The sequence below is a fragment of the Amycolatopsis stemonae genome, from assembly GCF_054781455.1.
The window spans coordinates 229231-286595 of record NZ_BAAGUJ010000003.1 but is presented as its reverse complement, the minus strand read 5'-3'; the positions used below and the strand labels follow the sequence as shown (position 1 = coordinate 286595).

Sequence of the window (57365 nt, the reverse complement as noted above, 5' to 3'; positions counted from 1 at the left end):
AGCGGCGTCCACTACGGCGACCTGCACCGCGTGCTGGTGTCCCTCGCGCCGGTGCACGGGCGGGCGCACCACATCGAGCTGTGGGCGCCGGACCTCGCCGGGGCCGAGCGGAGCTGGGGCTGGCTGCTCGGCGAGCTCGGCTGGACGGAGTTCCAGCGCTGGTCCGCGGGCGTCAGCTGGCGGCTCGGCGGGACGTACCTCGTGGTGGAAGCCTCGCCCGCGCTGAGCGCGCCGGACCACGAGCGCACGCGCCCGGGACTGAACCACCTGGCGCTGCACGTGAAAACCCGCGCCGAGGTCGACGACTTGGCGACGCGGTCGGCCGACCACGGCTGGCGCCCGCTGTTCGCCGACCGCTACCCGCACGCGGGCGGCGAGGCGCACTACGCGGCTTACCTGGAGAACGACGCCGGTTTCGAGGTCGAACTGGTCGCCCTGGAAGGCCCGCCGCCCGCGCCCTGACGGCGGCCGCGCTGACGGCGGCCGCGCTGACGGCGGCCGCGCTTTGACGGCGGCTCAGCTTTGGCGGCGGCGAGGTGCCTGCCCGCAGCCAGGCGAAGGGCCGCCGTAGCAGGCTCGGGTGGGGGACCGTCGACCAGGCGTGGCATCACCCGGACAGGTTAGGTCTCGCTACACTCCGGTGTCGTGCACCCGTTTCGTCGTGGGGGTCGGCGACCCGCTCGTGCCTTGCTCGCCAGTGTCCTGGCGGGGCTCCTGGTCGCGGGGTGCACCGAGGGTTACGCCCAGCCTCAGGCCGCGGGGGACAAGCCGGCGATCGCGGGCGGGCAGAGCGCCGCGCCACCACGGCCGAACAACGTCAAGCTCGCTTCGGGTGACCCCCGGCAGAGTGGCGGCGTGATCGCCGCCGGCGGGGCGGACGCCGTCTACAACTACGGCCCCACGGTGATGCTCGACCGCGGGCAGACCCGGATGTGGTGGTGCAGCCAGTACGGCGGCGCCGGCCCGGCGGGCGACGACATCCTGTACGCGCAGGCCCAGTCGATCGACGGCCCGTTCACCGGACCGGGTGGCGGGATTCCGGCGGCGGTGTTCTCCGGCGCGCCCGGGCAGTTCGACGGCATGCACACCTGCGACCCGTCGGTGCTGCGCGTCGGCACCACCTACTACCTCTACTACACCGGCGCGGCGGGCGACCACGCGCTCGGCAACGCCGTCGGGCTCGCGACCAGCACCGACGGCGTGCACTGGACCCGCGCGGCGGGCGGCAAGCCGATCCTCGGGCCGTCGCACGACGTGCACCGCGACAACGTCTACGGCGCCGGCCAGCCCTCGGCCGTGTACCTCGACGGCTGGTTCTACCTGATGTTCACCGACACCACCGGGCGCGCCGCGGCCTGGAACGGTGCCGGGCAGTTCGTGCTGCGGTCGCACGACCCGAGCTTCGCGACCGGCGTGCAGGCCCTGGACGTCGGCGGGTTCGTGCCGGTGGCGTCGACCGCGACGCCGCGCAGCCGGTCGGTGGTCGAGGGGTTCAGCGCGGACCTGATGTGGGTGGGCGCGCTCGACGCGTTCGTCATCGCGCACGAGACCGACACCGGGACCACGCTGACGTTCTGGACCGCGGACTTCACCGAGAACCCGTACCAGCCGGTCGTCATCCCGGGCCCGTGGAAGGAAGGGCCGGGGCTGGTGCGCCGCGCGGACGGGCACGCGCCGCTGTCGTCGGCCGCGCCGTGCGACCGGGTGCCGGTCGACGTCGTGCGCGCCACCACGATCGGCGGCGCCGGCGCGCCGACGGGCCTGCGCCAGTTCGGGCTGGACCTGCTGGGCAGCCAGGCGTGCGCCAACCCGGACCGGCTGGCGAAGACGTTCGACGGCGTGACGATGCCGTCGCCGGAGCGCACGATGGACCTGGTCCGCGCGGGCCAGCGCATCCGGGTCGACCGGCGCGCGGTGGCGACGACCCTGGCCGGCGAGCTGCTGGAGAAGGCCCCACCGGAGGTGGCGAAGCTGCCACTGACGGCGCACCTGCCCTCGGCGGCCGAGGCGGTCCAGGCCCCGGGCCGCGGACTGGCCCTGGTGCTGGACGACCGCCGCCTGTGGGCGGTCCCGGACCCGGTGGTCCTGGCGGCCAACGCCTCGACGGCCCGCCCGGTACCGCTCGCCCAGTGGGACGCGTATGGGCGAGGTTCTTCACTGGTGGGCTGAGGGCGGGTCGGGGCGCGCGCGAACGGGGCGCAGTGGCCGCGCGGGTCCTCGCCGGTCGGCTGAGCCTGGCGGCGCAGGGACCCGGTCGCGATCGAGGCGCGAGTTTTGCTGAGCCTGGCGGCGCAGGGACCCGCTCGCGATCGAGGCGCGAGTTTTGCTGAGCCTGGCGGCGCAGGGACCCGCTCGCGATCGAGGCGCGAGTTTCGCTGAGCCTGGCGGCGCAGCAACCCGCTCGCGATCTAGGCGCGAGTTTCCTTGCTCCGCTGCCGAAGCCCGCGACGCGGCCGAGGCGAAGGCTCCTCGGCGGCCGGCGCAACCCGGCGTGGCCGCGGCGAAGGAGTAGTCCGTGGCCGGGGCGAAGGCGGCGCCTCCGGCGACTCCTCATCCTCCGGCTCGGAAGACCGCCCGATCCGGCCGCCGACGAACAACCCGAGCCCTGCCGGGATCAGCACCAGCAGCGCCGAGAACGCCGCCCCGCCCGTCAAGGCGCCGCCCAGTTCCGACACGCCCGTCTGGTCGACGAACGCCGCCCGGCCGATCACGTACAGGATTCCGGACACCACGCCCGTCACCAGGGCCGCGATGAACCACGCGCGGCCGCGGTCCGGGAGACCCCGCCAGCCGTCCAGGGCGCTCCACAGCGCCGCCGCGCCCACCAGGACCGCCAGGGCCAGCGACGTCACCAGCGTCTGGTCCGTGGGGTGGTACACCGCGTACTTGGCCAGCAGCGTCAGCGCCACGCCGTGCAGCACCGCCATGGCCAGTCCGCGGATCACCCAAGCGCTCATCCTGCGGAGTGTAGGCCAGGTTACTGACGAGTTGCTTGACCAGCGCCCACTAGGCTGTGCCGGTGCCTGAAACCCATGGACGACGCCGGGCGGCGCTGCGCGGGCTGCTGACCGAAGCCGGTGTCGACGCGCTGCTGGTCACCGATCTGCTGAACATCCGCTACCTGACCGGGTTCACCGGCTCGAACGCCGCCGTGCTGCTGCACGTCGAAGGCGACGGGAAGACGCTCTTCTGCACCGACGGCCGCTACACCACGCAGTCCGCCGCCGAGGTGCCCGACCTCGACAAGGTCGTCGACCGGGCCAGCGCTGCCGCCCTCGTCGCCAAGGCCGCGAAGGACGCCAAGACCTACGGCCGCGTCGGTTTCGAGAGCCAGCACGTCAGCGTCGAGGAGTACGAAGCCCTCAAAAAGGAAGTCGCCCTCGAACGCACGCCCGGCCTGATCGAGCGGCTGCGCGAGGTCAAGGACGAGGCGGAGATCGACGCGCTGCGCCAGGCGTGCGCGGCCGCCGACCGGGCGCTCGACGACCTGCTCGCCGCCGGCGGGCTGCGGCCCGGGCGGACCGAGCTGGAAATCGCCCGTGACCTGGAGAACCGGATGCTGGAGCACGGCTCGCAGGAGCCCAGCTTCGCCTCCATCATCGCCGCCGGCGCGCACTCGGCGATCCCGCACCACCAGCCCACGCACGCCGAGCTGAAGCGCGGCGACTTCGTCAAGCTGGACTTCGGCGCGACCGTCGACGGCTACCACTCCGACATGACCCGCACCTTCGTCCTCGGCGAGCCCGCGGACTGGCAGCGGGAGGTGTACGACCTCGTGCACGCCGCCCAGGCGGCCGGGGTCGACGCCGTCGTCCCGGGCGCCGAGGTGTCCGATGTGGACGCCGCGGCGCGGAAGGTGATCGCGGACGCGGGCCACGGCGAGCACTTCGCCCACGGCCTCGGGCACGGCGTCGGCCTGCAGATTCACGAGGCACCCAGCTTCGCCGCGACGGGCGTCGGTACACTGGCCGCCGGTATGGCGGTCACCGTCGAGCCCGGCGTCTACCTCGCGGGGCGCGGTGGCGTGCGCATCGAGGACACGCTCGTCGTGCGGGCTGGGGAGCCCGAACTCCTCACCCTGAGCACCAAGAACCTCGTGGTCGTCTGACAGCGGCCGCGAACCGTAGATCGACACAGGAGACTGCAAGCTCGTGGCCACCACCAACGACCTGAAGAACGGGCTCGTCCTCAACCTCGAGGGCCAGCTGTGGACCGTCACCGCGTTCCAGCACGTCAAGCCCGGCAAGGGCGGTGCCTTCGTGCGCACGACGCTCAAGCACGTGCTCACCGGCAAGGTGGTCGACAAGACGTTCAACGCGGGCACGAAGGTCGAGACGGCCACGGTCGACCGCCGGAACATGACCTACCTGTACAAGGACGGCGCCGACTTCGTCTTCATGGACGGTGACACCTACGACCAGATCACGGTCCCGGCCGAGGTCGTCGGCGACAACGCCAACTACATGCTCGAGAACACCGAGGTCCAGGTCGCGGTGCACGAGAACGAGCCCCTGTACGTCGAGCTCCCGACCTCGGTCGAGATCGTCATCCAGCACACCGACCCGGGCCTGCAGGGCGACCGCTCGACCGGGGGCACCAAGCCGGCGACGCTGGAGACGGGCGCGGAGATCCAGGTCCCGCTGTTCCTGTCCACCGGCGAGAAGATCAAGGTCGACACCCGCGACGGCCGTTACCTGGGCCGCGTCTCCAGCTGATGCCGACTTCCAAACCCCACCCGAACCGCGGCGGCGCGATCAGCCGCAGGCAGGCGCGCCGCCGGGCGGTGGAAATGCTGTACGAGGCCGCGCAGCGCGACACCGACGCGGTGACGCTGCTGGCCGACCGCGTGGGCGCGACGGACGTCGACCCCATCGCGGACTACACGATCAGCCTGGTCGAGGGCGTGACCGGGCGGAAGACGCAGATCGACGAGCTGCTGGCCGAGCACGCGCAGGGCTGGACCCTGGAGCGGATGCCGAAGGTCGACCTCGCGGTGCTGCGGGTCGGGGTCTACGAGCTGCTCTGGGCCGAGGACGTGCCGGACCCGGTCGCGATCGACGAGGCCGTCGGCCTGGCGAAGGAACTGTCCACGGACGACTCGCCGCGGTTCGTCAACGGCGTGCTCGGCCGGATCGGCACGATCGCCGACCGCCTGCGCGCGGTGCTCTGAAAATCGTCTGCTGCGAGCCCCCCGACGAACTCAGTGAGCGTCTCCGGTGCCCCACCGGGAACGCTCACTTCGTCGGCGCAGCACACACGCGGATCAGTCTTCCTTGGACGGCCGTGCCTCCGGCGGGAGCACACCCCAGTCGATGAGCTGCTCGGTGAGCTCGCCCGGGGTCATGTCGTAGATGATCGCCAGGGACCGCAGGTCCTCGGTGCGGATCGAGAGCACCTTGCCGTTGTAGTCGCCGCGCTGGCTCTGGATCGTCGCCGCGTAGCGGGCCAGCGGGCCCACCTTTTCGGCCGGCAGCTGCTGCAGGCGCTCGAGGTTGATCACGATCTTGGTGGCGGGCTCCGCACCGGAGGGGACCCGGCCCTCGGGCAGCAGCTCGACCACCGGCACGCCGTAGAAGTCGGCCAGCTCGGCCAGCTTCTGCACGGTGACGGCACGGTCGCCACGCTCGTAAGAGCCGACGACGACGGCCTTCCAGCGCCCACCGGACTTCTGCTCGACCCCGTGCAGGGACAGGCCCTGCTGCTGGCGGATCCCGCGGAGCTTGGCCCCGAGCGCCTTGGCGTAATCGCCCATCTGGTCGTTCTCCGTTCTCCACCCCCTTCCCGGTCGGGGTGACCGGTCCAGGGGACTCTTCGAGTCGAATACTCAGAGTAATGGTTACGCATTGTTGTCACCAGGTCAAGCAGAAGCTTGCCGCGAATCACGCCACACCACCCGTAAGACTGAGCAAAGTGCCTGCTACTGTCGGTGCGAAAGCCCCGACCAGCAGGGGAACAGACGTCCTTTAAGGACCCGTCCGGCGAGGCGGGGAAGGAGTCCGGTTTGTCGTCACGTCCGCGTGGCGCGGCTGGTTCGGCCGGGGAGCGCGAGCTCCTGACGGCCGGCGATGTCGCGCGCACGATCGCCCGAATGGCCCATCAGGTCATCGAAAAGACCGCGAACGGTGCGGAGAGCACTACCCCGCCCGTGTTGCTCGGGATCCCCAGCCGCGGCACGCCGCTGGCCGCCCGGCTGGCCGACAAGATCGGCGAGTTCTCCGGGGTCCGGCCGCCGACCGGCGCCCTCGACGTCACCCTGTACCGGGACGACCTCCGCCGCCGCCCGCCGCGCGCGCTCGAACAGACGCAGCTGCCCGCCGACGGCATCGACGACCGGGTGGTGATCCTGGTCGACGACGTGCTCTTCTCCGGCCGCACGATCCGGGCCGCGCTCGATGCCCTCCGTGATCACGGCCGCCCGCGCGCCGTGCAGCTGGCGGTCCTGGTCGACCGGGGTCACCGTGAGCTGCCGATCCGCGCCGACTACGTGGGCAAGAACGTCCCGACCGCCCGCTCGGAGGGCGTGTCCGTCCTGCTTGCCGAGATCGACGGCCGCGACGCGGTCCTGCTGCGCCCCTCGGAAAACGGCACGGCCGAAGCCCCTGGAGAAGACTCGTGAAGCACCTGCTCGCCACCGACGGGCTCGACCCGGCGCTGGCCACCGCCGTGCTCGACACCGCCGACGAGCTCAAGCACACGCTGCTCGGCCGCGAGGTCAAGAAGCTGCCGACGCTGCGCGGCCGCACGGTGATCACCCTGTTCTACGAGAACTCGACGCGCACGCGGGTGTCGTTCGAGATCGCCGGGAAGTGGATGAGCGCGGACGTGATCAACGTCTCGGCGTCCAGCTCCTCGGTCAACAAGGGCGAATCCCTGCGGGACACCGCCTTGACGCTGGCCGCCGCGGGCGCCGACTGCGTGATCGTCCGGCACCCCGCCAGCGGCGCCGCCCAGCGGCTCTCGGAGTGGCTGGCCGAGCCCGGCACCTCGGTGGTCAACGCCGGCGACGGCACCCACGAGCACCCGACGCAGGCGCTGCTCGACGCGGCCACGCTGCGGGAACGCCTGGGCTCGCTCAAGGACCGCCGGATCGCGATCGTCGGGGACGTCCTGCACAGCCGGGTGGCCCGCTCGAACATCCACCTGCTCGCCGCCCTCGGCGCCGAAGTGGTCCTGGTCGCGCCGCCGACGCTGCTGCCCTATGGCGTCGAGAGCCTGCCGGTCACCGTCTCGCACGACCTCGACGCCGAACTGCCCGCGGTCGACGCGGTGATGATGCTGCGTGTGCAGGCCGAGCGGATGCACGGAGGTTTCTTCCCTTCCGCGCGGGAGTACTCGATCGCCTACGGACTCTCGGAAAAGCGGCAGAAGCTGCTGCCGGAGCACGCGGTCGTCCTGCACCCCGGCCCGATGCTGCGCGGGATGGAGATCGCGAGCGCGGTCGCCGACTCCCCGGCCTCGGCCATCACCGAACAGGTCCGCAACGGCGTCCACGTGCGCATGGCGGTCCTCTACCACCTCCTGGCCAGTGAAGGAGCCGCCGCGTGAGCGAGCTTGCGAGCGAACCATTCAACACAGCGCTTTGTGCTCAGCAGGCGCCGAGCGTCAGCGAGGTGCGCGCTTGAGCACCGTGATCAAGGGGGCACGCCCGTACGGCGAGGGCGACCCGGTCGACGTCCTGATCGAGGACGGCGTGATCACCGCGATCGGCGCCGTCCAGGTCCCCGAAGATGCCGAAGTCCTCGAAGCGAACGGCCAGGTCCTGCTGCCCGGCTTCGTCGACCTGCACACCCACCTGCGCGAACCGGGCCGCGAAGACACCGAGACGATCGACACCGGCTCGGCCGCGGCGGCGCTCGGCGGCTACACCGCCGTGTTCGCCATGGCCAACACCGACCCGGTCGCCGACAACGCCGTGGTCGTCGACCACGTGTGGCGGCGCGGGCAGGAGGCCGGCCTGGTCGACGTCCACCCGGTCGGCGCGGTCACCGTCGGGCTCAAGGGCGAAAAGCTCGCCGAACTGGGCACGATGGCCAAGGCGCAGGCCCGGGTCACGGTCTTCTCCGACGACGGCCTCTGCGTCGCCGACCCGCTGCTGATGCGCCGCGCGCTGGAGTACTCGACCGCGCTGGACGTCGTCATCGCGCAGCACGCCGAGGAGCCGCGGCTGACCGTCGGCGCCCAGGCCCACGAGGGCGAGCGCGCGGCTCGCCTCGGCTACACCGGCTGGCCCGCGGCCGCGGAAGAGTCGATCGTGGCGCGCGACTGCCTGCTGGCGCTGCACGCGAACGCGCGGCTGCACGTCTGCCACGTCTCGACCTCGGGCACGGCCGATGTGCTCGCCTGGGCGAAGGACCGCGGCACGAAGGTGTCGGCCGAGGTCACCCCGCACCACTTGCTGCTCACCGACGAGCGCCTCGCCACCTACGACCCGGTCAACAAGGTGAACCCGCCCCTGCGCACCGAGTCCGACGCCGAGAAGCTGCGGAGCGCGCTCGCCGAGGGTGTCATCGACTGCGTCGCCACGGACCACGCGCCGCACGCGGTGCAGGACAAGGACACCGAGTGGAGCGCGGCCCGGCCGGGCATGCTCGGGCTCCAGACGGCGCTGTCCATCGTCACCGAGACCATGGTCCGCACCGGCCTGCTCGACTGGCGCGGCGTCGCCCGCGTCATGAGCGAGCGCCCGGCGGAGATCGGCAACCTCACGAGCCACGGCCGGCCGATCGCGGTCGGCGAGCCGGCGAACCTCACGCTCGTCGACCCGGACGCCGAATGGACCGTCCGGGGCGCCGAACTGGCCAGCATCGCGGCCAACACCCCGTACGAGGGAATGCGGCTCCCCGGTGTGGTGACCGCGACCCTGCTGCGCGGGCGGGTCACCGCCCGGGACGGGAAGGTCGGCTGATGGAACGCCTCTGGCTGGTGCTGGCGATCGCCGCCTTCTTCCTGCTCTGCCTGTGGGGCATGTACGTGGGCTGGCGGCGCAAGGCGCGCTCGCAGAGCGTGCAGGTCCCGCCGTTCCCCGGGATCCCCGCGGAACCGGGTGCCGTCCTCCTGGAGTCCACCGGCGTGTACGTCGCCACGACGTTCGCGGGGGAGTGGCAGAACCGGGTCGTCACCCGCGGCGCGGGGCTGCGCACCGGCGCGGTTTGGCGCCTGCACGGCGCGGGTATCGCCGTCGAACGCGGGGGAGCGCCCGACTTCTGGATCCCCCGCGAAGCGATCACCGGCGTCCGCCGCGACTCGAAGATCGCCGGGAAGGTGATGGGCACCGACGCCCTGCTCGTCGTCACCTGGCGGGCCGGCGAAACCGAGGTCGACACCGGCTTCCGCGGCGACGACCTCGATGACTATCCACAGTGGATCGAACAGCTCAAGATCAAGGGAGGTGCCCAGTGAACGCGCGCGCTCAGGCCGCACTGGTGCTCGAAGACGGCCGGGTGTTCCGCGGCGCTGCCTACGGCGCGCAGGGGCGAACCCTCGGCGAGGCGGTGTTCTGCACCGGCATGACCGGCTACCAGGAGACGCTGACCGACCCGTCCTACCACGGCCAGATCGTGGTGCAGACCGCGCCGCAGATCGGCAACACCGGCTGGAACGACGAAGACGACGAGTCCTCGAAGATCTGGGTCAACGGCTACGTGGTGCGCGACCCCGCGCGCACGCCGTCCAACTGGCGCTCGAAGCGCACGCTGGACGAGGAGCTGGTGAACCAGGGCGTCGTCGGCATCGCCGAGGTCGACACCCGGTCGCTGACCCGCCACCTGCGCGAGCTCGGCGCCATGCGCGCCGGGGTCTTCTCCGGCGACGCGCTGGGCACGGTCGACGAGATGGTCGCCGACGTCCTGGCGAGCCCGAAGATGGAGGGCGCCGACCTGGCCGGCCAGGTCAGCACGCCCCAGCCGTACGTCGTCCCGGCCGAAGGCGAGACGCGCTTCCGGGTCGTCGCGCTGGACCTGGGCATCAAGTCCAACACCCCGCGCCAGATGGTCAAGCGCGGCATCGAGGTGCACGTGCTGCCCTCGACCTCGACGCTGGACGACCTCCTGGCCGTCGAGCCGCACGGCGTGTTCCTCTCCAACGGCCCGGGCGACCCGGCCACCACGACGCACGCCACCGAGCTGACCAAGCAGGTCCTGGGCCGCGAGATCCCGCTGTTCGGCATCTGCTTCGGCAACCAGGTCCTCGGCCGCGCGCTCGGCCTCGGGACGTACAAGATGCGCTACGGCCACCGCGGCATCAACATCCCGGTGATCGACGTCGCCACGAAGTCGGTGGCGATCACCGCGCAGAACCACGGCTTCGCCCTCGAAGGCGAGCCCGGGCAGCGCTTCGAGTCGCCGTTCGGCGCGGCTCAGGTCAGCCACTACTGCGCCAACGACGGCGCGGTCGAGGGCCTGCGGGCGTTCGACGTCCCGGCGTTCTCGGTCCAGTACCACCCCGAAGCCGCGGCCGGCCCGCACGACGCGGCCCCCCTGTTCGACGATTTCGTTTCGCTCATGGAGAAGAAGGCCTGATGCCGAAGAGGACGGACATCCAGCACGTGCTGGTGATCGGCTCCGGGCCGATCGTGATCGGGCAGGCCGCGGAGTTCGACTACTCCGGTACCCAGGCCTGCCGGGTGCTGCGCAGCGAAGGCCTGCGCGTCTCCCTGGTGAACTCCAACCCGGCCACCATCATGACCGACCCCGAGTTCGCCGACGCCACCTACATCGAGCCGGTGACGCCGGACTTCGTCGAGAAGGTCATCGCCGAAGAGCGCCCGGACGCGATCCTGGCGACCCTCGGCGGGCAGACCGCGCTCAACTGCGCCGTCGCGCTGCACGAGCGTGGCGTGCTCGACAAGTACGGCGTCGAGCTGATCGGCGCCGACATCGACGCCATCCAGCGCGGTGAGGACCGGCAGAAGTTCAAGGACATCGTGCGCACCATCGGCGCCGAGGTCCCGCGCTCGCGCGTCTGCCACGACATGGCGGAGGTCCGCGACACCGTCAAGGAACTGGGGCTGCCGGTCGTCATCCGGCCGTCGTTCACCATGGGCGGGCTCGGCTCCGGCATGGCGCACACGCCGGAGGACCTCGAGCGGCTCGCGTCCACCGGGCTCACCGAGTCCCCGGTCACCGAGGTGCTCATCGAGGAGAGCGTGCTCGGCTGGAAGGAGTACGAGCTCGAGCTGATGCGCGACAAGCACGACAACGTCGTGGTCGTCTGCTCGATCGAGAACGTCGACGCGATGGGCGTGCACACCGGCGACTCCGTCACCGTCGCGCCGACGATGACCCTCACCGACCGCGAGTACCAGGTGATGCGCGACGTCGGCATCGCCGTGCTGCGCGAGGTCGGCGTCGACACCGGCGGCTGCAACATCCAGTTCGCGATCAACCCGGCCGACGGCCGGATGGTCGTCATCGAGATGAACCCGCGGGTGTCGCGGTCTTCCGCGCTCGCTTCCAAGGCGACCGGCTTCCCGATCGCCAAGATCGCCGCGAAGCTCGCGATCGGCTACACCCTCGACGAGATCCGGAACGACATCACCGGCGAGACGCCGGCGTCGTTCGAGCCCGCGCTGGACTACGTCGTCGTGAAGATGCCGCGGTTCGCCTTCGAGAAGTTCCCGGGGGCGGACCCGACGCTCACCACGACGATGAAGAGCGTCGGCGAGGCGATGTCGTTCGGCCGCAGCTTCCCCGAGGCGCTCGGCAAGGTGATGCGGTCGATCGAGACCAAGGCGACCGGGTTCTGGACGCTGCCCGACCCCGAGGGCGCGACCGTCGAGTCCACTTTGGACTCGCTGCGCACGCCGCACGAGGGCCGGCTGTACGAAGTGGAGCGTGCCCTGCGGCTCGGCGCCACCGTCGAGCAGGTCCACGAGGCGAGCGGCATCGACCCGTGGTTCATCGACCAGATCGCCCTCATCGGCGAGGTCGGTGCCGAAGTCCGCGACGCGCCGGTGCTGAACGAAGACCTCCTGCGCCGCGCCAAGCGCACCGGCCTCTCGGACCGCCAGATCGCCGCGCTGCGGCCGGAACTGGCGGGCGAGGACGGCGTCCGCGCGCTGCGCCACCGCCTCGGCGTGCGGCCGGTGTTCAAGACCGTCGACACCTGCGCGGCCGAGTTCGCGGCCAAGACGCCGTACCACTACTCGGCCTACGAGTCCGACCCCGACGCGCAGTCCGAAGTGGCCGTCCAGTCGGACAAGCCGAAGGTGCTCATCCTCGGCTCCGGCCCGAACCGGATCGGCCAGGGCATCGAGTTCGACTACTCCTGCGTGCACGCGGCGATCGCGTTGCGGGAGGCCGGGTTCGAGGCCGTCATGGTCAACTGCAACCCGGAAACCGTGTCCACCGACTACGACACGTCCGACCGGCTGTACTTCGAGCCGCTGTCCTTCGAGGACGTCCTCGAGGTCGTCCACGCCGAGCAGGCGTCCGGCACGGTCGCCGGCGTGATCGTCCAGCTCGGCGGCCAGACCCCGCTGGGCCTGGCCAAGCGGCTGGCCGACGCCGGGGTCCCGGTCGTCGGCACGCCGCCGGAGGCCATCCACCTGGCCGAGGACCGCGGCGCGTTCGGCGAGGTCCTCACCGAAGCCGGGCTGCCCGCGCCGCGCTACGGCACGGCGACGTCGTTCGAGGGCGCCAAGCGGATCGCCGACGAGATCGGCTACCCGGTGCTCGTCCGGCCGTCCTACGTCCTCGGCGGGCGCGGCATGGAGATCGTCTACGACGAGGAGACCCTGGCCGGCTACATCCGCCGCGCGACCGAGGTCACGCCGGAGCACCCGGTGCTGGTGGACCGCTTCCTCGACGACGCCATCGAGATCGACGTCGACGCGCTGTTCGACGGCGAGGAGCTCTACCTCGGCGGTGTCATGGAACACATCGAAGAGGCCGGGATCCACTCCGGCGACTCGTCGTGCGCGCTGCCGCCGATCACGCTCGGGCACACCGACCTCGACGCGGTCCGCCGCTCCACCGAGGCGATCGCCCGCGGCGTGGGCGTGCGCGGGCTCCTGAACGTCCAGTACGCGCTCAAGGACGACGTCCTGTACGTCCTGGAGGCCAACCCGCGCGCGTCGCGCACGGTGCCGTTCGTGTCCAAGGCCACGGCGGTGCCGCTGGCCAAGGCCGCCGCGCTGATCATGACCGGCTCGACGATCAAGGACCTGCGCACCTCCGGGGTGCTCCCCGCGGAGGGCGACGGCGGCAAGATGCCGGCCGACTCGCCGGTCGCGGTCAAGGAAGCCGTGCTGCCCTTCCACCGCTTCCGCACCCCGGAAGGCCACGGCGTGGATTCGCTGCTGGGCCCGGAGATGAAGTCCACCGGCGAGGTGATGGGCGTCGACGTCTCCTTCGGCAAGGCGTTCGCGAAGTCCCAGAGCGGCGCGTACGGCTCGCTGCCGACGTCCGGGCGCGTGTTCGTCTCGGTGGCCAACCGCGACAAGCGCTCGCTGGTGTTCCCGGTGAAGCGGCTGGCGGACCTCGGGTTCGAGATCCTCGCCACGTCCGGCACCGCGGAAGTGCTGCGGCGCAACGGGGTCGCGTGCACGGTGGTGCGCAAGCACTACGAAGGCTCCACCGAAGCCGAGCCGAACATCGTGGACGTGATCCTCGCCGGCGACGTCGACATGGTGATCAACACCCCCTACGGCAACAGCGGTCCGCGCATCGACGGCTACGAAATCCGCACCGCCGCGGTGTCGCGCGACATCCCGTGCGTGACGACTGTGCAGGGCGCCGCGGCGGCCGTGCACGGCATCGAAGCGCTGATCCGGGGCGACATCGGCGTCCGGTCGCTGCAGGAGCTCCAGGCGGCGCTGAAGGCGCAGTCGTGACCGGGGAGCGGTTCGGGGCGCGGCTGGCGAAGGCCGTCGCGTCCCGCGGCCCCCTGTGCGCCGGGATCGACCCCCACCCGGGCCTCATCGAGGCCTGGGGGCTCCCGGTGGACGCCTCGGGCCTGGAACGGTTCGCGCTGTCCGCCACGGAGGTCCTGGCGGCGCGCGCGGCGATCGTGAAGCCGCAGTCGGCGTTCTTCGAAAGTTTCGGAGCGGCCGGTGTCCGCGTGCTCGAACGGGTCGTCGAAACGGCGCGCGAAGCGGGCTCGCTGGTGCTGCTGGACGTCAAGCGCGGCGACATCGGCTCCACGATGGCCGCGTACACGGCCGCCTACGTGGCCGACGGTGCGGCGATCGCCGCCGACGCGATCACCGTTTCGCCCTATCTCGGGTTCGGCTCGGTGGAGCAGTGCGCCGCCACGGCCGTCTCGGCGGGGCGCGGCATCTTCGTGCTCGCGCGGACTTCCAACCCCGAAGCGGCCGCCGTGCAGAACGCGAAACTGCCCGACGGGCGGACGGTCGCCCAGGCGATCGTCGACTCCGCGGCGGCGCTCAACGCTCATGTGGGGCCGCTCGGCGATGTGGGGGTCGTGGTCGGGGCCACCATTGCGCCGGGGGAGCTCGACCTCGCGCGGCTGAACGGTCCGGTGCTGGCCCCGGGTTTCGGCGCCCAGGGAGCCACTGCGGCCGATTTGCGGGCCCTGTTCGGCGATGGGCTGCCCGGAGTGCTTCCGGCGTCCTCCCGCGACATCCTGAAGCACGGTCCGGAGCAAGCGGCTTTGCGCCAAGCGGTCGAACGAGTCGCCGAAGTGCTGGCCGACCCGCAGGAAAACGACCAATAGCAGGGCCCGGAACGGGGTCCCACCAGGCACCCCCGCATTGTGGCCGGTGCTCACGGGTGGGTACCGTCGCGTCACCCACCCAGATTTGAGAACTACCGGAGGAAAACGTGGCACTTCCCCAGCTGACAGAGGAACAGCGCGCTGCGGCGCTGGAGAAGGCCGCCGCCGCTCGCCGCATCCGTGCTGAGCTGAAGGAGCGGCTGAAGCGGGGCGGTACCACTCTGGTCGACGTGCTGAAGCAGGCCGAGGAGAACGAAGTCCTCGGCAAGATGAAGGTTTCGGCTCTGCTCGAGGCCCTCCCGGGCGTCGGCAAGGTCCGCGCGCAGCAGACCATGGAACGACTGGAGATCGCCCCCAGCCGTCGCCTTCGCGGCCTCGGCGACCGGCAGCGCAAGGCGCTGCTGGCCGAGTTCAGCGGCGAGTGAACGGCGCCGGTCGTGACTACCCGGTGAACCGGGGCGCCGACCGCGGCAGTGAGCCGGTGGCGGGGGACACCTCCCGGCACCGGCTCACCGTCGTATCAGGGCCCTCGGGAGTCGGGAAGTCGAGCGTGGTGGGCGAGCTGCGGAAGCTGGAGCCCGACGTCTGGTTCAGCGTTTCGGTCACCACGCGCGCCCCGCGGCCCGGTGAGGTCGACGGCGCGCACTACCACTTCGTCGACCGCGCCGAGTTCGACGCGATGATCGCCGAGGGCAGGCTGCTGGAGTGGGCCGAGTTCGCCGGCAACCGCTACGGCACCCCCCGCGAGCCGGTCGAGAAGGCCCTCGCCGACGGGCGCCCGGCCGTCCTGGAGATCGAGCTCCAGGGCGCGCGCCAGGTCCGCGCGGCCATGCCCGAGGCCCGGCTGGTGATGCTCATGCCGCCGTCGTGGGACGAGCTGGTCGGCCGGCTCACCGGCCGCGGCACCGAAAGCGAGGCCGCGGTCCAGGCCCGGCTGGCCGAGGCGGAGCGCGAGCTGGCGGCGGCGGGGGAGTTCGACCACCGCCTCGTCAACGCCGACGTGCGAGAGGCCGCTGAGCACTTGCTAAACTTGATTACTGATCAGTCTGCCGAAGATTCGGAGCACCACGAGTGACCACCCAGGTTTCGTCCCTGCACGAAGAGCTCGAGGGCATCACCAACCCGCCGATCGACGACCTGCTCGAGAAGGTCAGCTCGAAGTACGCGCTGGTGATCTACTCGGCGAAGCGTGCGCGCCAGATCAACGACTACTACGCCCAGCTGGGCGAGGGCCTGCTCGAGTACGTCGGCCCGCTCGTCGAGCCGGGCCCGCGCGAGAAGCCGCTCTCGATCGCGCTGCGCGAGATCCACGGCGGCCTGCTCGAGCACACCGAGGGTGAGTAAGCCCAAGGTCGTCCTGGGCGTGGGCGGCGGCATCGCCGCCTACAAGGCCTGTGAGGTCCTGCGCGGACTGACCGAGTCCGGTCACGACGTGCGCGTGGTCCCCACCGAAGCCGCGCTGAACTTCGTCGGCGCGGCGACCTTCGAAGCCCTCTCCGGGCACCCGGTGCACACGGGCGTGTTCACCGAGGTGCCGGAAGTCCAGCACGTCCGCGTCGGCAAGGAAGCCGACCTGGTCCTGGTCGTCCCGGCGACCGCGAACCTCCTCGCCAAGGCCGCCCACGGCCTCGCGGACGACCTGCTGACGAACACCCTGCTCACCGCCCGGTGCCCGGTCGCCTTCTTCCCGGCGATGCACACGGAGATGTGGGAGCACCCCGCGACCCGCGACAACGTGGCCCTGCTGCGGTCGCGCGGCGCGATCGTCACCGAGCCCGATGCCGGCAGGTTGACCGGTGCCGACACCGGCAAGGGCCGCCTCGCGAACCCCGCCGAGATCGTCGACCTGGCCCGGCTCCTGCTGGCCCGGCCGGACGCCCTCCCGCGCGACCTCGAAGGCGTCCGCGTGGTCGTGTCCGCGGGCGGCACCCGCGAGCCCCTCGACCCGGTCCGCTACCTGGGCAACCGCTCGTCCGGCAAGCAGGGCTACGCGCTCGCCCGCGTCGCCGCCCAGCGCGGCGCCGAGGTCACCCTGGTCACCGCGCACACCGTCGCGCTGCCGGACCCGGCGGGTGCCGTCGTGGAGCACGTCTCGACGGCGGAGGAGCTGCGTCAGGCCGTGCACGCCGCGTCCCAGTCGGCGGACGTCGTCGTGATGGCCGCGGCCGTCGCCGACTTCCGGCCGGCGAACCGGGCCGACCACAAGATCAAGAAATCCGACGACCAGCCCGACCCGGTCATCACGCTCGACCGCAATGCCGACATCCTCGCGGAATTGGTGCGAAACCGGCGTCCCGGTCAGGTCGTCGTCGGATTCGCGGCGGAAACCGGGGACGAGCACGGCGACGTCCTCGACCACGCCCGCGTGAAGCTCAAGCGCAAAGGCGCGGACCTGCTGGTGGTCAACGCCGTCGGCGACGGGAAGGCGTTCGGCACGGAAGACAATTCGGGCTGGCTGCTCGGCTCGGACGGCACGGAAATCCCCATACCTCTCGGCGCGAAGGCTGAACTGGCGTCCACCCTGTGGGACGCTGTTGTGAGCTTCATGAAGCGTTGACCGTCCCCCGAGCGATAGTCAGTACGCTTGCACAGGTAAGGGGTGCCTAACTTTCGGGGCATCCGACGACAAGGTGAGGAAGTGACGGCCACCGTGACCGCGTCTAGCAGCAGATTGTTCACCTCGGAGTCGGTGACCGAAGGGCACCCCGACAAGATTTGCGACGCCATCAGCGACTCGATCCTCGACGGCCTGCTGTCGAAGGACCCGCGCAGCCGCGTCGCCGTCGAAACGCTGATCACCACCGGCCAGGTGCACGTGGCCGGCGAGGTGACCACCGAGGCGTACGCCGACATCCCGACCATCGTCCGCGACGTCATCCTGAAGATCGGGTACGACTCTTCGGCCAAGGGCTTCGACGGCAACTCGTGCGGCGTCAACGTCGCGATCGGGTCGCAGTCGCCCGACATCGCGCAGGGCGTCGACACCGCGTACGAGTCGCGCGTCGAGTCCGACGAAGACGAGATCAACCGCCAGGGCGCCGGCGACCAGGGCCTGATGTTCGGCTACGCCTGCTCGGACACCCCCGAGCTGATGCCGCTGCCGATCGCGCTGGCCCACCGGCTGTCGAAGCGGCTGACCGCGGTCCGCAAGGACGGCGTACTGCCGTACCTGCGCCCGGACGGCAAGACCCAGGTCACCATCGAGTACGCCGGCGACCAGCCGGTCCGCCTCGACACCGTGGTCGTCTCCTCGCAGCACGCCGACGGCATCGACCTGGACCGGATGCTCAGCGTCGACGTCAAGGAGCACGTCGTCGGCCCGGAGATCGAGGCACTGGGCATCGACACCTCCACCGCGCGGCTGCTGGTCAACCCGACCGGCCGCTTCGTCATCGGCGGCCCGATGGGCGACGCCGGCCTGACCGGCCGCAAGATCATCGTCGACACCTACGGCGGCATGGCCCGCCACGGTGGCGGCGCGTTCTCCGGCAAGGACCCGTCCAAGGTCGACCGCTCCGCCGCGTACGCCATGCGCTGGGTCGCCAAGAACGTCGTCGCCGCGGGCCTGGCCCAGCGGACCGAGGTGCAGGTCGCGTACGCGATCGGCAAGGCGGCCCCGGTCGGCCTGTTCGTCGAGACGTTCGGGACCGAGACGGTCGACCCGTCGAAGATCCAGCAGGCCATCACCGAGGTCTTCGACCTGCGGCCCGCCGCGATCATCCGCGACCTCGACCTGCTGCGCCCGATCTACGCCCCGACCGCGGCGTACGGCCACTTCGGCCGGCCCGAGCTGGACCTCCCCTGGGAGAGCACGGCCCGCGCCGAGGCCCTGAAGGCCGCGGCCGGCGCCTGACGCACGATCCGGTGAAGGCCACCCCGCGGACGCCGCGGGGTGGCCTTCCTCGTGTCCGGGGTGTCGGTGGGGTCTGGTAGAGATCACGGCGTGAGTAGTCCCGAGCCCGCCGCTCTCTGGGAGCTTCCGGAGAAGCCGCCTTCGCCGAAGGCGGCGCCGTCGCGTGCCCGGAAGAAGCCTTCGCGCAGCGCCAAAGGGGCGCAGCAGCCCGCGCCCGAACGGCCGGTCGCGCGGATCGTCGTCGACATCCCCCTGGCCCACCTGGACCGCACGTTCGACTACCTCGTGCCGGAAAAGCTGCACGAGACCGCCGTGCCGGGCTGCCGCGTCCGCGTCCGGTTCGCCGGGCAGCTCGTCGACGGCTACCTGATCGAGCGCGGCGAAACCAGCGACTACGACCGGAAGCTGGCGTTCCTGGACCGCGTGACCTCGGCCGAGCCGGTGCTGCCGCCGTCGTTGCACGCGGTCTGCCGGGCGGTCGCCGACCGCTACGGCGGCACGCTGTCCGACGTCCTGCGCCTCGCGATCCCGCCCCGGCACGCGAAAGCCGAGGGCGAGCCCGCCTCGGCGCCGGCCGCGCTCCCGGACGCGCCCGACACCGCGGCGTGGGCGCGCTACCAGCGTGGCCCGGCGTTCCTGGAGGCCCTCGCCGAGGGGAAGCCCGCGAACGCCGTCTGGCAGGCCCTCCCGGGCGAGGACTGGCCGCGCCGGCTCGCCGAAGCCGCCGGTTCCGCGGCCGCCGCGGGCCGCGGCGCGGTGCTGGTGGTGCCCGACCACCGCGACCTGACGCGGGTGCACGAGGCGTGCGCGGCGGTGGTGGGGGAGGACGCCGTCGTGGCGCTGATCGCGGGGCTCGGCCCGGCCGAGCGCTACCGGCGCTGGCTGGCGGTGCTGCGCGGCGCGGTGCGGGTGGTGGTCGGCACGCGGGCGGCGATGTTCGCGCCGGTGCACGAACCGGGCCTGTTCGTCGTCTGGGACGACGGCGACGACCTGCACCTCGACCAGCACGCGCCGTACCCGCACGTCCGGGACGTGCTGATGGACCGCGCGCACGCGGCGAAGGCGTCCCTGCTGGTCGGCGGCTTCGCGCGGACGGCCGAGGCCCAGCTGCTGGTCGAGTCCGGCTGGGCGGCACCGGTCCTGGCCGACCGCGCGACCCTGCGTTCCTCGGCACCCCGCGTGACCCCGGTCGGCGAGGACTTCGACGTCGCCCGCGACGAAGCCGCCCGTGTCGCCCGGCTGCCGGCGGTGGCGTTCGAAGCGGCCCGCCAAGCGTTCGCGGCGGGCTTCCCCGCCCTGATCCAGGTGCCCCGCCGCGGCTACGTCCCGGGCCTGGCGTGCGGGAACTGCCGCACGCCCGCGCACTGCCGCCGCTGCGCGGGACCCCTGTCGCTGCCGGGCGGCTCGGTGGACGGCCGCCCGAAGCCGCCGGCGTGCCGCTGGTGCGGCGTCCCGGAGACGGCGTTCCGCTGCACGGCGTGCGGCTCGGTCCGCCTGCGCGCGGTGATCGTCGGCGCGAAGCGGACGGCGGAGGAGCTGGGCCGCGCGTTCCCGGGCATCCCGGTCCGCACGTCGGGAGCGGCGGAGGTCCTGGCGTCGGTCCCCGGAAAGCCGGCGCTGGTGGTCTGCACGCCGGGAGCCGAGCCGGTGGCCGAAGGCGGCTACGGTGCGGCGCTCCTGCTGGACGGCTGGGCATTGCTGGGCCGCCAGGACCTGCGCGCGGCGGAGGAGACGTTGCGCCGCTGGATGGCGGCGGCCGCGTTGGTGCGCCCGTCGTCGTCGGGTGGGCGGGTCATCGTCGGGGCGGAGGCGGGCCTGGCGGTGGTCCAGGCGCTGGTCCGCTGGGACCCGGCGTGGCACGCGGGCCAGGAGCTGGGGGAACGCCGCGAGCTGGGTTTCCCCCCGGCGATGCGGATGGCCAGCGTGGAGGGCACCCCGGACGCGGTGGCGGGCTTCCTCGCGGACCTGCCGTTACCGCCGTCGGGCGAAGTCCTGGGCCCGGTGCCCCTCGGCGAGATCGACGACGAGGGCAATGCGGACCGCGAGCGGGCGCTGGTCCGCGTTTCCCGCGGCGAGGGCAAGGCCCTGGCCGCCGAAATCCACGCGGCGGCGGCACGTCGGGACGCGAAGAAGGCCACGGAACCGATCCGCGTCCAGCTGGATCCGCTGGACCTCATCTAGCGTCCTCGCCCGCGCGCGGAAACCAGCTGGCGCGCGGGCGATTCCACCCGAATCAGCCGCCCAACACCGTGCCGGGCAAGGATTCCAGCGCCGCACGCGGCGATTCCGGTGCCCGCGGCGCGATTCCGGCTGCCGGTCCCCCGGCCGCGGCGGTCGTCAGGTCGATCACCTGGGCCGCGATCGCCTGGCGGCGCCCCTCGAACGCCGCGTCCGTCAACGCCGCCGGGTCGGCGGGCTGGCCCAGTACCGGCGTGTGCAGGTGCCCGCCCGCGACCGACGTCAGCCCGAGCCCGAGGCGGACGCGATTGCTGCGGTACATCGATTCGTTCGACAGGTAGTTCCCGCCACCGCCGGATTGCGCGCTCTCGCCCGGCGACGGCGCGTCGGACCGGCACACCGGCGTCCCCGCGCCCGGTTCGCCGGGCCACACGCAGAACGCCTGGTTGAAGGTGACCGGGTACGCGCCGGGCACCTCGAGCATCCGCTGGTACGGCAACGTCGTCTCGATGAACTGGACGTCCGGCTGCGGCCAGCCCGCCGCCGGCGGGACACCGCCCGTCACCGACGCGTTGTTGTTGTCCGGGAAGCCGCCGCGCCACGCTCCCGCCCAGCGCTCGACGTCGAACCGGCCCGGGCGGCCCTGGCTGATCGTCATGATCACGTCCGGCCGCCGCGCGCGGTCGCGCAACGCCGTGCCGTAGGCCGCTTCGACGATTCCTTCGTCGAAGTAGCCCCACACGACCGGGAAGCTCACCGCCTGCACCACGGCCCGCCCGGACGGCGTGTCCAGGACGCGCCCGTCCAGTTGCAGGGCCGACGCCCCCGCCGGGTTCGAGATGGTCAGGCCGCGGCCGTCGAGCTGGAACGGGTCGAACCCGCTGACCATGATCCGCCGCACCGGCCCGAGCGGGAACCGGACGTCGTCGAGGCCGCGCGAGCCGCGGTCGAACGCCGTCAGCAGCGCGTCCCGCTGCGAAGGGAACGACGCCAGCCGGCGGATGGCACTGCTGAGCTGCAACCGCGCCCAGTACAGCGGCCGGTCGTCGAACCGGTCCCAGGCACCGAGATCGGGACGGCGGCCCTGCGCGCGGTCGACGGCCGTCCGCCACAACCGGTCACCGGCCTGCGTGACGACGCGCTCGGCACGTCGTGGCGTCCGCGCCGCGCAGAGGTCGCGTTTCACCTCGGCGACGAGCGGGTCGAACCCGGCCAGCCGGACCAGCTCGGGTCCGACGGCGGGACCACCCGACGGCAGGGAAGCCGAAAGGCGCTGCTCCTCGACGGTCAGCGGCACGGTGGGGTCGAAGCAGGCGGGCGCGGCCGCGGCGACGGCGGGGAAGGCGAAGAGCGGAACGGCGGCGAGCAGGGGGAGCAGAGCGGCGGTCAGGCGCACGGATTTCCCTCCACGACGTGGGTGACGCGGCCGAGTCTTCCGCCGACCGCGCCACCCGCGTAACCCGCGGAAGTCGGGGATCAGCCCGTGGCGAGCACCTTCAGGCGCGTGATGTCCGCGCTGAACGAGTCCTGGTCGATCGGCGAGGAGCTGTACTGCCAGAACGTGTAGAAGCCCCAGTTGTACGGCAGCGTCCCCGCCGACGACGCGTAGCGCGCCACCCAGAGCGGGTTCGTCGAGCTGAAGTCACCCGTGTTGCCGGTGCACTGGCTCCACCAGCTCGTCGCCGTGTAGATGACCGGCCAGCGGGTCGTCTTCGCGTGGTACTCGTCGCTGAACGCCTTGATCCACGCCACCATCTGGGCCGGCGTCTTGCCGTAGCAGGCGTTGTTCGGGCCCCACTCGATGTCGAGCGTGCCCGGGAGCGTCTTGCCGTCCTTCGACCAGCCGCCGCCATGGGCGACGAAGTAGTCGGCCTGGGCCGCGCCGCCCGAGGTGTCCGGGCGGCCGTAGTGGTAGGCCCCGCGGATCATGCCGACGTTGTACGAGCCGGTGTACTGCTGGCTGAAGTAGGCGTTCTGGTAGCCGGTGCCTTCGGTCGCCTTGACGTAGGCGAACTTCTTGCCCGCGCTCCAGTACGAAGCCCAGTTCACGTTGCCCTGGTAGGAGCTGACGTCGATGCCGGGGACGCTCGAGTCCACCGACGCCGGCGCGAGCCCCGCCGGGGCCACGCCGTCGTGGGCGCGGATCGCCGCGCCCATTTCGTGGTTGTTCGACGCGTCCTGGTCCGGCAGGCCCGGCGCCGCTTCGGCGCCGGCGGCGGTCACGACCAGCAGGGAGGTCGAGACGGCCACAGCGGCGCCGAGCAGGCGGCGCCACCTCCGTGGTGCGGTCATCTTCAGTTGTCCTTTCGGTTGCCCTCGCTGTGCGCGGCTGTGCAGGGCCGCGCCGGACGATTCTGTGGCGTTGGCGTGGGCAGTGTCACTCCTCCAGGTGAGGCAATTTCGAAGTCTGGGGAAACTCGTAAAATCTTGACGAACGGGGTGCGTCGCCCGTTGGCGGGTTGAAGGCGCTTGATCCGAGGGGCAGACTCGCCCGCATGCCCGCGCACAGATGCCGCAGAGTCCTCGTCATCGCCGCCACCGCCGCGCTCGCCACCACCGTCGCGGCCGGACCCGCCTCCGCCGCCACGCCGACCCCGAAGTCCCCGGTCGCGGTCGGGTACGGGGGCGCCGTGGCCAGCATCGACGCCGACGCGACCGCGATCGGCACCCAGGTCCTGCGCGACGGCGGGAACGCCGTCGACGCGGCCGTCGCGGTCGCCGCCGCGCTCGGTGTCACGGACCCGTTCTCCGCCGGCGTCGGCGGTGGCGGGTTCTTCGTCTACTACGACGCGAAGACCCACCAGGTCCACACGCTCGACGGCCGCGAGACGGCGCCGAAGACCGCCGACGCGAACCTGTTCGTCGAAAACGGCCAGCCGCTGCCGTTCGCCGACGCCGTCACGAGCGGGCTCAGCGTCGGCGTGCCCGGCACGCCCGCGACGTGGTCCGAGGCGCTTCGCAAGTGGGGGACGCGCTCGCTCGAGAAGTCCCTGAAGCCCGCGGAGAACCTGGCGCGCAAGGGGTTCGTCGTCGACTCGACGTTCCAGACGCAGGTCGCGAACAACGCCGCGCGGTTCGCCGCGTTCCCCTCGACGCGGTCGCTGTACCTGCCGGACGGCGCGCCGCCCGCGCCCGGGACCGTCTTCAAGAACCCCGACCTCGCCGACACGTACGCGCAGCTCGAGCGGCGCGGCGTCGACGCGCTGTACCAGGGCCCGATCGGCGCGGACATCGCGAAGACCGTCCAGCAGCCGCCGAAGGACCCGGCGTCGACGTTGAACGTCCGGCCCGGCAAGCTCAGCACGGCGGACCTCGCCGCCTACCGCGCCATCGAGCGCGACCCGACCCACGCGCGCTACGAAGGTCTCGACGTCTACGGCATGCCGGCGCCGTCCTCGGGCGGGCTGACGGTCGGCGAGGCGCTCAACATCCTCGAGAACTTCGACCTGAAGCACGCGAGCAAGGCCGACTACCTGCAGTACTTCCTGGAGTCGACGCGGTTCGCCTTCGCCGACCGCAACCGCTGGATCGGCGACCCGGCCGTGAACGACGTCCCTTCGCGTGAGCTGCTCTCGCAGCGATTCGCCGACACGCGGGCCTGCCTGATCTCGAAGGACAAGGCCGCGACGAGCCCGGTCGCGCCGGCCGACCCGCGCCACCCGACACCGTGCGCGGCGGGTACGACGGGCGCCCCGACGCCGTACGAGGGGGAGAACACGACGCACCTGACGGTCGCCGACAAGTGGGGCAACGTCGTCGCCTACACGCTGACGATCGAGCAGGAGGGCGGCAGCGGCATCGTCGTGCCGGGCCGCGGGTTCCTGCTCAACAACGAGCTGACCGACTTCTCGTTCACGCCGGTGACGCCGGGCGTGCCGGACCCGAACCTGCCCGGCCCGGGCAAGCGGCCGCGCTCGTCGATGGCGCCGACGATCGTGCTGGACCACGGCCGCCCGTTCTTCGCGACGGGCTCCCCGGGCGGTGCGTCGATCATCACGACGGTGCTGCAGGTGCTCCTCGGCCGCCTGGACCGCGGACTGTCCCTGGAGGACGCGATCGCGGCCCCGCGGGCCTCGCAGCGCAACGCGGCGCAGGCCCAGGTGGAGCAGGCATTCCTGGACCAGCCGGAGACGGCGGACCTGAAGGCCCGCGGCCAGGGCTTCTCGACGGCCCCGGCCGAGATCGGCGCGGCGACCGGCGTGGAGCGGCTTCGGGACGGGCGTTGGCTGGCCGCGGCCGAGCCGGTGCGACGTGGCCAGGGTGCGGCGCAGGTGGTGTGGCCCGCGCGCTGGTAAGGCTCTGGCGACCCCACGGTGGCCTTCGGTGCGTGTGATGCGCCGGAGGCCACCTTGGGTATCCGGGCAGCGAGAGTCGACGCTCGTTCCGGTAGCCGATGCCGGCTCGACGAGCGGGCCGGCTGAGCCGGGCATGCGTGTGGCGCCCGGCCTCAGCCGAGGCCTGGTCGTCCACATCACGGCCAGGGTGTGGACTACCAGGCCAGAGCTGAGCGCGCCCTGCTTGAGCGGGCCTTCTAGACTCGGCTCCGATGTTCCAGCCACGTGAACCCTCCCCGCTCCCGCCGGGGGTGGGCCGATGAAGCTCGTCTTCGCCGGCACCCCCGAGCCGGCCGTTCCCGCTCTGCGTGCCCTGCTCGACTCCGGGCGGCACGAGGTCGTCGCCGTCGTCACGCGGCCCGATGCCCAGGCCGGGCGCGGGCGGCGGGTCGTGCGGTCGCCCGTCGGCGCGCTCGCCGACGAGCACGGCATCGAGGTCCTGACGCCCGCCCGCGCGAGCGACCCCGCCTTCCTCGCGCGGCTCACCGAGCTCGCGCCGGACGCCTGCCCGGTCGTCGCCTACGGGGCGTTGCTGCCGCAGGCCGCGCTCGACATTCCGCGCCTCGGGTGGGTGAACCTGCACTTCTCGCTGCTGCCCGCGTGGCGGGGCGCGGCGCCGGTGCAGGCCGCGATCCGCGCCGGCGACGAGATCACCGGCGCCTCCACCTTCCGGATCGTCAAGGAGCTCGACGCGGGCCCGGTCTTCGGTGTCGTCACCGAGGCGATCGGGGCCACCGACACCGCCGGGGCCCTGCTCGGGCGGCTCGCGGAGTCCGGGGCGAAGCTGCTCGTGTCCACCATGGACGGTCTCGCCGACGGCAGCCTCGTCGCCCGCGACCAGCCCGCCGAAGGCCTGAGCTACGCGCCGAAGGTGACGGTCGAGGACGCGCGCGTGTCCTTCGCCGACCCGGCGTCGGCCGTCGACCGGCAGATCCGCTCGGTCACCCCCGACCCGGGCGCGTGGGCGGAGTTCCGCGGGGAACGCTTCAAGCTCGGCCCGGTCACGGTGCTCGACGAACCCGGCCCGCCGCCGGGCGAGATCGTGGTCGAACGCAAGCGGGTGCTGGTCGGGACGGCGACGAAGCCACTGCGGCTCGGCGACGTCCAGGCACCCGGCAAGAAACGGATGGCGGCCACCGACTGGGCGCGCGGTACACGGATCGACCAGGGAGAGCGCCTCCGGTGAACGACCACAGGGAACGACGACCGTCCCGGCCGCAGCGGGGTCGGCCGGCCCCGCGCAAGGAAGGCCCGCGCCGCCCGCCGGAGGTGGACGCCGCCCGGCAGGCCGCGTTCGACGTCCTCGCGGCCGTGCGGACCAAGGACGCCTACGCCAACCTCGTCCTGCCGGACCTGCTGCGCGAGCGGCGGATCACCGGTCGCGACGCCGCGCTGGCCACAGAACTCGCATACGGCGCTTCGCGCGCGCAGGGCCTGCTCGACGCCGTCATCGACGCCTGCGCCGAGCGCCCGCTTTCGCAGACGGACCCGGCGGTCCTCGACGCGCTGCGCCTCGGCGTCTACCAGCTGCTGCGCACCCGCATCCCCGAGCACGCCGCCGTGACGTCCACTGTGGACCTCGTCCGCTCGGAAGCCGGTTCGTGGGCCACGGGTTTCGCGAACGCCATCATGCGCAAGGTGTCCGAAAAGGACGAAGCCGCCTGGCTGGACGAGCTGGCCCCGGACGACGCCGCCGACCCGATCGGCGCCTACGCGCTGCGCACCGCGCACCCGCGCTGGATCGCCCGGTCGTTCGCCGAAGCGCTGGGAGACAAGGGCGAAGGCCTCAAGGCGGCACTCGAAGCCGACGACGCGCGGCCCGAGGTGCACCTCGTCGCGCGCCCCGGCGAGATCAGCGCCGACGAGCTCGCCGCGATCACCGGTGGCGACCCGGCCCCGTACTCGCCCTACGGCGTCCGCCTGCCCGCCGGCGCCGGAGACCCGGCCGACGCCGAGCCGGTCCGCGAGCGCCTCGCCGCGGTGCAGGACGAGGGCAGCCAGCTCTGCGCGATCGCCGCGACGAAGGTGCCGCTCGAGGGCTCCGACGAGCGTTGGCTCGACCTCTGCGCCGGCCCCGGTGGCAAGGCCGCGCTGCTCGGCGCGCTGGCCGCGTTGAGCGGGGCGACCGTCGACGCCGTCGAGAAAGCGCCGCACCGCGCGAAGCTCGTCGAAAAGGCCACCAGCGGCCTGCCGGTGAAGGTCCACGTCGCCGACGGCCGCGAAAGCGGGCTCGAGCCGGGCTACGACCGGATCCTCGTCGACGCGCCGTGCAGCGGGCTCGGCGCGCTGCGGCGGCGGCCGGAGGCGCGCTGGCGGCGTCAGCCGTCCGACGTCGCGGACCTGACGAAGCTGCAGGGCGAACTGCTCGCCGCGGCCTACGCCCTGCTGCGGCCGGGCGGCGCGCTCACCTACGTCGTGTGCTCGCCGCACCTGGCCGAGACCGAAGGCGTCTTCGGTGAGACGGCGCGGCGGCTGAAGGCCGAGGTGCTGGACGCACGCGAGCTGTTCCCGGGCGTGCCGGAGCTGGGCGACGGGCCGTACGTGCAGCTGTGGCCGCACCGCCACGGCACCGACGCGATGTTCTGCGCCGTCCTGCGCAAACCGTGAAGGATCTCGGGCTGATCGCCAGCTCGTGCGGCGGGCTGGACGTCCGGTTCGCCGCAGAGCTGGCGAAACCCGCCGCGGCGCGCGGCTGGCGGCCGGCGATCACGCTGACGCCGACCGCGATGCGCTGGCTGGAGGCCACCGGCGGGCTCGACGACGTCGCCGCGTGCACCGACCTGCCGGTGCGCAGCGTCTCGCGCCTGCCGGGCGAGCCGCGGCCGCACCCGGACCCGGAGGTGTTCCTCTTCGCGCCGGCGTCGGCGAACTCGGTGGCCAAGCTGGCGCTGGGCATCGCGGACAACCAGGCACTGACGGTACTCGGCGACGTCCTCGGCGCGCCCGGGATCACGATCGTGGTGGCCTACCAGATCCAGGACACGCGGGCGCACCACCCGGCGTGGCAGCGCCACCTCGACACCCTCACGCGCGCCGGGGTGACGCTGCACCGGCTGGACATCCGCCGCCCCTGGACGGAAGCCCTCGACCTGCTGCCTTGAGCGGCCCGCGGGGGCGCCCCCCGTCTTTCACGCTACCCGGGAGCACCGACGATTCCGGGCCGCGAGCGGCGCACCCAGGCTCGGAGCACCGCCCGCGAACGGTGACTTACCGCCTCGAGCGGCACCCAGGCCCGGGGGCGCCGCCCGCGAACGGTGACTTACCGCCCCGAGCACACCGCCGCGTCGGTGGCGGCCAGCAGGTGCTGGTTCGCCGCGGCCGGTGTGGGGTTCTCGTTCAGCACGACCGTCACGCGACGGCCCTCGGGGCCGACGCCCGCCAGGTTCGTGAAGCCGACGATCCCGCCTTCGTGGCCCGAGAACTCCCCGCACGACAGCGGGATGCTGCCCAGGCCCAGGCCGTAGCGCGCGCCCGGGATGCCGAGGTCCGCCGGGACCGTGCGCTTCATCTCGGCCAGTTCGGCCGGGCGAAGCAGGCGGCCGTCCAGCAGTGCGCCGTAGAACCGGTCGAGGTCCGCCGGGGTCGAGACGATGCCGCCCGCCGCTCCCGCGATCGTCGCGTCGAAGTCGCTGAAGTCGACGAGCTTGCCGCCGATCGGTGCGTAGCCGACCGCGTGCGGGCCGGGCAGCTTTTCGTCGCCGCGGCGCGGCAAGTACGTGTCGTGCAGGCCCAGCGGGCGGGTGATCCGGTGGGCGATCTCCGTGTCGAGCGGATGCCCGGTGACGCGCGAAACGATCATCCCGGCGACGATGTAGTTGGTGTTGGAGTACGACCAGCTCGTGCCCGGCGGGAACAACGCCGGGTGCTTCAGCGCCATCGCCACCAGCTCGGCCGGCTCGGCGCCGCGGTGGCGCAGCGCTTCCGGATCGTTCAGGGGCAGGTCGTCGGTGTAGTTGTACAGCCCGCTCGTGTGCTGCAGCAGCTGCCGCACGGTGATCCGGTGGTCCGGCAGCAACCCCGGCAGGTAGCGCTCGACCGGCGCGTCCAGCTGCACCCGGCCCTCGCCGACGAGCTGCAGCACCACCGTGGCGACGAACGTCTTGGTGACGCTGCCCGCGCGGAAGGACCCGTTGCGCGGGAACGGCTTCCCGGTGGCGACGTCGCCGCGGCCGCTGCGCACGACGCGCGTCCGGCCGTGGTCCTGGAGCACGGCTTCGGCGCCGGGGACGCCGTCCTGGGCGGTCAGGACGTCCAGGACGTCCTGGACCGGGCCGGCCGCGGCGAGCGCCGGTGCGGCGGTGGTGGCGGCGAGCAGGGCGACGAGTGAGCCGACGGCGACGATCCGCTTGCCCCGCAATGACTTCCGCATGAAAGAACCCCCTGGTGTCTCGGTGCTCCCCACGCTAGGGAGCCGGGACGCCAGGGGGCATGGGGCAGGCCGCCCGAACGCTGCGGGGGCCAGCCCTACTCACGACCGGGTCAGCGCAGGCGAAGCGCGCGCTTCAGGGTGCCGAACAGGTCGGTCTGGTTGGTCAGGCCGACGATGTTGGCCGCCTGCGGGCCCATGGCCGCGATGCGGACCTGGGTGCCGGTGTGCGACTGCGAGCCGCCCGTTTCCGCGGTGCCGTAGGCGAGGGTCATGTTCGCGCCCTCGTTGGTGACGAGCGTCGCGGTCAGGCCCGGGGTCGCGGTGGGCTCGACGATCTGGCTGCTGTGGCCGTGGTCGGCCGTCACCAGCACCAGCGTGTCCGGGTGGCTGCGGGCGAACGCCGTGCCCGCCGCGATCGCCGCGTCGAAGTCGACCGTCTCGCCGATCTGGCCGCACGGGTCGGCCGCGTGGTCCTGCTTGTCGATGCTCGCGCCCTCGACCTGCAGGAAGAAGCCCTTGTCGCTGCGGCGGTCGTCGAGCAGCTCGAGCGCCTTGCGGGTCTGGTCGGCCAGCTTCGGCTGGGCCGCCGGCAGCTTCGGGTTCGGCGTGCAGCGAGCCGGCGCGGTGCCACCGTGGACGGCCGCCGGGCCGGTCCAGTTGACCGGCATGTTGCCGTCGGCGAACAGGCCGAGGACCGGCTTGCCCCGCTGCGCCTTCGCCAGGTCCGCCGCGGTGTTGACCACGGTGTAGCCGGCCGCCTTGGCCTGGTCGAGGACGGGCTTGCCCGTGAACTTGCCGGCCGTCGCCGGCTGGTTGAAGTACTTCGCGCCGCCGCCCAGCAGGACGTCGGGGCGGGTCTGCACCAGCTGCTCGGAGATCGAGCCGAGGCCGCCGTTCTCCTTGGCGTTCTTCGCGCACTTCGCGGTCGTCTCGACCGGGCCCTTGCAGTCGCGGTTGACGACGTGCGAGCCGAGGACGGCCGGGGTGGCGTCCTGGACCTCGGCGGTGGTGACGTCGCCGGTGCGCAGGCCGTTGCGCTTGGCGATCTCGAGGATCGTCGGGACGTCGTTGCCGTACGCGTCGACCGAGATGGCGCCGTTGTAGGTCTTGGTGCCGGTGGCCCAGCCGGTGCCGGACGCGGCCGAGTCGGTCACGTAGTTCGGCTTGCCGGGGTTGTTCTGCTCCACGGCGTAGGTCGTGTAGTCGCCGGTCAGCGGCAGTTCGTCCATGGCGAGCCGGCCCGCGGCACCACGCTCGTAGTTGCGGGCCGCGGTGATCTCCGACTGGCCCATGCCGTCGCCGATGAACAGGATGACGTTGCGGGCGTGGCCGCCCTGGATCGCGGCGCGGACGTCGGCGGTGCGGTCACCGGTGCCGGCCGACGAGCGCGCGTCGGCGTTGCCGGAGCCGTTGGTGGCGAGGGCGACCGGAGCGGCGGCGACCAGCGCGGCGCCCAGAGCGCCCGCGACCAGCCACCGGCGGCGGCCGGCGAACAGCGAAGCCATGTTTCTCCTCATTGGGGGACTTCGGGAGGTAAGTGCCCGGATTTCGGACACGTGCCATTAGTCCTTCTGCATGTGTGGTGCGAAGAGACGGAAGGTGACCGGCGGCTGGCCGCTGGCCGAACTCATGACTTCCCGCGGGTGACCGGGAGCACGTCGGTTATTGACCGGCGAGATGCCCCGGGCGCACCACCCCGGCCTCGTACGCGATCACCACGGCCTGGCTGCGGTTGGCCGCGCCGAGCTTCCCGAAGACGTTCCCGACGTGTGTCTTCACCGTTTCGAGGCTGATCACCAGCGCGGCCGCGATGTCGGCGTTGGACAGCCCGGTGGCGATCAGCCGCAGCACCTCGGCCTCGCGCCGGGTCAGCGTCTTCGCCGCCCGGGTGTGCTTCCCGCCGGGCACGCGGCCGCTCACCAGCCGCCGGATCGCCTCCGGGAACAGCAGCGACTCCCCGGCGGCGACCGTCCGCACGGCGTGCGCGATCTCCTCCTTGCGCGCCCGCTTCAGCAGGAACCCGCTGGCCCCGGCCAGCAGCGCTTCGTGCACGTGGTCGTCGTTGTCGAAGGTCGTGACGACGAGGACCTTCGGCGGCGCGGCCAGCTCCGCGAGCAGGCCGCGGGTGGCCTCGATGCCGTCCACCCCGGGCATCCGGACGTCCATCAGCACGACGTCCGGCGCGGTCCGGCGCACCGCGGGCAGCACCTCCGCGCCGTCGGCCGCCTCGCCGGCCACGGTCAGGCCCTGCTGCTCGGGCAACGCCCGCAACCCCATCCGGACCAGCGGCTCGTCGTCGGCGAGCAGCACCGAGGGCGTCACGCGCCCGCCCGCAGCGGGATCGTCGCGCTCAGCCGCCACCGCTCGCCGTCCGGACCCGCTTCGAGCTCGCCGCGCAGGGCTTCGACGCGCTCGGCGAGCCCGGCCAGCCCGCGCCGCCCCGGCCGCGGCCCGGCACCGGGCAGGGGGTTGACGACGGCGATCGCCAGGCGGTCCGGCCCGGCTTCGACGCGGACGTCGACGGCGCCCGGGCCGGCGCAGCGCGTTGGTCAGGCCTTCCTGGACGATCCGGTACCCCTCGCGCGACACCGCGGCGGGGACCGCGCCGACCGGCCCGGTGACGGTCAGCCGGACGTCGAGCCCGGCTTCGCGGGCGCGCACGGCGAGGACGTCGACCTCGGCCAGCGTGCGTGTCGGCTCCTTGGCCGCGGGCTCCTCGCGAAGCAGGCCGAGGACGTGGTCGAGGTCCTCGAGCGCGGAACGCGACGCCTCTTCGATCGTGGCGAGCGCGCGCCGCACCTGGGCCGGGTCGGCCTCGACCAGGTCGGCCGCGGCCGCCGCCTGGATGGTCGACGTCGTCAGCGTGTGCCCGATCGAGTCGTGCAGCTCGCGGGCCAGCCGGTTGCGCTGGGCGAGGACCGCGGAGCGGCGTTCGGCGAGCGCGGCGCGCTCGGCGGCCGACGGGCCCAGCAGCTTGGTCGCCCCGGCGCGGAACGCGCGGGTCGCGGCGGCGGTGAGCAGCAGTGCCGTCCCCAGCATGACCAGGGCGGCCGGCAGGGTCCACGGCCCGGCGATCGTGTGCGCGCCGAAGAACGAGAACTCGTCCTGGTCGCCGCGCAGCCACATCACGACGGAGAAGACGCCGAGCAGGAGGAGGCCGTTGACGGCGAGCAGCAGCCCGCCGAACCCGCCGTGCAGCACCAGCCAGGCGCCGGACCGCAGCCGGTCCGGCCACTCCGGACGCGCCCGGCCCGGCGCCGGCAGGTCCGTGCCCAGCAGGCCGTTCGCGGCGGCGACGCCGAACCGGCGCACCGGCCCCAGCAAGCCCAGCAGCCCCAGTAGCACCGCCAGGCCGAGCAGGGCGAGCAGCACCCGCGGCCGCCCGGCCGGGCTCAGCAGGGTCCACGGCATGGCGAACGGCGCCACCGGGACGGTCAAGGCCGCGCCCAGCACGGCGTACGGGAGGCCGCGGTAGCCGCCGGGCCGCCGCAGCGAGGTCAGGAAACCGGACATGCGGCGAGATCAGGGCGTGGCGGCGACCGTGACCTCCCTCTCCGGAGCCAGATCCTGGTCACAACCGGTTAGTGAGCGTTAGCACGCTCCTCCTACACTCAGGTCGTGGCAGACCGACCCTTGATCGCCCCCAGCATCCTGTCCGCGGACTTCGCCCGGCTCGGCGAAGAGATCGCCGCCGTCGCCGGAGAGGGGGAGGCGCGCGCCGACTGGGTGCACGTCGACGTCATGGACGCGCACTTCGTGCCCAACCTGACCCTGGGCCTGCCCGTCGTCAAGGCGCTGCTCAAGAGCACCGACGTGCCGATCGACTGCCACCTGATGATCGACGACCCGGACCGCTGGGCGATCGGCTACGCCGAGGCCGGCGCCTACAACGTCACCGTGCACGCCGAAGCCGCGAAGGACCCCGTCGCGCTGGCCAAGAACCTGCGCGCCGCGGGCGCGAAGGCCGGCCTGTCGATCAAGCCGGGCACCGCGCTCGAGCCGTGGCTCGACGCGCTCAAGCACTACGACACGCTGCTGGTCATGTCGGTCGAGCCGGGCTTCGGCGGGCAGTCGTTCATCGCGGACGTCCTCGAGAAGGTCCGCACCGCGCGGCGGCTGGTCGACACCGGGCACCTGAAGCTGGTCGTCGAGATCGACGGCGGGATCAACACCGAGACCATCGAGCAGGCCGCCGAGGCCGGCGTCGACTGCTTCGTCGCCGGGTCCGCCGTCTACGGCGCCGGCGACCCGGGCAAGGCGGTCGCCGCGCTGCGCGAGCAGGCGGCGCGGGGCCGGGCGGGCTGACGCCCCCGGCGGCACCGGAGAAGCCACCGGGCCGCGGCGGGTGTTGGATGGAGGGACCGGCTCACTAGGGAGGCAGCGGACGTGTTCACCGGCATAGTCGAGGAGATCGGCGAGGTCACCGCGGTCGAGCAGCTGACCAACGCGGCACGGCTGCGCGTGCGCGGCCCGCTGGTCACCAGCGACGCCGGCCACGGCGACTCGATCGCGGTCAGCGGCGTGTGCCTGACGGTCGTCGAGGTCGCCGGCGGCGAGTTCACCGTCGACGTCGTGAACGAGACGCTGGAACGCTCGAGCCTGGCGAAGGTCGCGGTCGGCGACCGCGTCAACCTGGAACGCGCGACGCCCGCGGGCGGCCGGCTCGGCGGGCACATCATGCAGGGCCACGTCGACGGGACCGGCGTCTTCCTCTCCCGCGACGAGAACGGCGTCACGACGTTCGCGCTGCCCGGGCACCTGGCCCGGTACGTCGTCGAAAAGGGCTCGATCGCGGTCGACGGGATCTCCCTGACGGTCGCGGCGGTCACCGGCGACCAGTTCAAGGTGGCGCTCATCCCGACCACCCTCGAGGTCACCACGCTCGGCGGCCGGGAGGCCGGCGACCTGGTCAACCTCGAGGTCGACGTGGTCGCGAAGTACGTGGAAAAGCTGGCCGAGGCACACATCCACGACCAGGTGCACAATCGGGACGGCGGCACGGAGGAGCAGCGGTCATGAGTGAGACGAGTCCGGCAGAGCCCGAAGCGGGCTGGACGCCGTGCGGCACCGGGGCGGTGTTCGACGCCGACGCCATCGAGCGCGCGATCGCGGACGTCGCGGCGGGCCGCCCGGTCGTCGTGGTCGACGACGAAGACCGCGAGAACGAAGGCGACCTCATCTTCGCGGCGGAGAAGGCGACGCCGGAGCTGCTGGCGTTCATGGTCCGCTACACCTCGGGGTACGTCTGCGTGGCGCTGACCGAAGCCGAGGCCGACCGGCTCGACCTGCCGCCGATGTACCACACGAACCAGGACGCGCGCGGCACCGCGTACAGCGTCACGGTCGACGCCGCGGAGGGCATCAGCACCGGCATCTCCGCCGCCGACCGCGCGCACACGATCCGGCTGCTGGCCGACCCGAAGTCGACGGCGAAGGACTTCCGCCGTCCCGGGCACGTCGTCCCGTTGCGCGCCAAGGAAGGCGGCGTGCTGCGCCGCCCCGGGCACACCGAAGCGTCGGTCGACCTGGCCCGGATGGCCGGGCTCGCGCCGGCCGGCGTGCTGTGCGAAATCGTGTCCCAGAAGGACGAAGGCGACATGGCGCGCCGCGACGAGCTCGAGGTGTTCGCCGCCGACCACGACCTGGCGATCATCACGATCGCCGACCTGATCGCCTACCGCCGTCGCACCGAGAAGCAGGTCGAGCGCGTCGCCGAGGCCCGCATCCCGCTGGCCGCGGGCACGTTCCGCGCGGTCGGCTACGACTCGCTGCTGGACGGCATCGAGCACGTCGCGTTCGTCTACGGCGAAATCGGCGACGGCCAGGACATCCTGGTGCGCGTCCACTCCGAGTGCCTGACCGGCGACGTCTTCGGCTCGCTGCGCTGCGACTGCGGCCCGCAGCTGGAGGCGGCCCTGGAAGCGGTGGCCGCCGAGGGCCGCGGCGTCGTGCTCTACATCCGCGGCCACGAAGGCCGTGGCATCGGCCTGCTGCACAAGCTGCAGGCCTACCAGCTGCAGGACGACGGCGCCGACACGGTGGACGCCAACCTGGCGCTGGGCGTCCCGGCCGACGCCCGAGACTACGGGACCGGCGCGCAGATCCTGTGCGACCTCGGCGTCCGCACCATGCGGCTGCTGTCGAACAACCCGGCCAAGCGGATCGGCCTGGAGGGCTACGGCCTGCGCGTCACCGGGCGGGTGCCGCTGCCGATCTCGCCGAACCCGGAGAACCTGCGCTACCTGCGGACCAAGCGCGACCGGATGGGCCACGACCTGGCCCAGCTGGAGCACTACGACCAGGTCGGCGCCGGTCCGGAGCACCCCGACGGAGGAGCGCTGTGAGCGGTGAAGGCCGGCCGGAGACCGGGCTGGACCTGTCCGGCTGCAAGTCGCTGAAGCTCGGCATCGTCGCGACCAAGTGGAACGCGGACATCACCGACGTCCTGCTGGAGCGCGCCCTGGTCGCGGCCCGCGAGGCCGAGCTGGAGGACGAGCCGACGGTGGTCCACGTCGCGGGCGCGATCGAGCTGCCGGTGGTGGCGCAGGCGCTGGCCCGCAACCACGACGCGGTGGTGGCGCTCGGCGTGGTGATCCGCGGCGGCACCCCGCACTTCGAGTACGTGTGCGACGCGGTGACGGCGGGCCTGACCCGGGTGGCCTTGGACGAGAGCACCCCGGTCGGCAACGGCGTGCTGACGTGTGACACGCACGAGCAGGCGGTCGATCGCTCGGGCCGGCCGGGCTCGAAGGAGGACAAGGGCTACGAAGCCACGGTGGCGGCCCTCGACACGGCCCACGTGCTGAAGAGCCTGCGCCAGCCGTGGACCGAGCGGGGATTCGTGTGAGCGTGAAGACTCTCCTGGTGATCCGCCCCCGGCGCGCGCTGGTCGTGTGCAGCGTGCTGGCGGTGGCCCTGCTGGCGGTGTTCGTGGTGGTGGCGGTGCTGCTGCGCAACGGCAACACGGGCGTCCACTTCCAGCGCTCCGACCAGGCGGCGATGATCGGCATCGGCATCCTGCTGGCGTGCGGCGTGATGCTGTTCGCGATCGCCCGGGTCCGCGCGGACGACGAGGGCATCGAGGTCCGGAACGTGCTGATGACCCGCCGGTTCGCGTGGAGCGAAGTGCTTTCGGTGAGCTTCCCGGACGGCGCGTCGTGGGCCCGGCTGGAACTCCCGGACGACGAGTACCACGCGGTGATGGCCGTGCAGGCGGTGGATCGGGACCGGGCGGTGGAAGCGGTGCGCGCGCTGCGGAAGCTGCACCGCGCCGCCACGGGCGGTTAGCGACCGGCTGTCCGGTCGGCCAGCTGAGGTTCACGACCCACTGCCCGTGCCGCTGGTCGAAACTCGGGATCGAGCAAGTAGGCCGTGATCGGCGTGTCGTGTCAGGGGATCGGCCCGGACGCGTCCCAGCTCTGCGGTCCGCCGGGGAGCGGCCCACCGGTTCCGGCTTCGCCGACCCGGGACGCGTTGGCCACCACCTTGCGGAACTCCAGCGACGAAGTCCCGCCCGCTCGCGCGAGAGCCGACGGCGTCCCGGGCGCGGAGTGCGCCTGTCCGCCGACAGCCGTCCGGCACCCGGCCGACAACGTCGGCAGGGCCACCGCCGAAAGGAACACCGCGAAGCGCATGCGCCCCCAGCCGGCGCGGCCGCTCGCGCTGTTACGCGGGCGTCAGAGGTCCAGGTCCACCACGATCGGCGCGTGGTCCGACGGGCCATTGCCCTTCCGCATGTTCCGGTCCACATAGGAATCCGTCACCGCGCCGGCGAAAGCCTCGTTCCCGTACACCAGGTCGATCCGCATGCCCTTGTTGTTGGGGAAGTTCCCCGCCCGGTAGTCCCAGTACGTGAAGGGGTGGTCGTACTTCAACGGCCGCGGGAAGACGTCCGTCAGGCCGAGGTCCCGCAGGCGGGCCAACGCGTCCCGCTCCGGCTTCGTCACGTGCGTCGACTCGGCGAACAGCGCGATGTCCCAGACGTCCGCGTCCGTCGGTGCCACGTTGAAGTCACCGAGCACCGCGAAGGGCCCGGAAGAAAGCTCCGAAGCCACCAGAGACCGCAGAGCTTCCAGCCACTCCAGCTTGTACGCGTAGTGCGGGTTGTCCGGCTCACGCCCGTTGGGCACGTAGACCGACCACACGCGCACCCCGCCGCAGGTCGCGCCCACCGCGCGCGCCTCCGCAGCGCCTTCGAACGACGGCTCGCCCGGCAGCCCGCGCACCACGTCGGACAGCCCGACGCGGGACACGATCCCCACGCCGTTCCAGCGCCCGAGCCCGAACGCCGCGGCCTCGTACCCCAGCGCTTCGATCTCGGCCGCCGGGAACGCTTCCGTCGTGTTCTTCAGCTCCTGCAGGCACAGCACGTCCGGCGCAGTCTGCTCCAGGAACTCCAGCACCCGCGGCAGGCGGGGGAGGATGGAGTTCACGTTCCAGGTGGCGATCCGCATGCCGCGAGCATCCCACACCCCACCGACGAAAAAGGGGCGGTGCCGCGGCACCGCCCCTTTCGAAGAAACTCAGACGCCCGCGGTCGTCCGGATCCAGGACCGGCTCGCCGCCACGCTCGCGTAGTTGTTCGTGCCGCGCGTGTTCGTCCCGCTCTGGTTCTGGACCGTCGAGGCGACGCCGACCTGGACGCCGTTCGCCACCTCGGGGCCGCCCGAGTCGCCCTTCCACGCCGAGCCGTTGATGCCGACGCTCTGGATCGCGCGGCCGCCGTACGCGTCCGAGGACCGGCCCGTCACCTGGACGTTCGCCGTCTTCAGCGCCGACGCCGGCGGGCCCGTCGGGGTGGTGCGGCCCCAGCCGTAGAGCTGGTTGGTGCTGCCCGTCGACGGGTCCGCGCTGCCCAGCGAGATCGGGCCCGCGCTCGTCGCCGACGCCAGGTGCAGCAGCGCGATGTCGCCGTTCGGGGACTGGTACTCGCCGTCGACCGCGATGTCGGTGCCCGAGAACAGCGTGTTGCTGCCGACCTTGACGTGCATGCCCGACCCGTCCTGGTCGAGGCAGTGCACCGCGGTCATCACCCAGCGCGCGGCGATCACCGTGCCCGAGCAGTTGAAGCCCTGGAAGTCGCGGCCCGGCGTGTTCACGTACACCTGGGCGCCCCAGGAGACGGCGGGGGCGGTCGTGCCGCCGACGATGTTCGGCTGGACGCCGGCGGAAGCCGCGGCGCCACCCGCGAGGGTCAGCGCGACGGCGGCCGCGGACGCGGCGCCGAGGATGCGAAGAGTGCTCACGGTGGTGATCCTTTCGGACGGGGGCCGATCCGGCCGGTCGGAAAGTAACCACCGTGTCACCCAGGGGGACACCCACCAAAGTCGGAACCGGACGAACACCCTACTTCCGGCCGGGCGACGAGCCGCGGCGGACCGGGGGGCGGCGGGGACTGTCGGTGGTGGCCCATAAGCTGGGGGAGTGGCTGACCCGACCACCTACCGACCCGCTCCGGGAAGCATCCCGGAGCTCCCCGGCGTGTACAAGTTCCGCGACGCCGCCAAGCGGGTCATCTACGTCGGCAAGGCGAAAAGCCTGCGCAGCAGGCTGAACTCCTACTTCGCCGACCTCTCCGGCCTGCACCCGCGCACGCGCCAGATGGTCACCACGGCCGCGAGCGTCGAGTGGACCGTCGTCACCACCGAGGTCGAGGCGCTCCAGCTCGAGTACAACTGGATCAAGGAGTTCGACCCGCGGTTCAACGTCCGCTACCGCGACGACAAGAGCTACCCGGTCCTGGCGGTGACGCTGAACGAAGAGTTCCCGCGCCTGCACGTGTACCGCGGCGCGCGCAAGAAGGGCGTCCGCTACTTCGGGCCGTACTCGCACGCGTGGGCCATCCGCGAGACGCTCGACCTGCTGCTGCGCGTCTTCCCGGCCCGCACCTGCTCGGCCGGGGTGTTCCGGCGCCACGGCCAGATCGGCCGCCCCTGCCTGCTCGGCTACATCGACAAGTGCTCGGCGCCGTGCGTCGGCCGCGTCTCGGCCGAGGAGCACCGCGACATCGTCGAGGACTTCTGCGACTTCCTCGCGGGCAAGACCGACGTCATGATCAAGCGCCTCGAAGCCGAGATGGCGGCGGCGTCCGAAGAGCTCGAGTTCGAGCGCGCCGCCCGGCTGCGCGACGACCTCGGCGCGCTCCGGCGGGCGATGGAGAAGCAGGCCGTGGTATTCGGCGACGGCACGGACGCCGACGTCGTGGCGTTCGCGCACGACGACCTCGAAGCCGCGGTCCAGGTCTTCCACGTGCGCGGCGGCCGGGTCCGCGGCCAGCGCGGCTGGGTGATCGACAAGGCCGAGGAGATGGACGTCCCCGCCCTGGTCGACCACTTCATCACCCAGTTCTACGGCGAGCAGGCCGAGCTGGCGGCCCGCGACGACGTCGACTCGGGCCCGGTGGTCCCGCGCGAGGTCCTCGTGCCGGAGCTGCCCGCCGACGCGGACGCGCTCGCCGAGTGGCTGACCGGGCTGCGCGGGTCGAAGGTGCAGCTGCGGGTGCCGCAGCGCGGTGACAAGCGGACGCTGGCCGAGACCGTCGAGCGCAACGCGGGCGAGGCGTTCACCCAGCACAAGCTGCGCCGGGCCGGCGACCTCACGGCGCGCTCGGCCGCCCTGACCGAGCTGCAGGACTTCCTGGGCCTCGACACCGCACCGCTGCGCATCGAGTGCATCGACATCAGCCACATCCAGGGCAGCGACGTCGTGGCGTCGCTCGTCGTGTTCGAGGACGGGCTCGCGCGCAAGTCCGAGTACCGCCGCTTCGCGCTGCGTGAAGCGGCCGAAGAGGGCGACGTCGCGTCGATCGCCGAGGTCGTGCGCCGCCGCTTCACCCGCTACCTCAAGGAAACCTCGGAGGAGTCGAGCAAACCGGGCCTCGACCCGGAGACCGGGCGGCCGAAGAAGTTCGCCTACCCGCCGAACCTGCTGGTCGTCGACGGCGCGGGCCCGCAGGCCACGGCGGCCGCGGACGTGCTCGCGGAGCTGGGCATCACCGACATCGCCGTCGTGGGGCTCGCGAAGCGCCTCGAAGAGGTCTGGCTGCCGGCCGACCCCGATCCGGTGATCCTGCCGCGGACGTCGGAGGGGCTGTACCTGCTGCAGCGCCTGCGCGACGAGGCCCACCGGTTCGCCATCGCCTACCACCGCGAGAAGCGCTCCAAGCGGCTGCAGACGTCCGAATTGGACAGTGTGCCCGGGCTGGGGCAGGCTCGCCGCACCGCGCTGATCAAGCACTTCGGCTCGGTGAAGAAGCTCAAGCAGGCCAGGATCGAAGAGATCGAGGCGGTGCCCGGCTTCGGCAGACGCACTGCGGAAGCGGTCGTCGCCGCGCTGGCCGGGGAGACCGGCGCCGGTCCGAAACCAGGGGAGTAAGGGAAAGACAGTGAGTGCGCAAGAGGAGATCCGCGGCTCCGGCATGGAGGTCGCGGTCGTGTCCGGTCTCTCCGGGGCGGGCCGCAGCACGGCGGCCAAGTGCCTGGAGGACCTGGGCTGGTTCGTCGTCGACAACCTGCCCCCGGAGCTGATCGCCACCATGGTCGAGCTGGGCGCGCAGGCGCGCGGCGCGATCACCAAGGTCGCAGTCGTCATGGACGTGCGCTCGCGCGCGTTCACCGACGACCTCGCCTCGGTGATCAAGGACCTGGACGCGCGGGGCTACAAGCCGCGCGTGCTGTTCCTGGAGGCGACCGACGCGGTGCTGGTGCGGCGGTTCGAGGCCGTCCGCCGCGGCCACCCGATGCAGGGCGACGGCCGGCTCGCCGACGGCATCACGGCCGAGCGGACGCTGCTCGAGCCGCTGCGCGAAGAGGCCGACCTGGTGCTCGACACGTCGTCGCTGTCGGTGCACGACCTGCGCGCCAAGATCGAGGACGCGTTCGGGTCCGAGGCGAGCACCCAGACCCGCGTCACCGTGCTGTCCTTCGGCTACAAGTACGGCCTGCCGATGGACGCCGACCTGGTGATGGACGTCCGGTTCCTGCCGAACCCGTTCTGGATCCCGGAACTGCGCGAGCACACGGGCCTCGACGGCGAGGTCCGCAACTACGTCCTCTCGCAGGAGGGCGCCGAGGAGTTCCTCGACCGCTACCACCAGCTGCTGCGGCTGATCGGCGCGGGCTACAAGCGCGAGGGCAAGCGGTACCTGACGCTCGCCGTCGGCTGCACCGGCGGCAAGCACCGCAGCGTGGCGCTGTCCGAGGAGCTCGCCCAGCGTCTGTCCAATGAGGACGGTATGGCCGTGAAGGTGGTGCACCGCGACCTTGGTCGTGAATAACGTGCGCGCGGTCGCCCTCGGGGGCGGCCACGGACTGCACGCCACGTTGTCCGCGGTGCGGCGGGTGACCCCCGACGTCACGGCGATCGTGACCGTGGCCGACGACGGCGGATCGTCCGGCCGGCTGCGGCGCGAGCTCGGGTTGCTGCCGCCGGGCGACCTCCGGCAGGCGTTCGCGGCCTTCGCGGCCGAGGACGGCGGCACGTTGTGGGCGGAAGTCTTCCAGCACCGCTTCGGCGGTGACGGCGCACTGGCCGGGCACGCGGTGGGCAACCTGCTGCTGGCCGGGCTGTTCGAGGTGCTCGGCGACCCGGTCGCCGCGCTCGACGAGGCCTGCCGCCTGATGGGCGTCTCGGGGCGCGTGCTGCCGATGTCGCCGGAGCCGCTGGAAATCGAGGGGCAGGTCAGCGGCCTCGACAGCGAGGACCCGGCGGCGCTGCGCACGATCCGCGGCCAGGTCGCGGTGGCGTCGACGCCGGGGCAGGTGCAGCGCGTGAGCCTGCACTCGCCGGACCGGTCGGGGCGGCCGCCGCAGGCGTGCGCGGAGGCCGTCGACGCCGTGCTGGCCGCCGACGTCGTCTTCCTCGGACCGGGCTCGTGGTTCACCAGCGTTTTACCTCATCTGCTGGTGCCGGGGCTGCGGGACGCGCTCGTGCGCACGACCGCGACGAAGGCACTAGTGCTGAACCTTGTCCCCCAGCCGGGGGAAACCGCGGGATTCTCTCCCGAGCGGCACCTGGACGTACTCTTCGACCACGCGCCCGATCTGCGGGTCGACGCCGTGATCGCGGACCGGGATTCCGTGCCCGACCCGGCGAATCTCCGGCGGGCGGCGCAGCGGCTCGGCGGGCGGGCGCACCTGGGGGCGGTGGCCGACCCGGAAGTGGCGGGACGGCATGATCCTGATGCGCTCGCGCGGACGATGCGGGAGGCTCTCGGTCTCGGCAGGGACGGGGAGCACGGGGGAGGAGCGAAAGGCAGGGAGGGGCAGGAATGGCGATGACCGCCGCGGTGAAGGACGAACTGAGCCGGCTGGAGATCACGAAGATCGGGCCGCGCCGGGCGGAGGTCGCGTCGCTGCTTCGCTTCGCCGGCGGGCTGCACATCGTGGCCGGCCGGGTGGTCGTGGAGGCGGAGCTGGACACGGGCTCGGTCGCGCGACGGCTGCGCAAGGAGATCCACGAGCTGTACGGCCACCACTCGGACGTCCACGTGATCACCGCCAGCGGCGGGCTGCGCAAGGGCACCCGGTACGTGGTGCGCGTGGTCAAGGACGGGGAAGGGCTGGCCCGGCAGACCGGGCTGATCGACCAGCGCGGCCGCCCGGTGCGCGGGCTGCCCGCGGCCGTGGTGTCCGGTGGCGTGGCGGACGCGGAAGCGGCGTGGCGGGGCGCGTTCCTCGCGCACGGGTCGCTGACCGAACCGGGCCGCTCGTCGTCGCTGGAGGTGACGTGCCCGGGTCCGGAGGCGGCGCTGGCGCTGGTGGGCGCGGCGCGCCGGATGGGCATCCAGGCGAAGTCCCGCGAGGTCCGCGGCGCCGACCGCGTGGTGGTCCGCGACGGCGACGCGATCGGCGCCCTGCTGACCCGTCTGGGCGCGCACACGAGCGTCCTGCAGTGGGAAGAGCGCCGGATGCGCCGCGAAGTCCGCGCGACGGCGAACCGCCTGGCCAACTTCGACGACGCGAACCTCCGCCGGTCGGCCCGCGCGGCGGTCGCGGCGGCGGCCCGGGTGGAGCGAGCCCTGGAAATCCTGGGGGAGACGGCGCCGGACCACCTGCTGGCGGCGGGCAAGCTCCGCCTGTCCAACCGGCAGGCGTCGCTGGAGGAGCTGGGCCAGCTGTCGGACCCCCAGATGACGAAGGACGCGGTGGCCGGCCGCATCCGCCGCCTGCTGGCGATGGCGGACAAGCGGGCCAAGGACCTGAACATCCCGGACACCGAATCCGCGGTGACGCCGGAGATGCTCGAGGAAGAAGACGCCTGAGCGGCTACGCGGACATCGCCCTTCCGGCCTGCCGCGTTAACGGGACCAGCCCTTTCGTAACACCGCGGTAGCACCGCGGAGCGTTCGTCGAAACGCGGGACCTCGAACCTCGGAACCGGGTAGGCCGAACGAGGGAAGGGGAAAGCATGCGCACGAGCCACGCGCGGCTGCAGGTGTCGCCGGAGGTCGGCACCTGGCTCGCCCGGCGCAGCAGCAAGGCGGGGGACCGGACCATCGAGGAGCTCGTCGCGGCCAAGCGCGGCACCACGGTCTCCGTCGTCATCCCGGCGCGGGACGAGGAAGCGACCGTCGGCGCGATCGTCACCGCCATCCGCGAGGAGCTCCACGGCCTGCTGGTCGACGAGATCCTGGTCGTCGACAGCCACTCCACCGACGCCACCGCCGAGGTGGCCACCGCGGCCGGGGCGCGGGTCGTCGCGCAGGACGCCGTCTTCCCGGCGCTCGAAGGCCTTGCGGGCAAGGGCGAAGCGCTGTGGAAGGGCGTCGCGGCGACGACCGGCGACCTCGTCGTCTTCGTCGACGGCGACCTCCACGACTTCACCACGGACTACGTCACCGGGCTGCTCGGCCCACTGCTGGCGGACCCGTCGGTCGCCTACGTCAAGGGCTTCTACCACCGCCCGCTGGGCACCCAGGCGGACGGCGGCGGCCGCGTCACGGAGCTCGTCGCCCGGCCGCTGCTCAACATGTTCTGGCCGGAGCTGGCCGGGTTCGTCCAGCCCCTGGCGGGCGAATACGCGGGCCGCCGCGAGGTGCTCGAGAGCATCCCGTTCGTCGTCAACTACGGCGTCGAGATCGGGCACCTCATCGACCTGCTGGAACTGCGCGGCCTCGACGCGCTCGCCCAGGTCGACCTCGGCCACCGCGCGCACCGCCACCAGAGCACGCAGGCACTGGGCCGGATGTCGGGCCAGATCATGCAGACGCTCTTCGACCGCCTGCAGCGCTACGACCGCCTGGTCACGGCGGTCCCGCCGGCGACCCTGCTGGCCCAGTTCCAGCGCGGCACCTCGGGCGACGGCGTCGAGCGCGAGCTGGTCCTGACCGACCTGACGTCCCCGCAGCGCCCACCGCTGGCCGGGCTGCCGGCGTCGATCCGCCCGGAGAACGCCCTGCAGGACACGGCTTAGCCGAGGAGCACGTGTTCGGGCTGCCAGCCGGGCGGCCCGAACACGTACCCCGCGCGCTCGCGCCACGTGCGGGCCGCGCGGAGGTCGCGCAGGATCGAGCCGTACTCGTGGAAGCCCACCTTCAGCAGGTTGTACGTGCCGATGTTCTTCGTCAGCCCGTACGTCGGGCGCTTGCCCTCCGGGACGAAGCTGCCGAACAGGCGGTCCCAGATGATGAGGATGCCGCCGTAGTTGGCGTCCAGGTACTCCGCGTCGCTGCCGTGGTGGACGCGGTGGTGGGACGGGGTGTTGAAGACGTACTCGAACCAGCGGGGCAGCTTGCCGACCTTCTCGGTGTGCACGAAGAACTGGTAGACCAGGTCGATCGAGAGGCCGGTCAGGATCATCCACGGCGGGATGCCGCACAGGGCCAGCACCGACCAGAACGGCAGCTGGAAGTAGGGGGTCCACTTCTGGCGCAGCGCCGTCGAGAAGTTGTAGTGCTCGCTCGAGTGGTGCACCTGGTGGCCGGCCCACAGCAGCCGCACGCGGTGGCTGGCGCGGTGGTAGGCGTAGAACACCAGCTCCTGGCCGAGCAGCATCAGCACCCACGTCCACCAGTCGCGCGGGTCGAACTTCACCGGCGCCAGCTCGAACAACGCCGCGAACACGACCAGCATCACCAGCCGGAACAGCGCGTTGACGCCGACGGCGACCGTGCCCATCAGCATGCTCGTCCGGGTGTCGGCGGGGCTGTAGCCGAGGACGTTGTCGTCGTGGCCGAGGACGTGCACCGCGACGATTTCGATCGTCACGAACAGCAGGAACACCGGCACCGCGAACAGCACGGGGTCGCGCAGGTGCGCCAGGAACTCGGCCACGTCGCCTCCTCTGATCTGACCCTAGGGTAACTTACCCTGAAGTCACTTTACGCACGGTAGGCTCTCCGGCGTGACGGAGTCAAGGGCGGTCGGGACCAAGGGAATGCCGCGCGAGGAGCGCGAGGCCCAGCTCGTCGTGGCCGGCACCGAGGAGTTCGGCCGGGTGGGCTACGCGGGCGCGTCGATGGTCGAGATCGCGCGCCGGGTCGGCGTCACGAAGCCGCTGCTCTACCAGTACTTCGGCTCCAAGGACGGCCTCTACCTGGCCTGCCTGCACCGCGCGGGCGACCGGCTCACCGAGGGCGTCGCGACGACCATGGCGGGCGGCGGCGAGCCCGACCAGATGCCGTTGAAGGTGCTCTCCGCGATCTTCACGACGTTCGACCACGACCGGTACGCGTGGCGTCTCCTGCGCGACGAGACCGTCCCCGCGACCGGCGACATCGCCGCCTCCGCGGCGGACTACCGGCGCCGCCTGGACGCGTTCGCGCTGCTGGGCGCGACGCAGCTGATGACCTCCCGGGGGCTGGCCGACCCGGTCGACATCGAGGCGATCGCGCAGGTCTGGACGGGTGTCGTCGACTCGCTGATCAGCTGGTGGATCGACCGCCCGGACGAGGACGCGGACGCGATGACGGAGCGCTGCGCGCGGATCATGGCGGGCCTGTTCGGCTGGACGTGAATCCGTCCACAATGGACACCAGAGCGGCCGCCGTTGCACAGTGTTCAAGACACGCAGAGTGTCACTCGGCGATTCGCTTCCCGAATGGCGTAGCGAAACCGGCCCCGTTCGCGATTAATCTGGGAAGCCGTTCCGTCGAGAGGTGTCCCATGCCCGAACCAGCCGCCGCCGATCCCCGTCTCGCCGCGCGGTTCACCGAGGACCTGCTCGACGGTTGCCGGGTCCTGGCCAAGGACTACGGCTACCGGCCCGCCCAGTTCGAGCGCATGGTGCGCGAGCACGGCGGCGTCGAAGCGGCCCGCCTGCTCCTGCGCGGGGCCGGGACCGCCGGCGGGTTCACCGTCCTCTGGGAGAAGAACCAGCTCGGCCGCAGCTCCGAGGCGACGATGCTGCGCGAGGAGTACGCCGAGCTGTTCACCCCCGACGAGCTGCTGCTGGCGAGGCGGCGGCTGGAGGAGCACGGCTTCGACGTCGACGCGCACCTGCGCCGCATCAAGGAGCCGAGCTAGGGCGGCGGGGGTGACCGGCGCCGCTCCGGTCACCCCCGCCGCGGCTACTGGGCCGCCGCGCTGGACTTGCCGCGCAGCACTACGCCGGCCGTCGAGGCGCCCTTGATCGCGGTTTCGACCTGGGCCATCGTCGAAGACGAGCTCAGGCCGGGGACCGTCGCGGTGTTCAGGGCGTAGAGCGTGAACGTGTACGGGTGGCTCGAGCCGCCCGGGCAGGGGCCGAAGAACTTCTGCGCGTTCGCGCCGCTGCCCATCGCTTTCTGCTTCGCGCCGCCCTGGTTCGGCACCGTGTAGCCCGCGCCGAGCCCCTCCGGCAGCGCGCGGGCCGACGCCGGGACGTCCCAGATCGCCCAGTGCAGCTTGTTCCCGCTGTTGGCGACGTCGGCGAACACGACGGCGTAGCCCTTCGCCCCGGTCGAGGCGCTCCACGCGAGCGGCGGCGACGGGTCCTGGCCCGCCGTGCCGTCGCCGGCGCAGGTGTACTTGTCCGGGATGGTGGCGTTGTCCGCGAAGGCGGAGCTCGTCAGCTTGAACTCACCCGGGGTGGCACCGCCGGGGAACTTCAGGCGCACGATGACGTTGTCGAGCACCGACGGCGTGCCGCCGTTCTTGTCGTTGTTCGTCGAGGTCAGCCACAGCCCGCCGTCCGGGGTCTTGGTGACCGACCGCAGCCGGCCCCAACGGCCCGAGAACAGGGCCGACACCGTGCCGACGCCGGTGCCCGCGGAGTTGATCTGCGTGGCGAACAGCTGCTCGCCGGTGACGCCGGCGACGTAGATCCAGTCGTTGACGATCTCGATCCCGGACGGCCCGGCCTGCGACGTCGGCCAGGTCTTCTTCGGGGCGATGAAGCCGCTGCAGCTACCGATCGTGCCTTCGCAGCTGGGCCAGCCGTAGTTGCCCCCCTTCTGGATCAGGTTGAGCTCGTCCTGGCTGCTCTCGCCGAACTCCGCCGCCCACAGCTGGCCGCGGGAGTCCCAGGCCAGGCCCTGCGGGTTGCGGTGGCCGTAGCTCCAGACGTACCGGGCGTTGCCGCCGGTGGCGTAGAACGGGTTGTCCGACGGCGCCGAGCCGTCGGGGTTCAGCCGCAGGATCTTGCCGTTGAGCGAGCTCTTGTTCTGCGCGTTGTCGCTGTTCTTCGCGTCGCCCACGGTGGCGTACAGCTTGCCGTCCGGGCCGAACTTGAGCCGCCCGCCGTTGTGGTAGCGGTTCTTCGCGATCCCGGTGAGCACCGGCGTCGACGTCGAGGACAGCGTGGTGCCGTCGTAGGTCATCTTCACGATCCGGTTGTCCCCGGATGCCGTGTGGTACAGGTAGATCGCGTGGTCGGCCGACCAGTTCGGCGAGATCGCCAGGCCGAGCAGGCCGCCCTCGCCGTTGGTGCCGACCGCGCCCGGCACCTTGCCCAGCGTGGTCTTCTGGCCGGACGGCGTCACCAGCAGGACCTCGAACCGGTCCCGCTCGGTCACCAGCGCGTTGCCGTTCGGCAGGAAGTCCACCGCCCAGCCGAGGTCGACCTTCGCGATGTCCTTGTCGTACTCCGGGATGCCCCCTGCGCCGCCCGGAGCGCTGGTCTTCGCCGTGACGGCGTTGCTCGCGGTGGAGCTGTTGCCGTCGGGGTCGCGTGCCTTGACCGTGAAGGTGTACGAGGTGTTCGGGTTCAGGTCGGTGACCGTCGTGCTCAGCGACGTCGTGGTCGCGACCTTGGTGGCGCCCTGGTAGACGTCGTAGCCGGCGATCGTGCCGCCGTTGTCCGTGGAGGCGTTCCACGCCAGGGAAACGCTGTTCGCCGTGACCCCGGTGCTGCGCAGGTTGCCCGGCACGGTGGGCGGGGTGGTGTCGTTGCTCGGCGGCGTGGTGAAGGTGACCACGTTGCTCTGCTGCGACGGGTTGCCCGCGGCGTCGAACGCGCCGACCGAGATGTCGTAGGCGGTGTTCGGCGTCAGGTTGTCGACCGTCGCGCTGGTGGTGTTCCCGTCGACGGTCTTGAGGACGTTGCCGCCGCGGTTGATCTCGTAGCGCACGACGCCGACGTTGTCGGTCGCGGCGGTCCAGGAGAACGTCGCGGCGGTCGGGAGGATGCTGCTCGCCTTGAGGTTCGACGGCGGCGACGGCGGTTCGCCGTCGGTCGGCGCGGTGAAGGTGTCGGTGAGCTTGTCGGCGTTCGGGCCGCCGTTCGCGGTGGTCGCGGTGGTGCGGATCTTGTTGACGCCGGCGGTCAGCTGCACGCTGGCGGTGACGGTCTTCCACGTCGTCCAGGCGCCGGTGCCGGGGAAGTCGACGGTGCCCTTGTCCCCGCCGTCGACGATGAGCTTCACCGGCCGGTTGTCGGCGGTTCCGTTGGCGTAGCGGAAGGTCAGGGTGTGCGTGCCCGCCTGCGCGGCGTTCACGGAGTATTCGACGTAGCTGCCGGCGACGTTGTCGAAGTTGACGAACCCGGTGCCGGAGTAGCCGGCGTGGTTGGATTCCACCACGCCTTGGGAGATCACGGCGTTCTCGGACTCGTAGTCGGTGTCCGCGGCGAAAGCGCTTACCGGGCTGAGCGCGGTGAGGCCGAGCGCCGCGACGGCGGTGCCGGCCAGTACCACGCGCCACGGTGGACGGGGTGCCACTGGGAGCCTCCTGCGTGGGTCGGGGGACAGGGGGTGACCGGGGCGGACTGGTCGGCGGACCACCGGAATCGGGTCTAATAGTTAGGAAAGTTTCCTATCTATGGGACAGATCTCACACCAGCCGAGCGGGTCGTGTCAATACTCGACACGGGCGCTCACCCTGGGTGAAGAAGGGTTTCCCGCTCACCGGGGCGCCCCGCGCCTCAGCCGACCACCCGGGCGTCCGGCACCGCGGTCTCGCCCGCCCAGTCGCGCGGCACGAGGAACGAAGCCAGCTCGGCCTCGGGGCTCCCCGGCTCCGGCGTGTACTCGAACTCCCACCGCGCCAAGGGCGGCAACGCCATCAGGACGGCCTCGACGTATCCCCCGGTCTGCAGCCCGAACCGCGTCCCGCGGTCGTGCACGAGGTTGAACTCGACGTACCGGCCGCGCCGGTACAGCTGCCACTGCCGCTCGCGTTCGCCGTGGGGAAGGACCTGGCGCCGCCGCACGATCGGCAGGTACGCGGGCGCGATCGTCGCGATGCCCGACGCCGCGAAGGCCGCCGCGCGGCGCCAGCCGTCCGGGCCCGGCGGGCACAGGTGGTCGAAGAAGATGCCGCCGATGCCGCGCGTCTCGTCGCGGTGGGGAAGGCGGAAGTAGTCGTCGCACGCGCGTTTCGCCTGCGCGTGGAACGCCGGGTCGAAGCCGTCGCAGTAGTCCCGCAGCGTCCGGTGGAAGTGCGTCGCGTCCTCGGCGAAGCCGTAGCACGGCGTCAGGTCCGCGCCGCCGCCGAACCACCACGTGCCGCCGGATTCGAAGTAGCGGTAGTTCGCGTGGAACGCCGGCACGTAGGGGTTGCGCGGGTGGATCACGACCGACAGCCCGGTCGCGAAGAACCCGCTGTCCGGGTCGAGACCGTGCTGCGCGGCGACGGCCGCCGGGACGCGCTCGCCCTGCACGGCCGAGTAGTTGACGCCGGCGCGCTCGAAGACGTCGCCGTTCTCCAGCAGCCGCGCCTGCCCGCCACCACCTTCGGGCCGCTGCCAAGCCGACCGCCCGAAGCGAGCCCCGCCGTCCAGCCGTTCCAGCTCCGCGACCAGCTCCCGCTGGCCCGAGCTCATGATCGCCTTGACGGCGTCGCGTCTGCCATCCTCACCCGAAAGCATGACCCCACCCCCGCGGGCGAGGGTACCAGCGAAAGCAGGTCAGCCGGCGATTTCGGCCCGCGCGACGACCTTCGTGATCTTCGCCCGGACGAGGGACTCCTCAGGCACGGCGTTGCGCTTTCCGTACTCCTCGGCGCGCTCGGCGCCCATGTACCGGGCGCCGAGGCGGGTCGCCCAGGTGAGCATGTCGTCGAAGTCGTGCGTCAGCCGCGCTTCGGCGGTGATCTGGACGTACGAATACGGCGGCTTCTGGTCGTCGACGGCCAGGGAGATGCGGCCGTCGCGGGCGATGGCCTTGCCCTTGAGCGTCTCGGTGCCGGTCGTGAAGATCAGCTCGTCGCCGTCGGGTCCCTCGTTCAGCAGGAACCAGATGGGGGTCACGATCGGCGAGCCGTCCTTCCGGACCAGGCCCAGCATGCCCGTCCGGGTCCCCTCGGACGCGAACTGCCACCACTCTTCACGGGTCATCTCACGCATGAGGGGGACGTTAATGCAAAGACCGCGTCGCGTCAGCGTCACCGTTGAGGGTGGTGGTGGGGGCATGGATGGAGTCACCCGCGCGTGCGCAGAGGGTGGCCGACTAGCCTGGCCTGCTGTGCGAGACGACGAGACCGGGGGAGCGGGCCTGGCCGACGAGGGGCTGACGCGCCGCCTCAAGGCGCTGGCCTGCACCGCGCCGCTGCACGACCTGGACGCGCGGAAGGCGAAGCTCGACTGGGCCGACGCGACGATCTACCAGATGGCCGAGATCGCGCTGCACACGATCGACCAGGTCACCATCGCGATGGACTTCGACACCGGCGCCGGCCACGACGAGGTCATCGACCGGCTGCTGCCGTTCATCTCGCAGCAGGCGCCCTCGCGCATGCCCGAAGAGCACGTCCGCGTGACCAAGTGGGTGCTGGACAACCTGATCAACGTCGGCACCACCGACCGCGGCTTCCGGCGCGTCTACGGCTCGATCGGGCCGGGCGGCTACCAGCGGCGCCAGTTCGACTTCAAGCTGCTCGTCGAACTCGCCGCGCCCGACGGCGAGGTCTACCTCCGGGCCACCGACGAGGCCATCAACGTCCTGGTCGGCGCCCTCGACACCGACGTCGAGTCGGCGCAGATCGCGGCCGAGGTCAAGCTCGAGAACCTCATCAACCGCGGCCGCCTCGCCGACGCGAAGCTGGCCGCCGAGCAGGCCCGCTACCGGACCGTCCAGTACGGCGAGACGCTGCGCGCGAAGCTGGACGCGACCCGCCGCGACGTCCGGTCGGTCGACTGGGAGCGCGAGGTCCCGGAGCTGCTCGACAGCGCGCTGAGCCACATCGAGGCCCGCTTCCGCGCCGAGAACGCCATCCTCAAGAACATCACCACCGCCCGCGACGAGACCGAAGACCTCGACCGCAAGCGCCGCGCCGCCGAACTCGTCGACATCGTCGGCGACTGCATCCGCCGGCACACCCGCCTGCAGTCCCGGCTCGCCGACGCGGGCGCGGTGTTCCGCGCCGAGCAGGACCGCCAGCAGTTCTCCGGCCCGCCCCAGCGCGCGACCCTGGATCTCTTCGGCCAGCTCCTGGTGCCGACGCTCGGGCTCCCGCTCGCCGACGCCGTCGCCCCGGCCGAGCACTTCTTCCACGCCGTCGCGGGCATCACCGCGCCGGTCGTGCCGTCGCTGTCGTCCCTGGTCTCGCTGCTGCTGCGACCCGCACCGGAGCGCGACCAGCTGGTCGGCGAGATCCCCGAACCCGAGCTGATGCCCGCCGAGATCACCGACAAGTTCGGCGACGACGTCTGGCGGCGCGCCGACGAACTCCTCGACCTGCCGGAGGTGCCGCGACGGCTGTCCGGCCTGCTCGAGGAAGCCCGCCGCAGCCGCCAGCCCGGGCTCGCCGCCCTGGTCGCGCTGCGCGCGGTGCACGCCTACAGTCCCGGGGTCGGCGCGGCCCGCCGCCAAGGTGACCGGCAGGTGCTGCTCGCCGTCGACGACGGCACGCTCCTGGACGACCCGGAGTTCGGCGGCGCCGACCTGCTCCTGTCCACCGCCGCCGTCGAGCGGGCCGACGAAGAAGAGGAAGTCGCGTAATGGCGCTGTCCCACAGCAGCGTGGACGCCGAGGCCGCGGCCCGGCTGGTCGCCTTCGGCATGCGGCCGAAGCAGCTGCCCGCGCGTGACGTCGTCTACGGCGACCTCGTGCGCCGCTACGGCGAGGACAACGCGTTCAAGGCGCTCACCCACGCCGTCGCCGCAGGGCTCGGGCTGATGGTGCTGGAGGTCAACCAGCAGGCCGGCGCGGTCCTCGCGGCCACCGACGAGTCCGTCTTCGAGATCAAGATGGACTCCTACGCCCGGCAGGCCAAGATCCGCGAGCGCCGCGAGACGGAGAAGGTCCTGCACGGCCTGATCCACCTCGCCACCGCCGCGCTCGGCTACCCGCGTCCGGACGACCTCGCCAACGACACCTACATCGGCCGCGTGAGCGTCGAGCAGGTCGACGCGATGGTCCGCGAAGCCGCTCGCATGCTCGACGAGCGCGCCGCGGCCGCCGAAGCCAACAACGACCCCTTGGCCGACGCGCCCGAGCTCGAACAGGCCTGGCGCGCCTACGCCCGCCGTCCCGCGGCCGCGGCCACGAAGGACGGCCGCCTGGCCGCCGACACCACCCGCGGCATGGTCTCCCGCGCGCTGCGCTTCCTCGCCGACCAGGGCTTCCTGGTCCCGGTGAGCGACGAGCAGGGCGGCACCTACCGGACCACACCGCGCTACCAGATCCAGGTCCGCGAGCTCGCGGCCGACGCCGCCTTCGACGACCTGCTCGCGCTCGACGTCGTGGCCGTCGCGAACGCCGGGGGCACGCTGCGCGCGACCTCGTCGGACACGCTGTAAAAGGGGAGTAGATGTACGAGCTTTCGCGGGTCCGCCTGCATTCGGTGGGCCCGGCGGGTGCCCGCTACCAGGACGTCGTGCTCGACTTCAGCGGCGTCGGCGCCAAGATCACCGCGCCCCAGCAGGACGCGCTGTTCAGCGCGGGCATCCACGCGACCGGCCCGGCCGAGTTGCGCCGCCCCTCACCGGCCAGCGTGCTGTTCCTCGAGAACGGCGGCGGCAAGTCGGTGCTCATCAAGCTGATCTTCTCGGTCATGCTGCCCGGACGGCGTCAGGTCGTCGGCACCACCAGCACCAAGGTGCTCGAGAAGTTCGTGGCGGCCAAGGACGTCTCGCACGTCGTGCTGGAGTGGCTGCACGTCGAGAGCGGGCACCGGATCATCACCGGCAAGGCGTCCGAATGGCGCGGGCACGTCGTGTCCGCCGACTCCGAGAACCTCGTCGACTCCTGGTACTGCTTCCGCCCGACCGCCGCCCTGGGCCTGGATTCGCTGCCGATGACGCAGGACGGCCGGCTGCTCACCATGTCCGGCTTCCACGACAAGCTCGCCGCGGCCCAGCTGGCCGAGCCCGAGCTGGAGCTGTCCTGGACCCGCCGCCACCACGAGTGGACCGGCCGGCTCGACACGCTCGGCCTCGACACCGAGCTGTTCCGCTACCAGCGCGCGATGAACGCCGGCGAAGGGGAAGCGGCGGACGCGTTCGCGTTCGGCACCGACGACGCGTTCGTCGAGTTCCTGCTGCGCGCGGTGATTTCCGAGGACGAGCCGAAGGACCTCGCCGAGGTCGTCGCGACCTACGCGCACAACCTGGCGCAGCGCGGGGATCTGTTGTCCGAGCGCGATTTCGTGGCCGGTGCGCTGGATCTGCTGGGTCCGCTCGCCGCCGAAGAAGGCGTCGCGGCGGAGTCGCGGAAGATCGCTTCGTCGGCCAAGGCCGACATGGCCGAGCTGGCCGGGCGCGTCGTCGCGCGCAACGAGCTGGAGAACGCGCGGCTGTCCGGGCTCGAGGACCACGTCACCGAGGTCAAGTCCGCCGAGAAGCTCGCCGAGGGCGACCACCGGCGGCTCGCCGCGGCCGTGACCGAGCTGCGTCGCCTGGTCGCCGTGTTGCGCCTGGACGAGGCCCAGGAGGCCCGCAAGCGCGTCGACGCCGAACTGGCCGAGGCGAAGACGGCCGCCGAGGCCTGGCGCGAGACGGCGACCGTGCTCAACCAGCTGAACGCCGCCCGCAAGGCGAAGGACCTGCGCGAACTCGTCGGCAGCCGTGAGGAGAAGGCGCGGCCGGCGCTGCAGGCGCGCAACGACGCGGCGGCGGCCCTGGCCCGCGGGCTGCACTCGCTGGCGCAGGACGCCCAGCGTCAGGCCGACAAGGCCGAGGCGCACGCGGGCGCGTTGCGCGCGGAAGCCGAGAAGGCGCAGACCGAACGCGACGAAGCCGCCAACCTCGCGGCCGCCCGGCGGGCCGAAGCGCGCGGCCTCACAGCGCGCATCACGGAGCTGCGCGAAGAAGTCCAGAACGCCGTGCGGGCGGGGTTGCTGCCTTCGGGCGCCGACGTCGCGGAGGCCGCACGCGCGTCGCGCGCCGCGGCCGAGTCCGCGACCGCCGAGCTGAAGCGGCGCGAGCAGGAACTCGACCGGGTCGGGACGGATCTTCAAGCGGCACAACGGGCCGTGAACGAGGCCCACCAGCTGGCCGGGACGACCCAGGACCGGTTCGAGCGCGCCACCGAGGACCTCGACCGCGCCCACCGCCGCACCGACGCGCTCGCCGCCGAGGGCCGCCTGGTCGAGCTGCTCGGCGCGGACGACGTCGCGCTCGAAAGCGACCTTCCGGTGCTGCTGGAACGGCTGCGCGAAGCGAGTGCGTCCGTCGAGAAGGAGCAGACGGCGCTGCGGATGGAGGAGTCCGCCGACGAACGCGCGCTCTCGGCGCTCGGCTCCGGCGGGCTGCTGCCGCCTCCCGAGGACGTCCAGGCCGCGCTCGATGCCCTGGAGGAAGCCGGGATCACCGCGTGGTCCGGCTGGCGGTATCTGTCCAAACTGGACTCTTCCCGGCGTGCCGAGGTGCTGGAAAGCCTGCCGCAGCTGGTGTCCGGGGTGCTGTTGAACGACGCCGCGCACGCCGACCGCGCTCGCGAGGTCCTGACGAAGCGGCGGCTGCTGCCGAGCGCGATCATCGCCGTCGGGACCACCGAGTCGCTGCAGTCCGAGGTGCCCGCCGCGCCCGGCGTCGAGTTCCTGGTGCCGCCGAACCCCGCGATGTACGACGAAGAAGCCGCCGACGCCGAACGCGAAGCCGTGGCCCAGCGGCACACCGAACGGCAGCGGCGGCTGGAAGCGTTGTCCGCCAAGCTGTCCGCCGACGGCGCCCTGACCTGGAAGCTCACCACCTGGCGTGAGGACTACCCGCCCGGCGCGATCGCGACGCTGGCCGAGCAGGCCCAGGCGGCCCGTTCCGCACGCGAAACCGCCCGCACCGCGCTCGAGCAGGCCGAGGCGGAATTCGCCCGGTTGAGCGAAAAGAGCACGTCGCTGCGCGAGCGTGTCCCGGAACTGCGGGCGGCCGCGGCCGAAGCCGAGGAGAAGGCGCGACGGCTGGGCGAGCTGGGCACGCGCAACGCCCGGATCGCGGAGTGGACCGAAGAAGTCGAGCGTGCGACGGAGGTCGCCGAGCGCGCCGACCTGCAGGCCGCCGACGCGGCGGGCAAGGCCGCACGGCTGCGCGAGCAGGCGGGGGAGGAGCAGCGCACCGCGGACGGCCACCGCCGGACGGCGACCACCGCGCGTGCCGAGCTGGCCGAGGTCCCGGGCGCGGCCGACGCCGCCGAGGGCCCGGTGCCGTCCGAACCGGTCGACGCGCTGCGCCGGACCTACCTGTCGGCGTCCGAGTCGTACGCCAAGGTGGAGGTCGGCAGCGACCTGCGCAGCGAGCTGGAACAGGCCGAATCCGCCGAAGCGGCCGCGGGTTCGGCCGTCGAGTCCCTCGACGAAGCCGTGCGCACGCGGGCAGCCGAACTGCTGGAGACGCCGGACGGCTCCGACGCCTCGGCCCGTGCGGCCGCGCTGGCACGCGCCCGCCGCGTCGTCGACGGCCTGGAGGACGAGCGCACCGAAGCGATCGGGCTCGTCTCGACGCGGCGTGCCGAACTGGACGCGCTGCCGCTGCAGAACGGCGTCAACGGCGAGAAGCCCCGCGACATCGAGCACGGCCTGGAGCTGATCGACGCGGCCGGGCTGGAGGCGTCGGCGGCCGCGCGGAAGTGGGAAGAGCTGCAGGAACGCCGGGCCGCGGCCGAGGCGACGCTGGAGTCCGCGAAGAACTCCGCGTCGGGCTTCTCGCTGCTCGCGGAGTCGATGGCCCACCTGGTGACCGACCAGGACGCCGTGGCCTACGACGGTGACGTCGAGACGGCGCGCGCCCAGCACGCCCGCCTGAACGCCACCCTGAGCGAGGCGCAGGAAGCCGCCGACGCGGGGGACCGGCGCGTGCGCGCGGCCGCGGACCAGCTCGCGCAGTACGCGACGGAGAAGCGGTTCGAGAAGCTGAGCACGCCGGTCCGGCAGCAGGTCATCTCGGTCAAGCGCGACCAGCTCCCGGCGCACGCGGCCGAGTGGGCCGAGGCGCTGCGGCCGCGGCTGCGGTCGCTCACCGACGACCTCGCCCAGATCGACCGGCACCGCGGCGGCATCATCACGCGCCTGCAGGGCATGGTCGACGGCGCGCTGCGGACGTTGCGCTCGGCCCAGCGCGTCTCGCGGCTGCCGGACGGCCTCGGCGACTGGTCCGGCCAGGAGTTCCTCCGCATCCGCTTCACCGAGCTGGAGGACAACGCGCTCACCGAGAAGCTCGGCGAAGTCGTCGA

General features: G+C 72.3%; 51 protein-coding genes and 1 pseudogene (2 of these 52 only partly in view). 37 read left to right on the top strand and 15 right to left on the bottom strand.

The features are described 5' to 3' along the window. Both ACYVLJ_RS13135 and ACYVLJ_RS13130 read left to right on the top strand, forming a co-directional pair. Nucleotides 1-462, top strand: partial view of a GNAT family N-acetyltransferase gene (locus ACYVLJ_RS13135; protein ID WP_460438826.1) — the 3' portion only. Its footprint begins 453 nt before the window's first position; the window shows 462 of its 915 coding nt (coding positions 454-915); its start codon lies beyond the left edge, outside the window; the stop codon is at nucleotides 460-462. Between the two features lie 225 nt (nucleotides 463-687). After that, nucleotides 688-2169, top strand: coding sequence for a glycoside hydrolase family protein (locus ACYVLJ_RS13130; RefSeq protein ID WP_460438825.1), 1482 nt, complete (start codon nucleotides 688-690; stop codon nucleotides 2167-2169). A gap of 239 nt (nucleotides 2170-2408) precedes the next feature. Here ACYVLJ_RS13130 and ACYVLJ_RS13125 read toward each other — a convergent pair whose 3' ends face one another. Further along, complete coding sequence (locus tag ACYVLJ_RS13125) at nucleotides 2409-2927, bottom strand: B-4DMT family transporter (protein ID WP_460439129.1); 519 nt, start codon at nucleotides 2925-2927, stop codon at nucleotides 2409-2411. A 92-nt stretch (nucleotides 2928-3019) separates the two neighbouring features. On the opposite strand from ACYVLJ_RS13125, the gene ACYVLJ_RS13120 reads away from it, so the two are divergent. From ACYVLJ_RS13120 to nusB, 3 genes are read left to right on the top strand one after another with little or no spacing between them, the layout of a single operon-like run. Continuing rightward, nucleotides 3020-4108 (top strand): M24 family metallopeptidase, encoded by a 1089-nt coding sequence (locus ACYVLJ_RS13120; protein ID WP_460438824.1) that lies wholly within the window; start codon nucleotides 3020-3022, stop codon nucleotides 4106-4108. Nucleotides 4109-4151: 43 nt separating this feature from the next. After that, a complete protein-coding gene (efp, locus tag ACYVLJ_RS13115; protein ID WP_086856368.1) occupies nucleotides 4152-4715 on the top strand; it encodes an elongation factor P in 564 nt (187 codons plus the stop codon). Then, nucleotides 4715-5170, top strand: a complete 456-nt coding sequence (gene nusB, locus ACYVLJ_RS13110; RefSeq protein WP_091308410.1) for a transcription antitermination factor NusB — start codon at nucleotides 4715-4717, stop codon at nucleotides 5168-5170. The genes efp and nusB overlap by 1 nt, the downstream gene beginning before the upstream one ends. A 93-nt stretch (nucleotides 5171-5263) precedes the next feature. Here the strand turns inward: nusB and bldD are convergent, their stop codons facing one another. After that, entirely contained in the window at nucleotides 5264-5752 is a 489-nt protein-coding gene (gene bldD, locus ACYVLJ_RS13105; protein WP_003096372.1) for a transcriptional regulator BldD, read from the bottom strand. Nucleotides 5753-6001: 249 nt separating this feature from the next. On the opposite strand from bldD, the gene pyrR reads away from it, so the two are divergent. The 13 genes from pyrR (at nucleotide 6002) to ACYVLJ_RS13040 (ending at nucleotide 20707) form a co-directional block, all read left to right on the top strand. Beyond that, a complete protein-coding gene (pyrR, locus tag ACYVLJ_RS13100) occupies nucleotides 6002-6616 on the top strand; it encodes a bifunctional pyr operon transcriptional regulator/uracil phosphoribosyltransferase PyrR (protein ID WP_451975407.1) in 615 nt (204 codons plus the stop codon). Then, a complete protein-coding gene (locus ACYVLJ_RS13095) occupies nucleotides 6613-7545 on the top strand; it encodes an aspartate carbamoyltransferase catalytic subunit (protein ID WP_257919268.1) in 933 nt (310 codons plus the stop codon). The genes pyrR and ACYVLJ_RS13095 overlap by 4 nt, the downstream gene beginning before the upstream one ends. A 73-nt stretch (nucleotides 7546-7618) precedes the next feature. Then, nucleotides 7619-8905 carry a dihydroorotase gene (locus ACYVLJ_RS13090; RefSeq protein ID WP_460438823.1) on the top strand — a complete coding sequence of 429 codons (1287 nt, stop codon included), beginning with the start codon at nucleotides 7619-7621 and terminating at the stop codon, nucleotides 8903-8905. Further along, nucleotides 8905-9399, top strand: coding sequence for a PH-like domain-containing protein (locus ACYVLJ_RS13085; RefSeq protein WP_460438822.1), 495 nt, complete (start codon nucleotides 8905-8907; stop codon nucleotides 9397-9399). Before ACYVLJ_RS13090 ends, ACYVLJ_RS13085 begins: the two co-directional genes overlap by 1 nt. Then, on the top strand, nucleotides 9396-10517 hold the full coding sequence (gene carA, locus ACYVLJ_RS13080; RefSeq protein WP_451975415.1) for a glutamine-hydrolyzing carbamoyl-phosphate synthase small subunit: 1122 nt from the start codon (nucleotides 9396-9398) through the stop codon (nucleotides 10515-10517). The genes ACYVLJ_RS13085 and carA overlap by 4 nt, the downstream gene beginning before the upstream one ends. After that, nucleotides 10517-13831, top strand: a complete 3315-nt coding sequence (gene carB, locus ACYVLJ_RS13075) for a carbamoyl-phosphate synthase large subunit (protein WP_451975418.1) — start codon at nucleotides 10517-10519, stop codon at nucleotides 13829-13831. The genes carA and carB overlap by 1 nt, the downstream gene beginning before the upstream one ends. After that, the gene (gene pyrF, locus ACYVLJ_RS13070) at nucleotides 13828-14673 is read left to right on the top strand and encodes a beta/alpha barrel domain-containing protein (RefSeq protein WP_460438821.1); all 846 of its coding nucleotides are present in this window, start codon (nucleotides 13828-13830) and stop codon (nucleotides 14671-14673) included. The genes carB and pyrF overlap by 4 nt, the downstream gene beginning before the upstream one ends. A gap of 107 nt (nucleotides 14674-14780) precedes the next feature. Further along, the gene (mihF, locus tag ACYVLJ_RS13065; protein WP_003096398.1) at nucleotides 14781-15098 is read left to right on the top strand and encodes an integration host factor, actinobacterial type; all 318 of its coding nucleotides are present in this window, start codon (nucleotides 14781-14783) and stop codon (nucleotides 15096-15098) included. After that, complete coding sequence (gene gmk / locus ACYVLJ_RS13060) at nucleotides 15095-15748, top strand: guanylate kinase (RefSeq protein ID WP_451975423.1); 654 nt, start codon at nucleotides 15095-15097, stop codon at nucleotides 15746-15748. The genes mihF and gmk overlap by 4 nt, the downstream gene beginning before the upstream one ends. Continuing rightward, the gene (rpoZ, locus tag ACYVLJ_RS13055; protein ID WP_257919277.1) at nucleotides 15745-16017 is read left to right on the top strand and encodes a DNA-directed RNA polymerase subunit omega; all 273 of its coding nucleotides are present in this window, start codon (nucleotides 15745-15747) and stop codon (nucleotides 16015-16017) included. Before gmk ends, rpoZ begins: the two co-directional genes overlap by 4 nt. After that, nucleotides 16010-17230, top strand: coding sequence for a bifunctional phosphopantothenoylcysteine decarboxylase/phosphopantothenate--cysteine ligase CoaBC (gene coaBC / locus ACYVLJ_RS13050; RefSeq protein WP_451975426.1), 1221 nt, complete (start codon nucleotides 16010-16012; stop codon nucleotides 17228-17230). Before rpoZ ends, coaBC begins: the two co-directional genes overlap by 8 nt. 93 nt (nucleotides 17231-17323) lie before the next feature. After that, nucleotides 17324-18526 carry a methionine adenosyltransferase gene (gene metK / locus ACYVLJ_RS13045; RefSeq protein WP_451976167.1) on the top strand — a complete coding sequence of 401 codons (1203 nt, stop codon included), beginning with the start codon at nucleotides 17324-17326 and terminating at the stop codon, nucleotides 18524-18526. A gap of 90 nt (nucleotides 18527-18616) precedes the next feature. Then, complete coding sequence (locus tag ACYVLJ_RS13040; protein WP_460438820.1) at nucleotides 18617-20707, top strand: primosomal protein N'; 2091 nt, start codon at nucleotides 18617-18619, stop codon at nucleotides 20705-20707. Between the two features lie 52 nt (nucleotides 20708-20759). Here the strand turns inward: ACYVLJ_RS13040 and ACYVLJ_RS13035 are convergent, their stop codons facing one another. Both ACYVLJ_RS13035 and ACYVLJ_RS13030 read right to left on the bottom strand, forming a co-directional pair. Then, a complete protein-coding gene (locus tag ACYVLJ_RS13035; protein WP_460438819.1) occupies nucleotides 20760-22100 on the bottom strand; it encodes a pyroglutamyl-peptidase I in 1341 nt (446 codons plus the stop codon). An 80-nt stretch (nucleotides 22101-22180) separates the two neighbouring features. Continuing rightward, nucleotides 22181-22996 carry a lysozyme gene (locus ACYVLJ_RS13030; protein WP_460438818.1) on the bottom strand — a complete coding sequence of 272 codons (816 nt, stop codon included), beginning with the start codon at nucleotides 22994-22996 and terminating at the stop codon, nucleotides 22181-22183. Nucleotides 22997-23199: 203 nt separating this feature from the next. Between ACYVLJ_RS13030 and ggt the strand changes: the two genes are divergently transcribed. The 4 genes from ggt to ACYVLJ_RS13010 all read left to right on the top strand — a co-directional run bounded on the left by ggt (nucleotide 23200) and on the right by ACYVLJ_RS13010 (nucleotide 28139). Continuing rightward, on the top strand, nucleotides 23200-24999 hold the full coding sequence (ggt, locus tag ACYVLJ_RS13025) for a gamma-glutamyltransferase (RefSeq protein WP_451975436.1): 1800 nt from the start codon (nucleotides 23200-23202) through the stop codon (nucleotides 24997-24999). A gap of 298 nt (nucleotides 25000-25297) precedes the next feature. Next, nucleotides 25298-26224, top strand: a complete 927-nt coding sequence (gene fmt, locus ACYVLJ_RS13020; RefSeq protein ID WP_451975439.1) for a methionyl-tRNA formyltransferase — start codon at nucleotides 25298-25300, stop codon at nucleotides 26222-26224. Further along, on the top strand, nucleotides 26221-27645 hold the full coding sequence (locus tag ACYVLJ_RS13015) for an RsmB/NOP family class I SAM-dependent RNA methyltransferase (protein WP_460438817.1): 1425 nt from the start codon (nucleotides 26221-26223) through the stop codon (nucleotides 27643-27645). Before fmt ends, ACYVLJ_RS13015 begins: the two co-directional genes overlap by 4 nt. Beyond that, entirely contained in the window at nucleotides 27642-28139 is a 498-nt protein-coding gene (locus ACYVLJ_RS13010) for an HFCD family protein (RefSeq protein WP_460438816.1), read from the top strand. The genes ACYVLJ_RS13015 and ACYVLJ_RS13010 overlap by 4 nt, the downstream gene beginning before the upstream one ends. Before the next feature lie 158 nt (nucleotides 28140-28297). On the opposite strand, the gene ACYVLJ_RS13005 is transcribed toward ACYVLJ_RS13010, so the two are convergent. From ACYVLJ_RS13005 to ACYVLJ_RS12990, 4 genes and pseudogenes are all read right to left on the bottom strand, one after another. Then, nucleotides 28298-29407, bottom strand: a complete 1110-nt coding sequence (locus ACYVLJ_RS13005) for a serine hydrolase domain-containing protein (RefSeq protein ID WP_460438815.1) — start codon at nucleotides 29405-29407, stop codon at nucleotides 28298-28300. Between the two features lie 110 nt (nucleotides 29408-29517). After that, the gene (gene phoA / locus ACYVLJ_RS13000; RefSeq protein WP_460438814.1) at nucleotides 29518-30912 is read right to left on the bottom strand and encodes an alkaline phosphatase; all 1395 of its coding nucleotides are present in this window, start codon (nucleotides 30910-30912) and stop codon (nucleotides 29518-29520) included. Between the two features lie 157 nt (nucleotides 30913-31069). Continuing rightward, nucleotides 31070-31729, bottom strand: a complete 660-nt coding sequence (locus ACYVLJ_RS12995) for a response regulator transcription factor (RefSeq protein WP_460439128.1) — start codon at nucleotides 31727-31729, stop codon at nucleotides 31070-31072. Nucleotides 31730-32179: 450 nt separating this feature from the next. Beyond that, nucleotides 32180-32446 (bottom strand): annotated as a pseudogene (locus ACYVLJ_RS12990) (histidine kinase); the annotation flags it as partial. A 594-nt stretch (nucleotides 32447-33040) separates the two neighbouring features. On the opposite strand from ACYVLJ_RS12990, the gene rpe reads away from it, so the two are divergent. The 5 genes from rpe (at nucleotide 33041) to ACYVLJ_RS12965 (ending at nucleotide 36694) form a co-directional block, all read left to right on the top strand. After that, nucleotides 33041-33712, top strand: coding sequence for a ribulose-phosphate 3-epimerase (gene rpe, locus ACYVLJ_RS12985; RefSeq protein WP_451976170.1), 672 nt, complete (start codon nucleotides 33041-33043; stop codon nucleotides 33710-33712). Between the two features lie 81 nt (nucleotides 33713-33793). Further along, nucleotides 33794-34426, top strand: a complete 633-nt coding sequence (locus ACYVLJ_RS12980; protein ID WP_460438813.1) for a riboflavin synthase — start codon at nucleotides 33794-33796, stop codon at nucleotides 34424-34426. Further along, a complete protein-coding gene (locus ACYVLJ_RS12975) occupies nucleotides 34423-35751 on the top strand; it encodes a bifunctional 3,4-dihydroxy-2-butanone-4-phosphate synthase/GTP cyclohydrolase II (protein WP_460438812.1) in 1329 nt (442 codons plus the stop codon). Before ACYVLJ_RS12980 ends, ACYVLJ_RS12975 begins: the two co-directional genes overlap by 4 nt. After that, on the top strand, nucleotides 35748-36254 hold the full coding sequence (gene ribH, locus ACYVLJ_RS12970) for a 6,7-dimethyl-8-ribityllumazine synthase (RefSeq protein WP_451975465.1): 507 nt from the start codon (nucleotides 35748-35750) through the stop codon (nucleotides 36252-36254). Before ACYVLJ_RS12975 ends, ribH begins: the two co-directional genes overlap by 4 nt. Further along, the gene (locus ACYVLJ_RS12965) at nucleotides 36251-36694 is read left to right on the top strand and encodes a PH domain-containing protein (protein ID WP_451975467.1); all 444 of its coding nucleotides are present in this window, start codon (nucleotides 36251-36253) and stop codon (nucleotides 36692-36694) included. The genes ribH and ACYVLJ_RS12965 overlap by 4 nt, the downstream gene beginning before the upstream one ends. 101 nt (nucleotides 36695-36795) lie before the next feature. On the opposite strand, the gene ACYVLJ_RS12960 is transcribed toward ACYVLJ_RS12965, so the two are convergent. The 3 genes from ACYVLJ_RS12960 to ACYVLJ_RS12950 all read right to left on the bottom strand — a co-directional run bounded on the left by ACYVLJ_RS12960 (nucleotide 36796) and on the right by ACYVLJ_RS12950 (nucleotide 38652). Further along, a complete protein-coding gene (locus tag ACYVLJ_RS12960) occupies nucleotides 36796-37041 on the bottom strand; it encodes a hypothetical protein (protein WP_460438811.1) in 246 nt (81 codons plus the stop codon). Between the two features lie 42 nt (nucleotides 37042-37083). After that, nucleotides 37084-37860 carry an exodeoxyribonuclease III gene (locus ACYVLJ_RS12955; RefSeq protein ID WP_460438810.1) on the bottom strand — a complete coding sequence of 259 codons (777 nt, stop codon included), beginning with the start codon at nucleotides 37858-37860 and terminating at the stop codon, nucleotides 37084-37086. A 69-nt stretch (nucleotides 37861-37929) separates the two neighbouring features. Continuing rightward, nucleotides 37930-38652 (bottom strand): S1 family peptidase, encoded by a 723-nt coding sequence (locus ACYVLJ_RS12950; RefSeq protein ID WP_451975473.1) that lies wholly within the window; start codon nucleotides 38650-38652, stop codon nucleotides 37930-37932. Between the two features lie 178 nt (nucleotides 38653-38830). On the opposite strand from ACYVLJ_RS12950, the gene uvrC reads away from it, so the two are divergent. The 5 genes from uvrC to ACYVLJ_RS12925 all read left to right on the top strand — a co-directional run bounded on the left by uvrC (nucleotide 38831) and on the right by ACYVLJ_RS12925 (nucleotide 44818). Further along, entirely contained in the window at nucleotides 38831-40780 is a 1950-nt protein-coding gene (uvrC, locus tag ACYVLJ_RS12945) for an excinuclease ABC subunit UvrC (RefSeq protein WP_451975475.1), read from the top strand. Nucleotides 40781-40823: 43 nt separating this feature from the next. Further along, nucleotides 40824-41681: an RNase adapter RapZ gene (gene rapZ, locus ACYVLJ_RS12940; protein WP_176178290.1), complete on the top strand. Its 858-nt coding sequence runs from the start codon at nucleotides 40824-40826 to the stop codon at nucleotides 41679-41681. 1 nt (nucleotide 41682) lies between these two features. Then, a complete protein-coding gene (locus ACYVLJ_RS12935) occupies nucleotides 41683-42684 on the top strand; it encodes a gluconeogenesis factor YvcK family protein (protein ID WP_451975478.1) in 1002 nt (333 codons plus the stop codon). Next, nucleotides 42675-43667 (top strand): DNA-binding protein WhiA, encoded by a 993-nt coding sequence (gene whiA, locus ACYVLJ_RS12930; protein ID WP_460438809.1) that lies wholly within the window; start codon nucleotides 42675-42677, stop codon nucleotides 43665-43667. Before ACYVLJ_RS12935 ends, whiA begins: the two co-directional genes overlap by 10 nt. A gap of 146 nt (nucleotides 43668-43813) precedes the next feature. Then, nucleotides 43814-44818, top strand: a complete 1005-nt coding sequence (locus tag ACYVLJ_RS12925) for a glucosyl-3-phosphoglycerate synthase (RefSeq protein WP_460438808.1) — start codon at nucleotides 43814-43816, stop codon at nucleotides 44816-44818. On the opposite strand, the gene ACYVLJ_RS12920 is transcribed toward ACYVLJ_RS12925, so the two are convergent. Then, entirely contained in the window at nucleotides 44815-45678 is an 864-nt protein-coding gene (locus tag ACYVLJ_RS12920; protein WP_460438807.1) for a sterol desaturase family protein, read from the bottom strand. The two genes, ACYVLJ_RS12925 and ACYVLJ_RS12920, sit on opposite strands and share 4 nt — an antisense overlap. Nucleotides 45679-45748: 70 nt before the next feature. Here ACYVLJ_RS12920 and ACYVLJ_RS12915 point away from each other — a divergent pair, with 70 nt between their 5' ends. Both ACYVLJ_RS12915 and ACYVLJ_RS12910 read left to right on the top strand, forming a co-directional pair. Further along, the gene (locus tag ACYVLJ_RS12915) at nucleotides 45749-46360 is read left to right on the top strand and encodes a TetR/AcrR family transcriptional regulator (RefSeq protein ID WP_451975487.1); all 612 of its coding nucleotides are present in this window, start codon (nucleotides 45749-45751) and stop codon (nucleotides 46358-46360) included. Between the two features lie 149 nt (nucleotides 46361-46509). After that, nucleotides 46510-46869: a hypothetical protein gene (locus ACYVLJ_RS12910; RefSeq protein WP_451975489.1), complete on the top strand. Its 360-nt coding sequence runs from the start codon at nucleotides 46510-46512 to the stop codon at nucleotides 46867-46869. A gap of 44 nt (nucleotides 46870-46913) precedes the next feature. Here ACYVLJ_RS12910 and ACYVLJ_RS12905 read toward each other — a convergent pair whose 3' ends face one another. The 3 genes from ACYVLJ_RS12905 to ACYVLJ_RS12895 all read right to left on the bottom strand — a co-directional run bounded on the left by ACYVLJ_RS12905 (nucleotide 46914) and on the right by ACYVLJ_RS12895 (nucleotide 51106). Beyond that, nucleotides 46914-49481: a PQQ-dependent sugar dehydrogenase gene (locus tag ACYVLJ_RS12905; RefSeq protein WP_460438806.1), complete on the bottom strand. Its 2568-nt coding sequence runs from the start codon at nucleotides 49479-49481 to the stop codon at nucleotides 46914-46916. A gap of 203 nt (nucleotides 49482-49684) precedes the next feature. Next, the gene (gene hemF, locus ACYVLJ_RS12900; protein ID WP_460438805.1) at nucleotides 49685-50629 is read right to left on the bottom strand and encodes an oxygen-dependent coproporphyrinogen-III oxidase; all 945 of its coding nucleotides are present in this window, start codon (nucleotides 50627-50629) and stop codon (nucleotides 49685-49687) included. A gap of 39 nt (nucleotides 50630-50668) precedes the next feature. Then, on the bottom strand, nucleotides 50669-51106 hold the full coding sequence (locus ACYVLJ_RS12895) for a PPOX class F420-dependent oxidoreductase (protein ID WP_460438804.1): 438 nt from the start codon (nucleotides 51104-51106) through the stop codon (nucleotides 50669-50671). A gap of 118 nt (nucleotides 51107-51224) precedes the next feature. Between ACYVLJ_RS12895 and ACYVLJ_RS12890 the strand changes: the two genes are divergently transcribed. The 3 genes in view from ACYVLJ_RS12890 to ACYVLJ_RS12880 are tightly spaced (at most 11 nt apart) and all read left to right on the top strand, a layout consistent with a single transcriptional unit that may run on beyond the window. Further along, nucleotides 51225-52700 (top strand): hypothetical protein, encoded by a 1476-nt coding sequence (locus tag ACYVLJ_RS12890; protein ID WP_460438803.1) that lies wholly within the window; start codon nucleotides 51225-51227, stop codon nucleotides 52698-52700. Further along, complete coding sequence (locus tag ACYVLJ_RS12885; RefSeq protein WP_410669302.1) at nucleotides 52700-53500, top strand: hypothetical protein; 801 nt, start codon at nucleotides 52700-52702, stop codon at nucleotides 53498-53500. Before ACYVLJ_RS12890 ends, ACYVLJ_RS12885 begins: the two co-directional genes overlap by 1 nt. 11 nt (nucleotides 53501-53511) lie before the next feature. After that, a protein-coding gene (locus ACYVLJ_RS12880; protein WP_460438802.1) for a coiled-coil domain-containing protein crosses the window boundary here: on the top strand, nucleotides 53512-57365 show its 5' portion. Its footprint extends 601 nt past the window's final position; only the first 3854 of its 4455 coding nucleotides appear in the window; it begins with the start codon at nucleotides 53512-53514; its stop codon lies off the right edge, out of view.

Coding starts and splice junctions, on each gene's coding strand:
- ACYVLJ_RS12895 (WP_460438804.1), bottom strand. CDS start 51,106: ATGCGTGAGATGACCCGTGAAGAGTGGTGGCAGTTCGCGTCCGAGGGG.
- whiA (WP_460438809.1), top strand. CDS start 42,675: ATGGCGATGACCGCCGCGGTGAAGGACGAACTGAGCCGGCTGGAGATC.
- nusB (WP_091308410.1), top strand. CDS start 4,715: ATGCCGACTTCCAAACCCCACCCGAACCGCGGCGGCGCGATCAGCCGC.
- ACYVLJ_RS12975 (WP_460438812.1), top strand. CDS start 34,423: ATGAGTGAGACGAGTCCGGCAGAGCCCGAAGCGGGCTGGACGCCGTGC.
- ACYVLJ_RS13125 (WP_460439129.1), bottom strand. CDS start 2,927: ATGGCGGTGCTGCACGGCGTGGCGCTGACGCTGCTGGCCAAGTACGCG.
- ACYVLJ_RS12955 (WP_460438810.1), bottom strand. CDS start 37,860: ATGCGGATCGCCACCTGGAACGTGAACTCCATCCTCCCCCGCCTGCCG.
- ACYVLJ_RS13030 (WP_460438818.1), bottom strand. CDS start 22,996: ATGACCGCACCACGGAGGTGGCGCCGCCTGCTCGGCGCCGCTGTGGCC.
- carB (WP_451975418.1), top strand. CDS start 10,517: ATGCCGAAGAGGACGGACATCCAGCACGTGCTGGTGATCGGCTCCGGG.
- ACYVLJ_RS13005 (WP_460438815.1), bottom strand. CDS start 29,407: ATGCGGAAGTCATTGCGGGGCAAGCGGATCGTCGCCGTCGGCTCACTC.
- phoA (WP_460438814.1), bottom strand. CDS start 30,912: ATGGCTTCGCTGTTCGCCGGCCGCCGCCGGTGGCTGGTCGCGGGCGCT.
- ACYVLJ_RS13085 (WP_460438822.1), top strand. CDS start 8,905: ATGGAACGCCTCTGGCTGGTGCTGGCGATCGCCGCCTTCTTCCTGCTC.
- ACYVLJ_RS12925 (WP_460438808.1), top strand. CDS start 43,814: ATGCGCACGAGCCACGCGCGGCTGCAGGTGTCGCCGGAGGTCGGCACC.
- ACYVLJ_RS12910 (WP_451975489.1), top strand. CDS start 46,510: ATGCCCGAACCAGCCGCCGCCGATCCCCGTCTCGCCGCGCGGTTCACC.
- rapZ (WP_176178290.1), top strand. CDS start 40,824: ATGGAGGTCGCGGTCGTGTCCGGTCTCTCCGGGGCGGGCCGCAGCACG.
- hemF (WP_460438805.1), bottom strand. CDS start 50,629: ATGCTTTCGGGTGAGGATGGCAGACGCGACGCCGTCAAGGCGATCATG.
- ggt (WP_451975436.1), top strand. CDS start 23,200: ATGCCCGCGCACAGATGCCGCAGAGTCCTCGTCATCGCCGCCACCGCC.
- ACYVLJ_RS12885 (WP_410669302.1), top strand. CDS start 52,700: ATGGCGCTGTCCCACAGCAGCGTGGACGCCGAGGCCGCGGCCCGGCTG.
- bldD (WP_003096372.1), bottom strand. CDS start 5,752: ATGGGCGATTACGCCAAGGCGCTCGGGGCCAAGCTCCGCGGGATCCGC.
- fmt (WP_451975439.1), top strand. CDS start 25,298: ATGAAGCTCGTCTTCGCCGGCACCCCCGAGCCGGCCGTTCCCGCTCTG.
- ACYVLJ_RS12960 (WP_460438811.1), bottom strand. CDS start 37,041: ATGCGCTTCGCGGTGTTCCTTTCGGCGGTGGCCCTGCCGACGTTGTCG.